We start from the raw sequence: 41,539 nt of genomic DNA, 5'->3' as shown, positions 1-41,539 counted from the left end.
GCTGGTCCACAGCCAGCAAGAGCTGTCGCCGCATCCAACTGCTTTTCCTCTAGTTTGACTAGAAGGCCAGCAGATGACAGAAGCTCCCGCAACAAGTCTTCATCCGCTTGATTCGCCTGCTGGGATAAGGCATAGGTAATAACGCCCTCGCCAACGGCAACCGGTGTATTAGGCATGATCCGAATCCAACGATGGTGGCTAGGTGTCAATTTTTCTAATAGCTCCAAGCTCAGACCAGCAGCCATCGAAACTAGGAGAAGAGAATGCCGTTCTTCTAGAACTTCGTGATAGTCAGCCAGCAAGTCAGCAAATTGAGCTGGTTTGATTCCCAGAAAAATCACCTCTGCCTGAGCAAAAACTTCTTTATTACTGATCGGCTGCCCACCAACTTCCGCAGCAATCTTTTCAGCTTTGTCTCGACTGCGGTTGGCTAGAAGTAGTTTGCTTCTATATCTTTCATCTTGGGCAACTAGGCGAGCGAGACTGCCGCCCATATTCCCCAGACCGATAAATCCAATTTTCATCATTATTTCCTCACTTGACCAGTCCCTTGGATGACGTATTTATAACTGGTCAACTCTTTTAGTCCCATAGGACCTCTGGCATGCAGTTTCTGTGTGGAAATCCCCATTTCGCAGCCAAGGCCAAATTGACCGCCATCTGTAAAGCGGGTTGAGGCATTGACATAAACTGCTGCGCTATCCACCTGCTCTGTGAAGTAAGCTGCCGCTGCATCGTTCTCTGTCACAATAGCATCCGAGTGATGGGTGCTGTGAGCCTCAATATGCTCCACTGCTTCTTCCAGCGAAGGCACCAGCTTGACCGCTAAGATATAGTCCAAAAATTCGGTATCAAAATCTTCCGGTCTAGCTTGCGAGCCTGATATATACTGAGCTGCTTTCTCATCCAAACGTAATTCAACAGCTTTTTCTTGCGCAGCATCACGATCTGTTACCAAAATCTTTTGTAAACGTGGTAAAAATGCTGCCGCAATCTCTTCATGAACTAACAATACTTCCATGGCATTGCAGACAGAGGGGCGACTGGTCTTGGCATTCTCAATAATCGCCAAAGCCTTAGCTTGATCAGCATCCTTATCTACATAGACATGGACGATTCCAGTACCTGTCTCAATAACCGGCACAGTGGCATTTTCCACAACCGCCTGAATCAATCCCGCGCCACCACGAGGAATGAGCAAATCCAGATAACCTTTGGCCTTCATCATTGCCTGAGCTGAAGCCCGACTGGTATCAGAAACCAATTGGATACAATCCGGCGAAATTTTGGTCTGAGTCAAACCTTCTTTCAAAGCTGTGACAATAGCTTGCGCAGTCTGATAAGCATCCTTGCCACTTCTGAGAACGACTGCACTGCCACTTTTTAGAGCTAGAGCAGCAGCATCAGAGGTTACATTAGGCCGGCTTTCGTAGATAATCCCAATCACGCCCATAGCCACCCGCTTTTTGCTGATGACGAGGCCGTTCTCAAGCTCAGTCCTTTCCAAGACTTGCCCTACAGGATCCTCCAAGTCAATCAGCTGGCGAATGCCTTCTGCCATAGCAGCAATCCGATCCTCATCTAGATAAAGGCGGTCCAGCATCACATCAGAGATTTTACCTTTAGCCGCTGACATATCCAGTTCATTGGCTGCTAAAATATCAGCACGAGAAAGCCAGAGCTGCTTTGCCATTTCTTCCAACGCTTTGTTTTTCTCAGCAGTCGTAGCCGTGTTGATTGATCTTTTGGACTTTTTAACAATTTCAAATAATTCTTGTGTCGAGGTCATAGCGCCTCCTTTCGTAAGATACAATAATTTCTTTTTACAATTGATAAAGATCTTGGAGAGTTCGGTTAAAGGAAATAAGTAAGTTCCTATTTCCACTTAAAATTCAGAAAAGAGCAATTGAAGCTCTGGAGTAATAGAAATCCAATCGTCACGATGAATCACGACTCCCTTTGGCTTGCTAGAACGCAACATGTCCTTGAGGGCAGATTTACCAAAGCGCACGCGCCCCTTTCCTAAAATCGCACCAGTCTCTTCTTCGTACACCGTCACCGTATCTTGATAAGAAAAATGCCCCTCTAACCTAACAATTCCTGATGCCAGAAGGCTTTTACCATCGTAGCGCAGAGCATGAGCCGCACCTTGATCCACATAGATAGCACCTTGGCTCTTGGCATAGAAGGCTAGCCACTGCTTTTGCGTCTTCAAGCCCTTATCCTGCGCTGAGAAAAGGCTCCCGTCTCGAGTCTGGCACGCTGCCTCCAATAATGCATTACTTTTAAGCGACGAACAAATATAAACTGGTACACCAGACATGGTCGCCAAAGTTGCTGCTTTGATTTTTGTCAGCATGCCACCAGTCCCATTGCTGGAGCCCGCCCCGCCTGCCATGTCAATCAAATCGCTCGAGATCGCCTCAATTCTTTCAAGACGTTGGGCAGTTGGATCTGAAGCTGGGTTGGCTGTGTAAAGCCCATCAACATCTGTCAAAAGTACCAAAAGATCCGCCTGAACCATGGCTGCCACCTGAGCACTGAGCGTATCATTGTCTCCTACCTTTAGCTCCTCGATAGAAACTGTGTCATTTTCATTGATAATGGGAATAGCTTCACGATTGAGGAGGACTGACAAAGCTTGGTGGGCATTTTTGTAACGCCGCTTATCCGCAAAATCATCCTGCGTCAGCAAAATCTGGGCGGATACAATCTTCTTCAAGAGTAGATTGGTGGTGTACTCCTCTAGGAGAAGCCCCTGACCAACAGCGGCCGAAGCCTGTTTGTCGGCTACCTTAATAGGGCGTTTTTTAAAGCCCAGAGACGAAAAACCAGCCGCAATAGCTCCAGACGATACCAAAATCAACTCATGTCCTGCTTCATGCAAGACTGATAATTGATGGGTAATTTCCCGCACCTTTGCCCGCGACAGACTGCCGTCAGGATTTGTCAGTGAGCTCGTTCCAACTTTAAATACAATACGCTTTGCTTTCATAGCTTCTCTTTTCCTTACTAGATTTCCTTATTATACCATAAGGATAGGAAAATTAAAAAAACAATCTTTCCCCATTTCTGCCCTCTTAGCAATAGAAAATATGCTATAATATTCACAAATACTATTGGAGAAAAACTATGATTAAACTAATTGCCCTTGATATGGACGGAACCTTGCTAACTGAGGAAAAAAAGATTCCTCAAGCTCATATTGATGCCATTCACCAAGCTATACAAGCTGGAGTCCAGCTTGTACTATGTACAGGCAGACCGCTCGTGGGTGTCAAGCCTTACTTTCAGGAGCTGGGCTTGGAGAATAAAAATGAATATGTCATCGTAGACAATGGCTGCGCTATCCATCAGACTATCGATTGGCAGGTTGTTGATTGGCAAGAATTAAAGCCCGATGACATTCGCTACCTTTACAGTTTGGCCGAGCAGAGCCAAGTGCAGTTGACCTTGTTTGATGAAGAGCATTACTTCGTCGTAGGGGAAAAAGCCAGCAAAATTGTGACAGATGATGCGGCTCTTGTCTTTACAACTCCTACTGAAATCAGCCTTGAAGAAGCTTGCAACGGTCAGCATCGAATGTTTCAAGCTATGTTTCTAGGAAATCCAGAACAGGTAGACGATTTTGAGACCAAGTTCGCTCAAGAACTCTGCCAGCGATTCAGTGGCGTCCGTTCCCAGCCTGTCATCTACGAGGCGATGCCAAAAGGTGTTACCAAAGCCTTTGCCCTAGAGCGTCTAGCGCAACGCTTAGAGATCAATCCTGAGGAAATCATGGCACTGGGCGATGCGAATAATGATATTGAAATGCTGCAGTTTGCTGGCTTGGGTGTTGCCATGGGGAATTCTAGCCAGCATGTCAAAAACTTAGCCGACTACGTGACAGATAGCAATGAAGAAAATGGCGTTGCTACAGCTATTGCTAAGTTTATCCTAGGACACTAATCCTGTACTCCACATATTTCCATAAATTAAAAAGACAGTTGTAGGAGAGAGAGCAACTGTCTTTTTTTGATATAAATCAACTAAGTTTAGAGGGAGATACTTTTTCCTTTGGCTTAAAACAATTCTTTGTATAAAGCAATGGTTTCTTCCAAAGTCGGCATGAAAGGATTGCCCGGTGCGCAAGCATCAATCAAGGCATTCTTAGAAAGGTATTCAAAGTCAAAGTCCTTTTCTTCAATGCCAAGCTCGGTCAGTTTCTTAGGAATACCGACTGTTTCGGACAAGGTTTCGATTTCCGAAATGGCATATGCCGCACATTCTTCATCAGTCTTGCCTTCGGTATGCATGCCTAAAGCTTTAGCTACATTTCTAAAGGCTGCTGGTACACGTTTGGCATTTTCACGCTCAACTACTGGCAGGAGAATAGCGCAGCAAACCCCATGAGGCAAATGATAGACCGCACCTAGCTGGTGAGCCATCGAATGCACGTAGCCCAGACCTGCATTGTTAAAGGACATGCCGCCAAGGAAAATAGCATTAACCATAGCTTCACGCGCTTCTATATCATGGCCATTAGCAACTGCTCGCGGCAAATATTCCTTAATCAACTCAATAGCACCGATAGACAATTTCTTGGTCACGCCATAAGCGCCAGGAGTTACCAAGGCCTCAACAGCATGAGTCAAAGCATCCATCCCAGTCGCTGCCGTTAAATTAGCTGGTTTGGAAACCATGAGCTCTGGGTCATTGACAGAGATGAGAGCTAGTCTATTTTTATCAACCATCACCATCTTAACCTTACGCTCTTCGTCCGTGATAACATAGTTGATAGTGATTTCGGCGGAAGTCCCTGCCGTGGTGTTGATGGCTACAACTGGCAGACCCTTTTCTTTAGACTTGTGGAGCCCTTCATAATCCTGCGGCTTGCCCCCATTTGTCGCCATAATGGAAATACAGCTAGCAGCATCCTGAGGTGAGCCACCGCCAACGCTGATGATAAAATCACAGTCATTTTCCTGAAGAGTAGCTAAGCCATCGTAGACATTCTTACAAGAAGGATTTGGGTCTACATCTTCAAAAACCACATATTCAATGCCTTCTGCTTCTAGCGGCCTGATGACTTTTGGTAAAATGTCACTGGATGCAATGTAGTGGTCTGTAACGATTAGAGCTTTCCTGAAGCCCAACTCTTTGACATGACCGCCAAATTCATTGATGACACCCTTACCAATCAAATTGACTGATGGAACATAGAAAACTGACATAATGATTTCCTCCTTAATTGAGCACAAGGCTCTATTGCATATGTTAATATAATTTTACTACTTTCTCTTCTACTTTTCAAATAATTATACAAGTCAAAATACAAAAAAGAGGCTGGGACAAAAGTCCTAGCTTCTCAATTGTCTTTGGATTGTCGAGCAAGACGCAGTGGTTGAGTAGGGCTCTACTACGCTGATTTCATCAGCTTTTACAGCCCTACTCAACTGTGCGGAGGTGGGACGACGAAATCGAATTCTAACGAATTACCGATTTCTGTTCCACTCTCTTTGGCTACTTGCGATACATTTTGACTTGAAGATAGAGGTCATTGTAAGTTCCAAGCCATTTTGGTCCTAATTGCTGATAGACTTCCAGATGCTTCATGGTTTCCTCGGTTGGATAGAAAGCCTCATCTTCCTGTACTTCTTCTGGCAGCATGGCCTTAGCAGGAAGGTTTGGCGTTGAATAGCCAACATAGAGCGCATTCTTATAAGCATTTTCCGGTCTCAGCATAAAGTTAATAAACTGATAGGCAGCTTTTTTATTTTTGACCGTCTTTGGAATAACGATATTGTCAAACCAAAGATTGCTGGCTTCTGTCGGAACGACATAGCGCAAGTCTTCATTGGCCTCCAGCATTTGACGAGCCTCACCAGAGAAAGTCACGCCGATAGCCGCGTTATTCTGAATCATATAACCCTTCATCTCATCAGCGACTATGGCCTTGATATTTGGCGTCAGAGTGTAGAGTTTATCGACCGCTTCTTGCAACTGGTCTGCATCTTTAGAGTTAAGGCTATGACCATTCGAGTTCAGACCAATCCCCATAACTTCGCGAGCTCCGTCAATCATCATGATGGAGTTTCTGTATTCTGGCTTCCAGAGATCGTTCCAGTGCTCAGGCGCGTGCTCGACCATTTTAGTATTGTATACAATGCCCAGCGTTCCCCAGAAATAAGGAATGGAATACTGATTTTCTGGATCAAATGGCTGATCCAAAAAGTCTGAACCAATATTTTCCAAGCCTTTGATCTGGCTATGATCCAATTTCTCCACCAAGTTTTCTTTCATCATCTTGGCAATCATGTACTCACTCGGGATGGCGATATCGTAGGTTGTTCCACCCTGTTTGATTTTCGTATACATGGCTTCGTTGGAGTCGAAAGTTTCGTACTGAACCTGAACGCCTGTTTCCTTAGTAAACTCAGTCAGCAATTCCGGATCAATGTAATCTCCCCAGTTATAGACAACCAATTTATCACTGCCCTTGCTGTTGGCTTTACTCTCAATCCGATAGCTAATTCCCCACAAAATCAGGATAATCGCAAGAATCCCTGCTAAAAACGAATAGAGTTTTTTCATGCTGCTTCCTCCTTCTCACGCGTGATAAAGTAATAGCCAATGACTAAAACGATACTAAAGAGAAAGACCAGAGCAGACAGGGCATTGATTTCCAAGGAAATTCCTTGCCGTGCACGGGAATAAATCTCTACGGAAAGAGTTGAGAAGCCATTTCCTGTTACAAAGAAGGTCACAGCAAAGTCATCGAGTGAGTAGGTGAAAGCCATAAAATAACCGGCAATGATGGCTGGTGTCAGATAAGGCAGCATGATTTCCTTGAGCATCTGTACTTGACTAGCTCCCAAATCATAAGCAGCTTTAATCATGTCGTCATTCATTTCTTTCAGCCTTGGCAAAATCATCAGCACAACAATAGGAATTGAAAAAGCGACGTGGCTGGCCAAAACGGATACAAAGCCCAGCTGGAATTTAGCCGTGGTAAAGAGAATCAGGAAGCTAGCACCAATCATAACGTCAGGCGCCACCATCAGAATATTATTGATGGATAAGAAAGCATCCTGATATTTTTTGCGGGCTTGGTAAATATAAATAGCACCAAAAGTTCCGATAATCGTAGCAATGAGGGAAGAAAGAAAGGCTAAGAAGAACGTCTGCGCCAAGATCAAAATCAAGCGCGAATCTTCAAATAACTTTTGAAAATGAACCAGATCAAAGCCCGTAAATTTGTTCATATCATCGCCAGCATTGAAAGCATAGGCAATCAAATAAAAGATCGGAAGATAAAGGATTAGAAATACGATCGCTAAATAGAGATTAGCAAATTTTTTCATCGTTCTCTCCTTTCCTTGGTTGCCCACATAGTGAAGAGCATGGCAATAATCAGAACCACTCCTATGGTTGAGCCCATTCCCCAGTTTTGCGTTGTCAAGAAATGCTGTTCAATGGCTGTTCCCAGCGTGATGACACGGTTCCCACCGATCAAACGCGTAAGCATGAAGAGGCTGAGACTGGGAATGAAGACGGACTGCACGCCACTTCTCACACCATTCATTGAAAGTGGAAAGACAACATTGCGGAAAGTCTGCCAACGATTGGCACCCAAGTCATAGCTGGCATTGATGAGGTTGGGATCCAAATCATCCAAGACATTGAAAATCGGCAGAATCATAAAGGGCAGCTCAATGTAACTGGCAACAAAAATAAAAGAAAAGTCAGTGAAAAGAATCTGCTTGGGACCGATACCGATAAAGGTCAGAAATTCATTCACCGAGCCATTTTGTCCAAAAATGCCGATAAAGGCGTAAGCTTTGAGCAAAAGATTGATCCAAGTTGGCAGGACAATCAGCATGAGCCAGAGCTGGCGATGCTTGAGCTGGGTCAAAAAATAAGCAGTCGGATAGGAAATGAGCAAGGTCACCAAGGTGATGATGCCTGCGTAAAATACCGAGTTAAAGCTCATTTTCAGATAAGTCAAATTCTGCGATGTAAAATAAATCCGATAGTTTTCCAGCGTGAACTGACCTTCGATATTAAAGAATGATTTCCAGACAATCATCATCACTGGAGCTAGAACAAAGAGTAGAATCCAAAGAAAATATGGAACCAGAAAAAGGTTAGAGGTTGTTTTCTTCATCTCTTTCCTCCTCAATGGCATTGATCAGCCCTGCTTCTTGCTCTTCGATTTCTACGTATTCTTCAATCCGAGCATCGAATTCTTCTTCGGTTTCATTGAGGCGCATGATATGGATATCCTCTGGTTCAAAGTCCAGACCGATTTCTTCTCCGACGATGGCCTTACGCGTTGAGTGGATCATCCATTCATTTCCGAGTTCATCATAGGCGATGATTTCATAATGAACCCCGCGGAAAAGCTGGGTATCCACTTTAACCTGCAGTTTTCCTTCTTCAGGCAAGGTAATGCGCAAATCTTCTGGACGAATCACTACTTCAACGGATTCGTTTGGTCGCATTCCTCCGTCAACTGCTTCAAAGCGCTTGCCATTGAACTCGACCAAGTAGTCTTCGATCATCTTACCTGGCAGGATATTAGATTCTCCGATAAAGGTCGCAACAAAGTGGTTAATCGGCTCATCATAGATATCCACTGGCGTTCCTGACTGGACAATCTCTCCTTCATTCATGACAAAAATCCAGTCACTCATAGCTAGGGCTTCTTCCTGGTCGTGGGTGACAAAGACAAAAGTGATCCCAAGACGCTGTTGGAGTTCACGGAGCTCATATTGCATATCCGTCCGCAGCTTCAAATCCAGCGCAGAAAGCGGCTCATCTAGTAGGACAACACGTGGCCGATTGATGATGGCACGGGCAATAGCTACCCGCTGACGTTGCCCACCTGAGAGTTTCCGAATAGAGCGACGTTCATAGCCTTCCAGCTGCACCATTTTCAACACTTCAGCAACCCGCTCTTCAATTTCTTTTTTGTCCACCTTCCGCAAACGCAAAGGAAAGGCTACATTCTCAAAGACATTCATATGCGGGAAAAGAGCGTAGGACTGAAATACAGTGTGAACATCCCGTTTATTGGTAGGAATGTCATTGATGCGGACACCATCCAAAAAGATGTCTCCCGTAGTCGCATCCAAAAGTCCTGCAATAATATTGAGGATGGTTGACTTTCCAGAGCCAGAAGCCCCTAGAAGCGTATAAAATTTTCCTTCTTCTAATTCAAAGTTGATATCTTTGAGAACGACGGTGTTACTGTCTTCAAAAACCTTCGAAACGTTTTTGAACTCAATAATTGGTTTTTTCAATTGGCATAAATTCCTTCTTTTCCATGTATTAACAGATTTTTGGTTCTGTCAGACCAAAAAAACCTCTCGAGGGCTACTATGGCCCTGCATACTTGCGATATCGATAGGCTTTCACCCCCTTTACTAATGACACATGGATATTGGCTCCTCCAAAGACTTAGACAAAACTGAGAAAAGCAGTCGGACATTTACATATGGGACTCTTCTGCTTCTCCAATAATTCTAACTTCTCTTTCCAGAGTGACACCTGAATGCTCTTTGACGGTTTTAATGACATGAGCAATCAACTTTTCATAATCGCTAGCTGTACCATGATCGACGTTAATCATGAAACCAGCATGCTTTTCTGAAACCTCTATACCACCGATTCGGTAGCCTTTTAAACCTGCCTCACTGATCAACTGACCAGCAAAATGTCCCAGAGGACGCTTAAAGACCGACCCACAAGATGGGTATTCCAGAGGCTGCTTGAGTTCACGCAGATAGGTCAGGCGTTCCATTTCCTGACGAATGTTTTGGTGGACACCTGGTGCCAGACCAAACTTAGCTGAAATCACAATGTCGCCAGTTTCTTGAATAAGTGAATGGCGGTAACCAAAGCGCATATCACGTGCATCCAAGGTCTTAATTTCGCCTTCAGGTGTCAAGACCTTGCAAGAAACGAGTACATGAGCAATTTCTCCGCCATAAGCGCCAGCATTCATAAAGACAGCACCGCCGACACTACCCGGGATGCCACAGGCAAATTCAAAGCCAGTCAAACTATGATGCAGAGCAATACGAGTGGTCTGAGTCAAGTTTGCACCAGCCTCTGCCTCAATCGTATAGCCATCTACTGTTACATTATTTAGCTTGTCAAACATGATGACAAAGCCTCGAATACCGCCATCTCGAACAATAATGTTACTTGAATTCCCAAGCACCAACCAAGGAATATTTTCACGATTGGCTAACTTGACAATCCGAGCCAATTCATAACGGTTGCGTGGAAAAACTAAGAAATCGGCAGCTCCGCCCACCTTTGTGTAAGTGTATTGACTCAAAGGTTCATTGAAACGGATGTCGATTCCTTCTAATTCCACAGAATATTTTTCTAGGTTTTGCATGACTTACTCTCTTTTTTACAAATTACACTCTATTATATCAAAATTAAATGATATTTACGATAGACTGGAGGGAAATTAAGTTTCTTTTCAAAGCAAAAAGAAAGAGGAGAACGAAGATTGTAGACCAACACTGCGTCCACAAGTTCGTCATCCTCAAACTCTCTTCTATTTTTCTACACGTACACCCTGAGTATCGACTTGCAACTGGAAAACTTCCCCATCAAAGTCTTGTTCCTTGATTTGCTGATAAATCTGCTCAGCTTTGTCTTTCGGAGATAAAACCATAACAGTCGGACCAGCTCCAGAGATATAAGTCGCAAAAGCGCCCTGTTTTCTGGCTAAGAATTTGATGTCAGAAAATTCTTTGATAAGCGGTTGGCGATATCTCTCATGGAAACGATCAGATTCAATGGCACGACCAGCTGTTTTCATATCGCCCTTTAAGAGTGCTGCAACAGCGACATTGGCTACAGAGCTTGCCGCAACAGCTTCCTTATAAGAAAGGCGATTAGGCAAGACACGGCGGCTTTCAACTGTTCTCAACTCATAATCGGGAATAAAAGCGATAAAGCTGACCTCTGGGAAATCTGACACGACAGCCGAAACTTGATTTTGGAAGGAGCTTGCAATCACTAGATTTCCATAAATTGCTGGTGCCACATTGTCAGGATGGCCTTCTATTTTTGTCGCAATTTTCAGCTTTTCATGATCCGATAAGTTCAGATTTGCTAACTGATTAGCCAGTTCAATCCCAGCAACAATAACGGAGCTAGAAGAGCCAAGACCGCGCGCCAAAGGAACATCGCTAGTCATTTTTAAGCGATGAGGCTGAAGGTCTGGGGCCAATTGCAGGGCAATCTTGATTAGTAAATTCCTTTTATCCGTTGGAATTCGAGGATTGAGGTCATGCTCAATAACCCACTCCTGACTTTCTTCCAAGACTTCGATTTCTAAATATTTGGAGACTGCAACACCAACTGAGTCAAAACCAGGCCCGATATTGGCACTGGTTGCTGGTACAATAATTTTCATCTTATTCTCCTAATACTTTAAAGGTATTGAGCAATTCAAACTCTGGTACCTCACGGAGCTTGGCAACGACATTTTCTAGCTGAGTCTTGCTGACAGCATGTGTGATGATGACTACACGAGCAGTTTCACCATCTGTACCTTCTTGCAGAATTTGCTTGAAGGAAACTTCTTCAGCATTGAAGATTTCAGCCAAATGCAAGACTTGACCTTTGGCATCTGGAGCCAAGATAGAGAAATAATAGTTGCTCTTAACATCCTCAGGTTTAGCCAAGACAAGCTCGCGACTAAATTCATTGAAGGCTTTGCCAATCGTGCCTTCATTTAGGCGACGGACGATACGGACGATATCTGCAACGACACTGGTCGCAGTTGGTTTTTGGCCTGCCCCTGGACCGTAATACATGGATTCTCCAATACCAATTGACTCGACAAAGACCGCATTCATTACGCCGTTTACGCTAGCTAGCGGATGCGCTTTTGGCAAGAAAGTCGGTGTTACTTCCGCAGCGATTCCTGATGGTGTTTCCTCAATTGAACCAACTAATTTCACTACATAGCCCAAATCTTGAGCAACAGCGACATCTTCTGGCGTGATGTTGCGAATACCTTGGTGACTGACATCTTCAAACTTGATGTTCATACCGAAAGCAAATTGGCTGAGAATGACCATTTTATAGGCTGCGTCAATTCCATCAACATCGTTAGTCGGATCGCTTTCAGCAAATCCTAAACGTTGCGCTTCCGCAAGAGCATCCTCGTAAGACCAACCTTCTTCTACCATCTTGGTCATCATGAAGTTAGATGTTCCATTGACCACACCCAAAACGCGAGTAATCTTGTCAGACGCCAATGAATTAACCAAGGTGCGCAAAATTGGGATACCACCTGCAACAGCAGCTTCATAGTAAAGGGCAACGCCATTTTTCTGAGCAATGTCTAACAATTCAGAACCATGAACTGCCAGCAAGTCTTTGTTAGCGGTTACCACATGTTTACCTGCTTCAAGTGCGCGCGTGATAAAGGTTTTTGCTGGTTCAATCCGTCCCATCAGCTCCACAACGATCGCAATTTCGCTGTCATTTAAGATTTCATCCACATTGGTCACAAAGTTGTAATCATTTCCAGCTGCCAAAAGACGTTCTTTTTCGGCATCATCCTTGACCAAGACTTTAGCAACTTCAATCTCAGAATGAGCAGCCTGAACAATCTTTTCTCCATTTTCTTTCAACAAGAAAGGAACACCACTGGCAACTGTTCCAAAACCAAGTAAAGCAATTTTAATAGACATGAGGAACTCCTTGAATATTTCTTATATAAAAAACATTATAACAAAAATATATAGAAATGCCTACAAATCTATTTGTATATTTGTTATAATGTAAGTAAAAATTTTAAACTCATGAGATTAGAAGGAGATACCATGACCGATAAACACATTGGAAGACGCATGCAAAGACACAAAGCTAAGAAAAAGGCATTCCTTTTTTCTATTATCAATCTTTTCTTGCTCCTTGCCCTAATCGTAGGCGGAATTTATCTTTGGAAGACTCAGTTCTCTCCTAGCAAACAATCCTCTGCAGGCAATCAAACTGTGCAATCCACCTCCAAGCCAGACTCTACCTCAAAAAATGAGGAAGCTTCGAAAATAAAGTGGGTAAAACAAGATGAGCCTGTTAAGATTCCAATTTTGATGTACCATGCGATCCATGTAATGGATCCCTCTGAGGCAGCCAATGCTGGTTTGATTGTAGATCCAACTACTTTTGAAAGTCATTTGCAGGCCCTGAAAGAGGCTGGTTATTATACTTTAACCCCAGATGAAGCTTACAAAGCTTTGACAGAGAATGTCCTACCTGAAAATAAAAAAGTAGTCTGGCTAACCTTTGATGATAGTTTGAAAGACTTTTACACCAATGCTTTCCCACTACTTCAAAAGTACCAGATGAAGGCAACCAACAATGTCATTACTGGATTTGTCCAAGCTGGCCGTGAAGATATGCTGACGCTAGATGAGATCAAAGAAATGAAGGAAAAGGGAATGTCCTTTGAAGACCATACCGTCAACCACCCTGATCTATCAACTGCTACTGCTGATCAACAAACCCTTGAACTACGTGATTCTAAAGCCTTTTTAGACGACAATCTCTCACAAACAACCACGACTGTTGCTTATCCATCAGGCCGCTATAGCGATGCGACCTTGCAGATTGCTGAAAGTCTAGGCTATAAGATGGGATTGACGACCAATAACGGCCTGGCTTCCCTGTCTAATGGGCTGCTCTCACTCAATCGTGTTCGAGTGAACCCAACCACTACTGCAGAAGATTTATTAAACGAAATCGCTACAAATTAATCTTAGAAAGCTTGCTTCAGACGAAGCAGGCTTTTTCTATTTCCGATAGCAACTTTTTCCAATCACAAAAAAACCAGTTCCAAAGAACTGGTGTAAAAGGCTATTTAGACTTGATATAGTTGATACCGTCTGCTTTCGGAGCAACAGCTTTACCAAAGAAGGCTGCAAGAACCACAATCGTCAAGACATATGGCGCAATCTGTAGATAAACCGTTGGCACTTTTGAAAGAAGAGGCAACTGATTTCCAATAACGGCTAAACTTTGAGAAGCTCCAAAGAAGAGACTCGCCAACATAGCACCGATAGGACTCCATTTACCAAAGATCATAGCTGCCAAGGCGATAAATCCTGGACCTATGATAGTTGTCACAGCAAAGTTAACGGAGATCGACTGAGCATAGATAGCTCCACCAATACCACCAAGTAGACCAGAAATCATAACACCGCAATAGCGCATGAGGTAAACATTGATTCCCAGTGTATCTGCTGCCTGCGGATGCTCTCCAACTGAGCGAAGACGCAATCCAAATTTTGTCTTAAACATGATAAACCAAGCAAGGAAAGAGAAAGCGATGGCCAAATATCCCATCAGACTTGTATGTTTGAAGAATATATCTCCTATGACCGGAATATCAGACAAAATAGGAAAATTAAATTTACCAAATGAACGCTGAATGTTGTCTGTTTGCCCCTTGTTGTAGATAGCTTTAACAAGGAAGACTGCCAAGGCTGGTGCTAATAAGTTTAGAACCGTACCACTAACGACGTGGTCTGCACGGAAGTTAATGGTTGCTACAGCATGGATAAGGGAGAAGAGCACTCCGACTAAACCAGCAGCAATCAAGGAGAGCCATGGAGTCAAGCTGCCAAAACTACTTTCGAAAGTCAGGTTAAAGAGAACGCCTGTAAATGCTCCCATTACCATGATCCCTTCCAAGCCGACATTGACGACTCCGGCATGCTCCGAATAAGCTCCACCGATACTTGTAAAAATCAAGGGAGCCGCATAAATCAGCATAGATGATACTAATAAACCTAATATCGTTACAATACTCATCCTAGTTTCCCCCTTTCACTTTACCAGCTTCTTGCTTACGGTTTTTAAATAATTCAAAAACTGTCTTACCAGTCAGACGCTCAATCAAGTAATGAGCGCTAACAAAGAAGATAATCGAAGCTGTCACAATATTGACCAATTCTGTCGGAATCTGAGCCACGTTCATACCTGGCGCACCGACACTTAAAACTGCAAAGAGGAAAGCCGCAAAAAGGATACCAACTGGAGAATTGGCTGCCAAAAGGCTAACCGCCATACCATTGAAACCAACGCTCAATGAACTTCCTTGTACAAAGACATTCTGATAAGTACCTAGTCCTTCTACTACTCCTCCAAGTCCTGCAAGGGCTCCAGAAATAATCATGGACAAGATAATAGTCCGTTTAGAGGACATCCCTGCGTATTCAGCTGCATTTGGGTTAAGACCAACAGCACGGATCTCAAAGCCAAGCGTTGTTTTCTTCAGCATATACCAGATCAGCACAACTGCAATCAAAGCAAAGAAAATACCAATATTCATCCGAGAGTTAGCTGTCAAACTTCTCAGCCATTCTGTTTGATAAATGGCATTGGCACCAACACGCTTACTAGAGTCAACACTCTGCATCACAGATTTTGGAAAGCTACGGATAAAAGCATTTCCAACGAAGAGGACGATATAGTTCATCATAATCGTAACGATGACCTCACTCGTTCCTAAATAGGCACGCAGAACTCCTGGAATAGCACCAATAATCCCACCAGCTACTGCTGCAATGACTACAGTTGCTAGCAACATCAGTGGGCGAGGTAGGTCAGGGAAGGAAAGGGCAAACCAACCAGCCAGAATCCAACCAGCCAAGGCCTGACCTGGAAGTCCGACATTGAAAAATCCAGCCCGACTAGCAACGGCAAAACCCAGACCAATGAGAACTAGAGGTCCCATCGCCCGAGAAATTTCACCCAAACTTCTCAAAGAACCAAATGCTGTTTTAAAGAGGGATTCATATCCCCAGATGGCATCATAGCCAAAGATAGCCATGACAATTGCTCCCAATAAAATCCCCAAAAGAACTGAGATTAAGGGAACTGCAATCTGCTGTGTTTTCTTAGACATTTGAATCTCCCTTCTAAATCTTACCACCAGCCATGAGAATACCAAGTTCTTGCTTATTGGTTTTCTCTGGAGTCACGATTCCTTGAATCTTGCCATCATGGATAACGGCGATTCTGTCAGAAAGATTGAGTATTTCATCTAGCTCAAAGCTGACAACAAGTACTGCCTTACCTTGAGTACGCTCCTCAATCAAGCGTTTATGGATATATTCAATCGCTCCAACATCAAGACCGCGGGTTGGCTGACTGACAATCAACAAATCTGGATCACGATCCACTTCCCGAGCAATGATAGCCTTCTGCTGATTTCCTCCTGAGAGGGCTGAAGCAGGTACATACTCGCTAGCTGCCCGCACGTCAAACTCTTTCATCAGGTTGCACGCGTAAGAGTAAATATTATTGTAATTCAAGATGCCGTTTTTGCTAAGTGGTTCCTTGTAGTAAGTCTGCAAAGCAATATTTTCAGAAATGGACATCTGCAGCACCAAACCATCGCGATGGCGGTCTTCAGGGACGTGGCTGACCTTCATCTCTGTAATCTGACGTGGTTTCTTACCAATCACGGACTGGTTCTTGATCAAAATTTCACCCGAACTTACTTTTCTAAGTCCTGTGATAGCTTGAATCAACTCAGTCTGACCATTTCCATCAATTCCTGCAATCCCAACGATTTCACCAGCACGAACATCCAGTGAAAGTCCTTTAACAGCTGGAACGCCGCGATTCTCTTCAACGACAAGATTCTTGATGGAAAGAACCGTCTCTTGCGGATTAGAAGGTTTCTTCTCAGTCTTGAAGGAAACGGCGCGTCCTACCATCATTTCTGCCAAGTCTTGGTTGGTTGCACCAGCAATTTCAACGGTTTCGATCGATTTTCCTCGACGAATAACGGTCACTCGGTCAGAAACTGCACGAATTTCATCCAACTTATGAGTAATAAGGATGATAGACTTACCTTCCTTGACCAAGTTTTTCATGATTTTCATCAATTCATCAATCTCAGATGGTGTCAAAACAGCTGTTGGTTCGTCAAAGATTAGGATATCTGCACCACGGTAAAGGGTCTTCAAAATTTCAACACGTTGTTGGGCTCCAACAGAAATATCCTCAATCTTGGCAGATGGATCGACCGACAAACCATATTTCTTAGACAAACGCTTAATTTCTTGCGTAGCGCGTTTCAAGTCTAAGATACCATTTTTTGTAATCTCACTTCCAAGAATAATATTTTCAGCAACAGTGAAGGCTTCCACAAGCATAAAGTGCTGATGCACCATCCCGATACCAAGTGAGGCCGCCTTTGATGGAGAGTCCAGCTTAACTGGCTTTCCGTTTACTACAATCTCACCACTAGTCGGCTCAAGTAGGCCGGCCAACATATTCATCAAGGTTGACTTCCCGGCACCATTTTCTCCTAAAAGAGCGTGAATTTCACCTTTTCGGAGTTCCAAATTGATTTTATCATTGGCTACAAATTCACCAAAAACCTTGGTAATTTCTCGCATTTCAATGACATTTTCATGTGTCATGGCTCTTTCCTTTCCAGAATTTCATTTTATGTCGATATAACCTCCTCGGACTCCTATCCTAGTAGGCTTAATCGATGCAAAGGCATCAGAATTTAAAAATGAGCGACCCTAGTAGGTCGGATCGCTCAGCATTCAATTATTTATCAGGAACTGTGAGGCTGCCGTCAAGGATTTTTGCTTTCGCTTCTTCAACAGCTTTTTTAGCATCTTCAGAAAGGTTGGTTGTTGTCAAATCAACACCACCGTCTTTCAAACCAAAGGTTGTAGTTTTACCACCTGGGAATTTACCTTTAGCAGTTTGGTTAGCGATGTCTTGGACAGTCTTACCAACTTGTTTCAAGCTTGATGCCAAAACAAAGTTAGACTCTTTACCATCTTTAGATTTGTATTTACCTTCTTCAGTTTGGTCACGGTCAACACCAAGTACCCAAACTTTTTCATTTTCATTTCTTGTTTCGTTGATTGACTTAGCTTCGTTAAATACTCCAGCACCAGTACCACCAGCTACTTGGTAAACAACATCCGCACCACCAGCATAGTGAGCAGCAGCAATTGTTTTACCTTTAGCTGCATCGCCGAATGAACCAGCATAGTCCACTTTAATCTTGATAGATGGATCAACTGATTTCACACCAGCCTCGAAACCTTTTTCAAAACGTGTGATAACTGCGCCTTCTATACCACCTATGAAACCAACTTGTTTTGTCTTAGTCGTTTTTGCAGCTGCAACACCAGCAAGGTAAGCTGCTTCATTATCTGCAAAGACTGCTGAAGCAACATTCTTTTGACCTTTAATCACATCGTCAATAATAACGTAGTTAATACTTGAATTATCTTTTGCAGCAGATTCAACGGCATCACGAAGGGCAAAACCGATACCAAATACTAGGTTGTAACCATCCGTAGCAGCTTGGTTTAGGTTGTTCGCGTATTGTGACTCGTCAGTTGACTGGAAGTAAGTATAGCCATTATCTTTTGAAAGGCCATTTTCTTTCCCCCAAGCTTGCAAACCTTCCCATGCAGATTGGTTAAATGACTTATCATCAACACCACCTGTATCGGTTACGATAGCAGCTTTTAAATCAGTTTTAGCGTTAGAGCTATCTGATTTAGACGCACGATTCCCACATGCAGCAAGTCCGATTGCTGCGACAGACACTAGACCAAGACCTAGCCATTGTTTCTTGTTCATTTCTGAACCTCCTATATAAGATGTGCAACTTAGTTGCAAGTTTAATTTTGGTCAGTTGACCAGCAACAGACTCAAGTTAAGTCTGTAAAAGAGTATGGAAGTAACTCCTTGACCGTCATCACGACCGTCGATTTATCTTTAGCGACCAAGGTCACTGGTAAATCCTGATTAAAAAACTCTGCCATTACTTGGCGGCAGGCACCACACGGGGAGATCGGTTTTTCCGTTTCTCCGTAAACAATTAATTCCTCAAAGTCTAAAAAGCCTTCAGAAACAGCTTTAAAAATGGCTGTTCGCTCTGCACAATTGGTCAAGCCGAAACTAGCATTTTCGATATTGACACCTGTGAAAACTTGTCCATTTTTAGCTACTAAAACAGCTCCGACAGGGAAATGAGAGTATGGAACATAGGCATTCTTCGTGGTTTCTACAACTAAATCAATCAAATCAGTAGTCGCCATTAGCCACGTCTCCCTCCATAATCGCTACACCAGAGGATGCTCCAATGCGAGTCGCACCAGCTTTGATAAAGGCAAGTGCATCTTCGTAAGAACGGGCACCGCCAGAAGCCTTGACTCCCATATCTGGCCCAACTGTCTTACGCATCAAAGCTACATCTGCAACGGTTGCACCACCAGTTGAGAAACCAGTGGATGTCTTGACAAAATCCGCCCCAGCTTTCTGAGCAATCTGACAAGCTTTCACTTTCTCATCATCTGTCAAGAGGCAGGTCTCAATAATGACCTTGACCAAGGTTCCTTTGGCAGCCTCCACAACAGCTCGAATGTCTCTTTCAACTAAGTCAAAGTTTCGAGACTTTAAAGCACCGATATTGATGACCATGTCGACTTCATTTGCTCCGTTTTGGATTGCATCACTCGTTTCAAAAGCCTTGAGCTCCGGAGTATTCGCTCCCAGAGGAAAACCAATGACCGTACAGACTTTTACATCCGTAGCTTTTAGTGCTTGCGCAGCAAAATTTACCCAAGTCGGATTGACACAGACGCTCGCAAAGTCGTATTTCTTTGCTTCCTCAATTAAGGTTTCAATCTGCTCCTGACTTGCATCAGGTTTCAAAAGCGTATGGTCAATGTATTTGTTTAATTTCATGTTGGATTCTCCTAGAATTAAGCGATCACTTCGACAATCTCGCTTACTGCAACGCTTTCACTACCTATTCTAACATTTTTTTGGAATTCTGTAACTAGTTCTTGAGAAATTTTTTCATTTGCGTAAATTTTTGCGACAATTTCCCCAATTTCGACTGTTTCGCCAATCTTCTTTTCGAACACAATTCCAGTTTCATAATCTAGTTTATCAGATTTGATGGCTCGACCTGCTCCTAATCTCATCGCAAACAAGCCAAATTCCATAGCTGGAAGCTCTGTGATATAACCAGATCGCTCTGCTTTCACTTCAGCCACATAAGCCGCCTGGGATGGTCGATACAAGTCCTCTAGATCACCACCTTGAGCCGCAATCATCTCTTCAAATTTTTTCAAAGCTGATCCATTTGTCAAATGTTCTCTAATTTCAGAAACTGATTTCTCAACATTAGCTAAACCAAGCATAATCCGAGCGAGCTCACAGATAAACTCCGTAATATCTTCGCGTCCTTGTCCTTGAAGGATTTCCAGTGCTTCCAAGATTTCCAAACGATTGCCAATGCTGGTGCCCAAAGGCTGACTCATGTCCGTAATAACTGCAACCGTCCTGCGTCCGACTGCCTTGCCCAAGTCTACCATGGTACGGGCTAGGACACGGGCATCCTCTAGTTTTTTCATAAAGGCACCTTCACCGACGGTTACATCCAGCAAAATGCTGTCAGCACCAGCGGCGATTTTCTTGCTCATAACTGAACTGGAAATCAAAGGAATCGTATCAACTGTAGCGGTCACATCACGTAGAGCATAGAGAAGCTTGTCTGCCTTGACCAGCTGGTCTGACTGACCGATGACGGATACACCGATATCCTGAACCTGCTTGATGAAATCTTCCTGGCTGCGCTCTACTTGGTAGCCCTTGACAGACTCGAGCTTGTCTATGGTACCACCCGTATGCCCCAAGCCTCGACCGCTCATCTTGGCAACAGGCACGCCAAAGCTAGCTACTAGAGGAGCCAAGATTAAGGTAACCTTATCTCCCACTCCACCAGTAGAATGCTTGTCGACCTTAATCCCTGAAATAGCTGACAGGTCAAACTGCTGGCCTGTCCCCACCATGGCCATGGTCAAATCAGAAATTTCCCTAGTAGTCATTCCCTTAAAGTAAACAGCCATAGCAAAGGCTGACATCTGGTAATCTGGCACTGTTCCAGCCACATACCCCTCAATCAGCCATTCAATCTCTTGACTGGACAACTCTAGTCCATCTCGTTTCTTTTGAATAATATCAACTGCCCGCATCTTTATTTCACACTCCTTAGGATATAATAGCCTTTGTCCTTCTTGAGAGTCTCACAGTTGCCAAATACTTCTTCCATCTTAGCTTTAGCACTAGGAGCTCCTTGTTTCTTTTGGATAACAATCGTCAAATCCCCATCCGCTAACAAGTGATCATAGCTACCTGAAATAACTTCATGCACCACCTGCTTACCAGCTCGAATCGGCGGGTTGCTAATAATATGATGAAATTGTCCGGTCACCTGTTCGTAAACATTGGACTGGAAAATATCTGCAGATACTTGATTCGCATCCGCATTTTTTCTAGCCAAGTCTAGTGCTCGCTGATTGATATCCACGAGAGTGACTTCTAGCTCTTGCGCTTTAGCCAGAGTCAAGCCCAGCGTTCCATAACCGCAGCCGACATCCAGCAGTGTTTCTTTTTTGTTAAATTCCAAGGCAGACAACAAAACTCGACTGCCATAGTCGATCATTTTTTTACTAAAGACACCAGCATCCGTTAAAAAGGTCATCTGTTGTCCTAATAGTTCCACTTTCAATTCATGAATGTCATGTTTGGCATCCGGATTTTCTGCAAAATACATTTTAGTCATAAAACCATTTTATCATAAATTTTCTAGATTTGTAAATCGTTTTCATTTCTCCAAAAGTATGTTATACTAGAATCCATCATATAGGAGTATATTATGACCAACGAATTTCTTCATTTTGAAAAAATCAGCCGCCAAACTTGGCAGAATCTGCATCGAAAGAAAAATCCACCGCTCACTGAGTCCGAACTCAATTCTATCAAGAGTTTCAATGACAAAATCAGTCTACAGGATGTAACAGATGTTTATCTTCCTCTGACAAATCTCATTCAGATTTATAAACGTTCCAAAGAGGATCTCGCCTTTTCAAAAGGTATTTTTCTACAAAAGGAGAGTAAAAGGCAGCCCTTTATTATCGGAGTATCTGGCAGTGTTGCCGTTGGAAAATCAACGATTAGCCGCCTATTGCAAATTCTCCTATCACGGACTTTTACCAATGCAACCGTTGAATTGGTGACGACCGATGGTTTCCTCTATCCCAATCAAACCTTGATTGAATCAGGCATTTTAAATCGCAAGGGCTTCCCTGAAAGCTATAATATGGAACTCTTACTTGACTTTTTAGACCGCATCAAAAATGGTCAAAACTATGAAATTCCCGTCTACTCGCATGAAATTTATGATATTGTCCCAAATGAAAAGCAGGAAATTAGGGCAGCTGACTTTGTCATCGTAGAAGGCATCAACGTCTTCCAAAATCCGCAAAATGAACGCCTTTATATGACTGACTTCTTCGACTTCTCTATCTACGTAGATGCCGAAGTCGAAAATATCGAGTCTTGGTATCTAGATCGTTTTAAAAAATTATTGGCACTAGCCAAGCATGACACGGACAACTACTACCATCGCTTTACGACCCAGCCCGAAGAAGAAGTCATGGCACTTGCCCATAATATCTGGGAAACAATCAATCTGGTGAACCTGATAGATTATATCGAGCCAACTCGCAACAGGGTCGAAGTGATTTTGCATAAGGCTAAAAATCATGAAATTGATGAAATCTATCTAAAAAAATAATTTAGGCTTGTCAAATCACAACTTTTCATATATAATTAGATAGTTAGTATTTTCAATGGAGGTGAATAACTTGGCAAACATTAAGTCAGCTATCAAACGCGCTGAATTGAACGTTAAACAAAACGAAAAAAACTCAGCTCAAAAATCAGCTATGCGTACTGCTATCAAAGCTTTCGAAGCAAACCCATCTGAAGAACTTTTCCGTGCTGCTAGCTCAGCTATCGATAAAGCAGAAACAAAAGGTTTGATCCACAAAAACAAAGCAAGCCGCGATAAAGCACGTCTTTCAGCTAAACTTGCTAAATAATGCATCGCGCATACAAAGGAGCTCCACGGAGCTTTTTTTGTTGCTCATTATAAAGGAGAATTTATATGAAGATTGCTATCATCGGCTACTCCGGCTCTGGCAAGTCAACCTTGGCCCAGCAGTTAGGCCACTTCCATCATATTCCCGTCCTTCATCTAGACACGATCCAGTTTGAAGAAGACTGGCAGACTCGTAGTCAAGACCAAGTCAAGGATGATTTAGCGGATTACCTCAAGCGAGAACAATCCTGGGTCATCGATGGCAACTACTCTTTTGCCTACTTTGAGGAAAGAATGGCTCAGGCTGATCAGATTATCTTTATGAACTTTTCTCGCTGGAACTGCCTCTACCGCGCCTTCAAACGCTATCTAAAATATCGCAATCAAGTACGAGAGAGTATGGCATCTGGCTGTACCGAAAGACTGGATTGGGAATTTATCCGCTGGATCCTTTGGGATGGTCGGACAAGAAAGACTAAGAGTCGCTATGAAAAAGTTCGCCAAAACTATCCTGAGAAATTTATCGAATTGCAGAATCAAAAGCAATTATCAGACTATGTAAAAGAATCCGGGACAAAAGTCTAACCTTAAATATAAAAAGCGAACAAAACTAGTTTTCTGGTAATCAGAATTCTGCTTTGTTCGCTTTTTTATCTAATCTATCAATTTTAAAAATTTATAATAAAGAATTCCTAAAATCAAAATCTTTTTGTCCCAGCCTCGTTCATTCTTATTTGTCAAGAAAAATCAGAAGTATTCATCGATGAGGTAAAAAGGTGAATTTCCAACTTACAAAATTGTAAGAAAAATGATAGAAATGTAAGCTAAAGAAATGGAAAGAAGAAACTCTTTCTTGTATCATAGGAAAGGAAAAAGGAGGATCCTATGAAAAAAATGATTGACAATAGCAGTTTGAAACTGCTGGCTATGCTTGCAATGCTGATTGATCATATCGCCTGGGTATCTTTTCCACTGGCTACCAATATGAATATTCTCTCTCCTAACTGGCTGGCCAATAGTATGCACATAATAGGCCGCCTGGCTTTTCCAGTCTTTGCCTTTTGTATCGCGGAAGGCTATCTGCACAGTCATGATGTGAGCAAGTATATGAGACGATTGGGGCTGCTGGCTCTTATCAGTATCATTCCTTTTTCTCTGTTGGGCTGGGTTACTGGTCTTGGCTTTATCATGCAAAATACGGTTGTTACTCTCTTTTTGGGGCTCTGTGCTCTTTATTACTGTGATCAGCAAACAGCAACCTGGAGAAAAGTTCTAATTATTCTACTCTGTTTTACTCTGTCCATTATCGCTGACGGCGGACTGGCGGGGGGAGTTTTTGGTATCTATGCCTTTGCAAAGATTAAAGACCCAATCTTCCGAAAAATTGGCGGTGTCTTGGCACTGAACAGTGTGCAAATCCTAATTTTGGCCTTCAATTTCTCCTATGATGGTCTGGCTGATCTGGCTGCCACCTGTCTTCTGTTTCTCCTCGTGACCTCTTTCTACAACGGTCAAAAAGGGGCCAATATTGGAAAAGTATTTTACTGGTTTTATCCCCTTCATTTGCTCGCCCTGTCTCTGTTTCGAATTGCCTTTCTCTTATTTCTAATGTAGTTAATGAATGTATTAAAAGTTGCAGTAGAATACCTGTTAAGTTAATTTTTCTTTTGGTAAGTCTAAATAATAGAGTAAAAGAGTCTGGGACGATAGTCTCTTTGCTACAAAAAAGAGTTTGGGACAAAAATATTTCAATTTTTAAAAATCATAATTATTAAGCCCTTCAAATCTATAATTAAATGCGAAAAGCGAACAAAGCAGAATTCTGATTACCAGAAAACTTGTTTTGTTCGCTTTCTATATTTGAGGTCGGACTTTTGTCCCAGCCTCCTTTTCTTATTCTTCTTTTACAAAAACTAATTCTTTAGCATCTGAAAGATCTGCTCGATAAGCAAAGCCAGCAAAAGAAAGCTGTTTGATGTGCTCAAGAGTATCGACCTGCGCTTCCATCAAAGCAGCCAAAAACTGCCCACGCGCTTTTTTAGAAATAGTAGAATGACTTTTGAGTTTGCCAGCCCTTTCTTCTAAAAATTTGAAGCGAAGCATCTTCTCTCTGACCGATTTTTCAAAAACATCCTCAAATTCACTAGACAAAAGCGAAAGCAGCATATCTTCATCCGCTACCGTTTTTGTATAATCTTCCCGCCAAAATGTTTTCAGCGTTTGACCATTGGGTTTCAGTCCCACCAAGAAGTCCAGCCGGTGAGGGGCAATCGGGCTCAAGGCAGGAATGACCCCATATAGACTAGAAGTTAACAGCAAATGCTCTTGGATGTATGATTTCTCCTCTTGTGTCCAATCTTTTCGCTTGATATTGCGATACATGAGCCCGTCAAATAAGAGCAAGGCTGGATAAGTCTCCGCTTCATTTTTGCTCAGATTTTGAATCCGCTGGTATTCTATTTCAGCCATTTGCGGACTGATTTTGTATAATTTTTCCAGCTCTTTGGCTGAGAATTGCAACAACTCTTCTATGATAATTTTGCTTTTCAGCGTCAACTGGGAGCGCCCCAGCGAGCTCTGTTTCTGATTCATTTCTTTGGCAGTCGGAATTAAAATTTTCATATTTTCCCTTTCTCATATTGGATTCAGAGTCTATTTTCCTATTTTCCTATTTTCCTCACTCATGATTATAGCAAATTTTGGACTAATTGGATTTCTTCTTGACTTTAATTTTCAAAAATGATAATATCTAGTTATCAAAACTAGATATTAGAAAGTTAAAAATTTGGAAACGAAAAATCTGTACCCGAGATGGGATGAATTGCCTGTTATTGACCTATATCTGGACCAAGTCCTGCTATACGTCAACAAGGTCTGTAAGCCAGCTTTTACCGCATCTGACAAAGGCTTGACCGCATCCATGATCAATAATTATGTCAAACACGGATACCTTGAAAAACCTTTAAAGAAAAAATACAATCGCCAGCAAGTTGCCCGCTTGATTGCTATTACAAGCTTAAAAACTATTTTTTCTATTCAAGATATTGCTGCGACTTTGGATATGCTCAACGCCCAGACCCAATCTGAAAAGCTCTACAATGACTTTGTGGATTATATGAACGGACGGAAGCTTGAAGTGACGCCCATCATTGCCAGTGCTTGTCAGACTTTAAAACTCTACCAGCAAACCCTTGCTTTTATCCAAGTACCCGAAAAGGAGGCCGATAACGATGAACTACGCGCTTAAACTCAGTAAACAACTCTCTTTTGGAGAGGAAATTGCCAATGCTGTTACCCATGCCGTCGGAGCTGTTTTAATGCTGATTCTTCTGCCTATCTCAGCTATTTACAGTTATGAAGGGCATGGCCTCGTTTCTGCTGTTGGTACTTCTATCTTTGTCATTAGCCTTTTCCTCATGTTTCTTTCTTCTACCATTTACCACTCCATGTCCTATGGCTCTACCCACAAATATATCCTGCGGATTATTGACCACTCCATGATCTACATCGCTATCGCGGGCAGCTATACTCCCGTCGTCCTTTCACTCATGAATGACTGGCGGGGCTATCTGATTATCGTGATTCAGTGGGGCACGACCATCTTTGGCATTCTCTACAAGATCTTTGCCAAAAAGGTCAATGAGAAATTTAGTCTAGCCCTCTATCTAATTATGGGCTGGCTAGTGATCTTTATCATTCCGCAAATCATCGGACAAACTGGACCAGTGTTTTGGGGACTTATGCTAGCAGGCGGTCTTTGTTACACAGTCGGTGCTGGTTTTTATGCCAAAAAGAAGCCCTACTTCCACATGATTTGGCACCTCTTCATCCTAGCCGCTTCTGCTCTCCAGTACCTAGCGATTGTTTATTTCATGTGAGAGTGGGACAGAAATCGGTAATTCATTAGAATTCGATTTCGTCGTCCCACCTCCGCACAGTTGAGTAGGGCTGTAAAAGCTGATGAAATCAGCGTAGTAGAGCCCACTCAACCACTGCGTCTTGTTCGACATTCCAAAGACAATCGAGAGGTTAGGACTTTTGTCCCAGCCTCTTCTCTATGATATAATGCAGCTCTTCAACTAAGCCTACAACTGATCTGCGAAAACCACTTCTCAAAAGCAGGAACTTTGAAAATAATAAAAATTTAAGCTTATTTTGCTAAGATAAGGATAGAAAAGATGATCTCTGGCATTTAAATCAGCCAGTTATGGAAGGGAAATGAATGACTATTTTATCAAAAATCCGGCCATCACAGCCTCTGAAAGAACTGAAATGGTTTGACATTCTTGTGATTACTCTGCTCATGTTTGGTCAGTTCATCTACACATCAACCGAACTTTATCTAGCTAGCTTTGCAACAACAGCGACGACAGCGGCAACTGAAACGGTCAGCAATACAGCTAGCGAAGGCGCAGCATTCTCAAGCAATTTCAATCTTCAGCTCCTGATGCTGGTCTTGACCATTCTATACCTATTGCTTCGGCGCTTCGACTTTAAGCAGCTTCCTATCCGTCTGAGCTGGTCAGTTCTCCTTTGGACTCCTCTTATTTTTGTAGTGGTAGGGTTCTTTGGTGACATTGTGACGACACTGAGTGGCGAGTATAATTACTTTGATTCAACCCTCTGGTCCTATATAGATTTACTGGAAATCTTCCGGAAATTTGCTGATCTGACACCAATGGCCATCCTCTACGGACTGCTCAATGGCTTCTATGAAGAATTCTTCTTTCTGGGTCTTATGACCTCGGTCAAGGATAAGTATAAGTGGTGGGCGCTGGCCTATTCTACCATCATTCGGATTTCTTTCCATACTTATCAAGGAATGCTCTGGGCCTTGGTTATCGGAGTGGTCTATGGTATCTTTTACTATTTCCTTTACAAGTACAAGGTCAAGAACCTCCTTCCTTTCTTTCTCATGCACGCCTTGGCGGATATGTTTGGCTCCAGCTTAATGTATGTCTTGATTAACTGGCGTTCTTAAAAGGATAAAAATCAGCTGACATACAGTTTATATCGGAAAACTATAAAATAAATCGCAACTAAAAAGCTTAGAAACAAGGTATCAAGTAACCTCGCTGCTAAGCTTTTTATTATGGTCAATTAGCAATTGAAACTAGCAATTTCGCTATCAAGTTTTTTCATATAATAGCGATAGATCAGATAAGAAACAAGTCCAGAAATCAAAATCAGCAGAAGGGAAAGGAGATAGAGAACCGTGAGGGGCAAGGAGTATGAAATCACATAGAGAAGACCAATCACGATAATCACTCCAATAGTAAAGACTAGTCCTAATAAGGTCTTACCCATACTATTATCTCGAGTCATTAGCTCGTTGACATTGGACCAGTTGGTCACCAAATGCTTATAATCTCGATGATAGCCCCAAGCGCTCCAAGCTAGACTGGCCATAAACCAAACCAGCAACATAACGAGAAACGTCACCAAATGAACATGGAAGATAAGACTAGTCACCAAAAGAAGAATCACTGGTAAAATGGACTGAATGGCAAAGAGATACCAAAATTTGAGACGAACGTATTTTCTGAGCTCAAAAGGCAAAACCTTCAGATAATCAAAATTTTCCCGCTCCAAGGATAAACCAATAGAGGTCAGATTATTCCCGCCTGAATTGAGGGTGGCGATAAACATAGATAGGAAGCTAAGCGGAAGCAAAAATCGTGGTATCAAGAAAGGGCTAACATCCAGACCTGCATTGATCGCTCCCATGACCATACTAAAAATGATGATGTAAGGTATCAGTGCCGACATAAAGAGAGCCTGCAAGATGACCGAACCTTCACTCAGCAGCCGAATGTGGTAGCGCCAGACGAACTTCTTAAAATTCTTGGCCTCGTCCATATTGATATCGTGCACCCTCTCGCGTTTGCCACTTGCTGCTCCTGTCATCAAGGCTGCTTCATAAAATTCTGGTATAACCTTGAACTTAACCACCAAGAAGAGCAGAACCACCACGGCAAGCCAAGCTAGAATTCCTAAAATCGCAGTCAAGCTAAGAGGATTGATGATAAAGTCGTAAAAGGCTACAACGGGCGGGAAATAAGGTGTGGCTATTGTATTGCTGGCGATACTACGACTGTTCATTTGATTGATAAAGATATAGAGTCCTACCGAACCAAGGGAAACTAGCCCCAGAATCACATTGGATAGAATAGTCTTATACTTTCTAAAGAAAGCTGTCTTGGTGATAAAATGCACCAAAATCAAAATGACAAAAGTTATAACCGAGCTTAAAATTCCAATCGAAATCAAGGCCATAGGCAAGCCGACTAAAGAATTTCCGCCTTGAAGACCTAGAACGATGAAATAGCTATACATAGGCAGAATTGCAATCAAGAGAGTCAGGACAACAGAGATGCTCTTTCCGACAATGATTTCTGATTCACTAAAGGCATAGGGCCGATAGGACTGCAAATCCTTGCTTTCATAAAAGACATTATAGAAAACCAGAAAGCCCTGCGACATGGAAAATATAGCAAATACGGAGACCATATTGGCAAAGAGGCCCGGATTTCCTACCATGTGATTGAAGGCACTCATGATACCAAAGAAGAACAGGTAGACCAAGCCCAAAATCAAGTACATTCGAATAGCCTGCAGGGAGACATTGACTTTGACCTCTGGATTTTTTTCCTGCTTCTTGCGGTATTGCTGCAACTGCGAAGGTTGAATCGCATAAAGAATATTGATATCAACTAATTTTTTAATCGCTTTAAGGCGCATCTGAACTCACCTCTTCTCTGCGGCCAGCCAGACCTAGATAGATGGTTTCGAGGGACTGGTCTGGATGCTGGGCTTTTAGGTCCTCAACCGTTCCGTAGAATATCAACTCTCCTTTTTTGAGAATGGCAATCTTATCACATAGCTGCTCAGCCACTTCTAATACGTGGGTTGAAAACAGAACTGTATTTCCCTTGTTAGCATGCTCACGCATCATCTGCTTGAGATCAAAAGCTGCCTGAGGATCCAATCCCGTCAAGGGCTCATCCAAAACCCAGATATCTGGATCGGACAAAAGGGCACCAATGACAAAGACCTTCTGCCGCATACCGTGTGAAAACGACTCAATCACTTCATAACGATGGCTAGCAAAGTCAAAGATAGCCAGCAACTCGCCCAAACGAGCCTCTACTTCTGCCGTGGTCATATCGTAGGACGTCGCCACTAGCTCCCAAAATTCATTGGCTGTCAGGCGCAAGAAAAGATCAGGAGAATCAGCGACATAGCCGATTTTTTTCTTGATTTCTAGACGATTACTGGATAGCTCCTTGCCGTCCACAAAAATTTGTCCTTGTGTCGGATTGATGACGCTGACTAAGGATTTAATGGTCGTTGACTTACCCGCTCCATTGTGACCAATCAGACCGACAATCTCACCGCTTTCCAAGGTCAGATTCAGGTGGTTAAGCGCTAGCTTGCCATCATAGTCTTTTGTAACATCTCTAAATTCAATCATGGGAATCTCCTTTGCTATGTTTTAAGGTTATTATACTATCCTAACAGTCAATTGTCTAGAAACTAGCGAAAAAGTTCGGATTTTGCTTTAAAACAAGGAAGAACCATCCTTTAAACCTTGAAAGATTGAGCATTCTCCAGCAGATAGAGCAAGAAATTGGGAATGGTTTCCAGCATATCCTGCTCATAAACACGTTCGGTCAGCTGATGCAAGTCCTTGCCCCATGGACCAAGGTTGATACCGGGGATATGATTGGCCGCAATCTCTGGGAAATCCAGATGATAGAGATTCTCAGGTACAGGCATACTGGCAATCAGATCTTGGTATTCAGCGACAGGCTTCTCCAAGGCACAGTAACTAAGGTCACAAATCCCCATGAAGAATTCGTCCACTTGGAGCTGACAACCAGCTTCCTTGTCCAGATAATCCCCATAAAGTTGAACGACCTTATCAATCCTAATCGGACTGTCCGACAGACGACGACAATTCATGGATGGATAGTAAGGCGGCGCGATTGCTAAGACAACCAAAGCTTCCTTACGGTCGTAAAAATCTAAAACTTTCTGGATATTTTGAATGCTGATTTCCTGATAGGAGGCACCCTCTTGCAGAGCCTGCTGCACTTCTTTATAAATCCGCTGCAAAGTGCCTTCAAAACCGATTTTTTCTTGGCATTCTTGCAGTAATTCCTGATAGGTCAGCACGCTCGGTTTCGGTACATGCTTGCTTTCTTCATAAACCTTCTGCAACTGACAGTAGTTTTGATAAAAGTCCTCCACTGCTTCCTGACTGAGATTCTTAATGGTCGCCAGCAGCTCTGTTGGACTCTTTTCTAGATAAAGGACGCTGAAATAGCCTGCAGCACGCAGCACAGTTGACACATCATAATTTTCCTTCAAATCGCGCAGATAAGACCATGATGGCAAGGGCGAGCGTTCGCCATAGGCCATGTCGGATAAAGCCTGATTGAGGTCAATTTTTTCAGCAACCTTGGCCAGCAAGGACAGGGCATTGATCCCTTTTAGCGGCTCTTTCATATGCGACAGGATGCCTTGAGTCACGACAACTGGCATCAACTTGCCGACTGTTCCTATATGAAGCACCTTTTCCTCCGCTGACTGACTCTCAAAAGGCTCAGAATCCACGGCCAGAAGATAATGAAGCTGGAAACGCTCCTTCAATTCAGCAAGCAAGGCTGTCGCTGCCCGCATTCCTTGGGAATAGGACTCCTCATCTCCGACCGACAGATAGAGCAAATTGGCCTGACCAGACTGTATCTGACTGTATCTTTCCACCACTCCCAGCTGCAAGGCCAGAGCCGCCTTCATGTCGCAAGAGCCTCGACCGAACTGCCATTTGTCCGACGCAATATCCGCTAAAAGATCTGAATCTGAAGAAATGGAGGGCAGTTTTTCTTTGAGAGTCTGATTATCAAAAGCCCAGTCTTTGAGACCGCCAAAGTCCTCAATATCTACTGTATCATGATGATGAAAAAGAATTACGGTGTCAGCTGTATCCCGCTTGACCAGCGCCCAGTTGACACTGCGTTCATAAAAATCATTTGGAATCTGATAGCAGCCAAACAGCTCAGGATGCTCCTGAAAATAAGGAATCTTCCCTATCCGCTCCTGAAGAAAGGCTTCAATCTTCCGCTCAGAACTAGTATGGGTAAAACTTTCAATCGCCATACTTTGGTCAAAAATATCTTGAATATACTGTTTCATTCTTTCTACCTCTCTGTTTGCTGGCACTTCTGACTTGCAAGCCAAGTCCAGCTCAAAGACGATAAGGCAAAAGCAGCCAATCTTTACCTAGTCAGGAATGTTTGGCTGCTTTTTTCTTGTAATGACTAACGACGAGAATATTTCTTAACGAGGCCAGACATGCCGAATGTGCTGACAAAAAGCACCAAGCCTAGATAGAACATTCCTTTTTCTGAATGGCTACCAGTTTTTGGCAAGGAAGCTGCGGCTTGTTGAGCTTGTTGAACAACTGCCTGCTCCACTTGAGACGCTTCTGGTTGACTAGCCAATTGCTGCACCTGAGGCACCACTTTCTGACTGCCTAATTGCTGCACATGGTCCGCTGCGCCATTCTCATGTTCTTTACGTCCAACCCTTGAATCAACTGACGGATCTTCTTCTTGTGGCTCCTGTCTATCAAAGATATATTCTGGGACTTCTCTTATTTCTGGTGCAACTAGTTTTTCACCAAGAATTTCAGGTAAGTTGGCATATTCCGTATCAAGGGCACTTGCTACATAATCAGCTTTTTGAGAACGACTCGCTTCCACAGTCGGTACTAGCGCACTAATAGAATCCGTCTTGAAAGTCACTGCATACTGACGCTTAATCGTCAGATCACTAGGGTCATAAGTATTGAAGACTAGAGCCAGCTTGTGGCCTTTTTTCACCGTGTAAAGATTCGGCTGCAAATACATGGTATAATCATGGAATTGACCAACTTTGGGCTTAATACTCTTTTCTGAACTAGACGGTGTATAGCCTGATTCTGGATTGGCTAAGTTTAGCCAGCCCTTAGCAATTACCTTGTATTTAGTTTTAGTTGTTGCAAAGTTTTTAACATCCAGATTGCTAAGATTGCTGCCCATCCAGAAATCACCAGCCTTGCTGTCATCACTAGCAGCACCATTTCCAACAACATCAAACTCTTGGTCCGATACATCTACCAAGAGCGCATTGACCTGCAAGTTTTTGCCACTGCCCTTGGCCAAGGCTGCCTTGAAGTGGACTGGAATATGGCCCTTGATAGTCGTGTCTTCTTTGACTTCTGTCATAAAGGTCATGTTGGCCTTAGAAGAAGCTTGACTGACTGCCTCATCTCGCTTACTAGTGTCAATCCCAGCAGCCGCATAGTCACTGGAGATGGTCTCTTCTAGACGTTTGGACTTAGCTGTCAAAATCAAACGATTATTACTTTTCCAGTTATCATAGCTCGTCCATTTATTTGGATCGTAGTTATTTTGTGCCAAGACAGCAGGAAGCTTGCTAACATCGTTCTTGACATCGTAAAGATAATGAGAGAACCAAATGTTAAGTAAGTCATAAAAATCCTGATTGTTGGCCTTGATACCATAACCTCGAGAGATAGCTGCTGGATGGACATGGTCTCCTTGGTGGAGATAGAGTTTTACATTTTGTCCCGCTTTTTTCAAGACATCATACATGAGCTCGAACTGTTTGGTTTTGACGTTGTCATCATTTAAGCCATGTACCAGCAGGGCGCTAGTCTTTATCTTTCCTGAATTTAGGGTATAATCGCGTTCCCGCCAAATTTGGCTATAATTGCGACCGTTAGCTTTTTGGTCCTTGTTTAGCTGATTGATGTAGTCAGCATACTTGTTCCAGATTGAAGCCCAATCGTCTTGGTCGAGCATCCGAGTAGAAACATAGAGTGACAGCCAAGACAGATCACTGTATGGCGGATTGCTGTAGGCTGTTCCTTGACTATTGAAATAATCATACCAGCTAGCAATTCCTGCAGCTGGAACAATGGTTCTCAGGCCTTCTACACCCGTTGTTGCCACACCGAAAGTTGTCGTACCGGCCCAAGATAGGCCAGTCATGCCGACTTTGCCATTGGCCCAGTCAGCCTTGATTTCAATATTGCTAGTTCTGTCTGTGTAGGCCGTCCGTTTACCGTTGACCCATTCAACAATATTTTTAAAGGCTTCTACTTCCAAATCAGATCCAGTCGTATTGAAGCCTTCTGAACCCTTAGTTCCCAGACCAGCACTGGAAACAAAGGCATAGCCGCGCACTAGGAAGTAATCATACCAGTTCAAATTCTCGTAATCATAAATCCCTTCATAAGGGCTATAATAGTACCAATCAGACGCTTTGGCCTTCTTTGCCGCATCAATACTGCTCATGCTAGAAACCGGTTGGCGCTTAGCGGGCTTATTGTGCAAACTCTTCATGTCATAAGAACCGTTTGTCGGCAGATTGAGACTTTCTAATATCACATAGTTTTCATCCAAAGTCCCTGCGACGTAAGGACGAGCTTCTAAAATTGTCGAAGCCTTAAAATCACCTTGGGCTACTGCTTTCGGAAGTTGTACGATAGCCTTGACGAGGTCCCGCTTTCCGTCTCCATCCGTATCATGATCCGTCTCAACATAGACAGGAAAACGAACGATGTCGCTTTTCTCATACGAATAGTCTTTATCTTCCTTAGCTCCACTGCTGTATGGGAAAATTGGCTGCGCCCGACCATTCAAAAAGAGCGGTGCTTTCTTTTCAGCACGATAGGCATCATGCAGGCGCTTGGCAACTGCATACATAGTTTGCAGATTGCTCCCTTGTACGCGGGCTGTCAAATCGGCCTCTTTATCAATCATTCCCATACTCTTGGCTAAATTCACCCTATCTTGGGCACTGGTGCCTAGCTGAGATTCATTGACGGCTGCCCATTTCAGTAGTTCATCGACTGCTTCTTGCAGGGTCAATTCCTTATCAGCCAAGGCTGGATTTGAAAGACTCCCCGTATAAGCAGACAGGTCTTGTCCTTTAGCAGTGGCAGGCACAGCAGAAGGCACCAAGCTAGCATCTTGAGCCAAAGCTAAAGGTGGCGACTCCAATGATGAGGTAGGCTTTTCAGAGTCCACAACTGATTTTTCAGCAGTGACCAACTCCCTTTCTTGCTTTTCTGGCCTTGCAGTAACCGACGATTCCTTGCTGTCAACCTCTAGAACCGCTGGCTGCTGGACTGAAGATACCGGTTCAGACGGCTTTGCGACAGCTTCTGTTTGAAGAATTTCCTTGCTTTCGACATTCGCCTGACTCGCCTCATCGGCTTGAACAACCTGGCCTAAGGCAAAAGGTGCAAATATCGAGACTGATAAGAGTAACCTCACTAGTCCTCTCTTTTTCATAAAGAACCCCTTTCTTTTTATAAAGTTTATTACTTGTCCATTATACTATGTAAGCGCTTTGATTTCAATGCTAGTTTTAGCTTATCATCAAAAAATATAAAATTAACTTGTATAAACGTTTGTATCATCATTCTTCTTTTGGTAAAATAGACCCATCCCAAGAATGTGAGGTATCTCGTATGGAAAATCAAACATTAATGCAGTATTTTGAATGGTACTTACCAAATGATGGACAACATTGGAATCGATTGGCGGAGGATGCCCCACATCTAGCATCAAAAGGTATCCGCAAGGTTTGGATGCCGCCAGCTTTTAAGGCAACGAGCTCCAATGATGTCGGCTACGGAGTTTATGATCTCTTCGACCTAGGTGAGTTTGACCAAAAAGGAACTGTCCGCACTAAATATGGCTTTAAAGAAGACTACCTAAAAGCTATCCAAACTCTCAAAGCCAATGGCATTGAACCCATGGCTGATGTGGTTCTGAACCACAAGGCAGCTGCGGATTACAAAGAGCGATTTACTGTCGTTGAAGTGGATCCCAACGACCGAACTAAGGTCTTGTCAGAACCTTTCGAAATCAAAGGCTGGACTAAGTTTGTCTTCCCAGGCCGCAATAAAACCTACAATGACTTTGAATGGCATTGGTACCACTTTACCGGTACAGACTATGATGCCAAAAACAACAAGTCAGGCATTTTCCTTATCCAAGGAGACAATAAAGGCTGGGCAGACGATGAGCTTGTGGACAATGAAAACGGCAACTATGACTATCTCATGTATGCTGATATTGACTTCAAGCATCCAGAGGTTATTCAAAACCTCTACGACTGGGTTTACTGGTTTATCGAAACAACAGGCGTTCAAGGATTTCGTTTAGATGCTGTTAAGCACATTGACTCCTTCTTCATGAGAAATTTTATCCGCGATATAACTGCAAAATACGGTGAGGATTTCTATGTTTTTGGGGAATTTTGGAACAGCGATGAGACAGCTAATAACGACTATCTAAAAAATATTGAATACCGCTTTGATCTTGTTGACGTCAAGCTCCACCATAATTTCTTTGACGCCAGCATAGCTGGGGCAGACTTTGACCTACGGACGATTTTTGATCAGACGCTTGCCAAGAATCATCCTGAATCAGCTGTGACCTTCGTGGACAATCACGACACTCAGCGAGGTCAAGCTCTGGAGTCCACCGTCGAAGAATGGTTCAAGCCAGCAGCCTATGCTCTCATCCTGCTACGAGAAGAAGGGCTGCCTTGCGTCTTTTATGGCGACTACTATGGTATTAGTGGAGAATTTGCCCAGGACAGCTTCCAAGACGTACTGGACAAGCTTTTGGATATTCGCCTCAACCTAGCTTACGGTGAGCAGACTGACTACTTTGACGATGCCAACTGTATCGGCTGGACTCGTCAAGGCAAGGACGGTGTGCAGCCAATCGCTGTCCTTGTCAGTAATGACCAAGCCAGCAGCAAACGTATGCTGGTCGGTTCAGAATGGGCTGGTAGAGAATTCAGTGATTATCTGGGCAAGAGCTCTCAAATCGTGACCATTGACGAAGAAGGCTGGGGAGAATTTCCAGTGGAGGAAAAGTCAGTCAGTGTCTGGTCTGTCAAATAATCTGTATATTCAAAAACGAGAGGGATAAATTTCCTTCTCGTTTTTTTAGTATTTCAAGCTCATATAAAACTTACTATTTTAAAAACTGCTTTATTTTTCCTGCCAACTCATCACTGGCGTAATCATGCACATAATGAGGGCAGTCTAGTAGAATTAACTCTGTCTGTGAATGCGCTGCTGCAAAATCCTTCTGGAAACTCTGCCATTCTCCCTGACTATAGCCAGTCCCTTGGCCATTTGAAGAAAAGAGCAAGATCGGCAGTTCAGGAAGCTTTTTCTTCGAAACTAGCTCAGCATTTTGCTTGACCTGTGTGACCTCTTCATAAACAGCATTTGACAGTGAACGACGATAGAAAAGAGCCTTGTATACTTGCTTTTCTTCTGCTGTCAAATCACCAGACGCAAGAGCGGGAACTTGCTTGTCAGTATCATAAAATATCCGACTTAATCCTAAATTAGCAGCCATTTGTAAGGCTTTATAAGCTAAAGGATAGAGCCTCAGATCAGTGTAAGAACTCGGCAAAGCCATATCCAGTCCGATAATGCCTTGGACTTCTTCTGGATATTTTGCAACCCAATGAAGCGCTTCTAGTCCGGCCATAGAGTGCGCTACCAAAGTATATGGGCCTGTGATTTCAGCCTTTTGTAAAGCCTGCCTCGTCTGGGCAAGTACCGTATCAATGTCTCTACTATCTCCTTGGCTGTCATCGCTAAAGCCATAGCCTAAGCGTTCAACAATAACAACCCGATACTCTTTTTCCAATTTAGAATAAAGGCTCTTAAAGTCAAGAATAGGGGACGTTGTGCCACCACCTGCCAAAAAGACCAGCGTCTGCTCTCCTTGACCAGTTACATAGACATTCATTTTTTTGCCATCTACTTGAACCAGATGACCTGAGGGATTATCAAGCAATTTTTGCTCTTTAGTCAGGCAGATTTGATGATAAGTAAAGATTAAGACCAGAGCACTGATGATTGTAAAAAGCAAACACAGAAAGAATTTCTTCAAATACCTGAACATCATAACTTTCCAAATATCTTTAAGCATCTACGAAGACTTAACCGATTAAACAATAACAGCTATTCTGCTTCCCACAGGATACTCATATTTCTGCCTCTTATTCAAGGCTAGATGCCCTACTTTTACTCCACCAAGCCACTTCTCAGATAAGCATCCACCATGCGCTCTGTCGCAACAACTGAATCAATATGCGTACGCTCATAAGAGTGGCTGGATTCGATGCCAGCGCCTAGCAGAGCATGCTTGACTTCTGCTCCTGCGCTCATGGCTGCAGAGGCGTCTGACCCGTAAAATGGATAGATGTCCAATTTGTAAGGAATGTCCTGCTCCTTGGCTAAATTTACCAAATGCTGGCGAAAAGCATAGTGATAAGGTCCTGAAGCATCCTTGACACAGATAGAAACAGTATACTCATCCGTCTGCTGGTCGTCACCCATAGCGCCCATATCAACCGCCAAATATTCTACCGCTTGCTCAGGCAGGCTAGAGTTAGCTCCATGACCAACCTCTTCAAAGACGCTGAATGCAAAATGAGTCGTCACTGGCAGCTGAATATTTTCCTCTTTGTAGACGCGCAAAAGATTGAGCAAAATAGCTGCGCTGACCTTGTCATCCAGAAAGCGGGACTTGATGAAACCTGACTCAGTAACTGTGGTTCGCGGATCGAAAGAAATAAAATCCCCAACTTCAATTCCTAAATCACGTGTTTCTTTCTCACTTGTCACCTTTTCATCCAAACGAACTTCCATATTGTCCTGAGTTCGCTCAACCGTCCCAGCATCCTTATAGACATGGCAGGAGGTTTGGTGAACTAAGATTGTGCCGCTGATAGTCTTGCCACTGCTGGCCACATGGACTAGACAGTTTTCTCCTTCAATCATGTTCCAAGGGAAACCGCCAATCCGATCCAGCTTGAGGCGACCATCTGGCTTGATTGCACGCACAATAGCCCCCAGTGTATCCACATGGGCAGTCACGACCCGATGCTGGGCATCATTTTCACCCTTAACCACAACATGAACGCCGCCTTTATTGGTCCGGACAGGCTCATAGCCCAAGTCTTCGAGTGTCTTCACCAGATAGTCCGCCACCTCAGCCGTAAAGCCTGTTGGAGAAGGGATAGCCGTTAATTCTTGTAAATATTGAACAGTTTGATTCATCATAACTCCTTTAGATCATTTATACTGTCAATTATAGCATAAATCCTCTGTCAAATATCGTCCTGACTGGCTCTTTTCTCCTGATTTTAGATTGGTTTAGCAAAATCTTCGATGAAATTGGAAAATCTTACAAAAATCCTCTTCTCCAAGCATGTATCAATCTCAGAGAAGAGGATTGCTTTATTTTAGTCTAAAATAGGGAGAAGACTGCTACTGCAAGGACTGCACCAATAATTGGTCCGATAACTGGAATCCAAGCATAGCTCCAATCACTATTTCCTTTTTTTGGAATCGGAAGGAGACTGTGCATGATCCGAGGTCCTAAGTCACGCGCAGGATTGAGGGCATAACCAGTCGTTCCACCAAGTGAAAGACCAATCCCAACAATCAAGGTTCCAACTGCGAAAGTACCAAGTCCTGCTTGCAGCTTATAAAGTCCTAGAGCGAAGATAGTCAGCACTAGAACAAAGGTTCCAAGGATTTCGCTAATCAGGTTCGAGAAGGTATCTTTAATAGCTGGGCCTGTGCTGAATGTCCCAAGGATGTTAGCTGGATCTTCTTCAGCAAGATAATGAGGCTTGAACTGCAGGAAGACGAGGAACTGTCCGACCATAGCTCCTGCAAACTGCGCAAGGATATACGGAAGAACAGATGCCCAAGGTAAATCACCTTTGAGAGCTACTCCGATGGTTAGGGCAGGATTCAGATGGGCTGGGCCAAGGTTGCCAGATACAAACGCAGCGATGGCAACGGCAATCCCCCACCCCATGGTAATCACAATCCAACCAGAATTGTGGCTCTTAGTTTTGGGAAGAACCACGCCTGCAACGACGCCATTCCCCAAAAGGAGCAAGAGCAGGGTCCCTAAAAATTCACCAAATATTTCTTTCATCATCTATATTACTCCATTTAAAAGAAGGGGAGGCTAGACAGGAGAACTGGTCCGCCACCTCTTCTTCTATTTTCTATTTTTTCAATTCTGCTAAATCGTTGTTTGCAAGGGCAGCTTCTAGGTCATTTCGATAAGCTGCTTTTTCTTCTTCTGTCCAGTCGTAGAATCGTCCCATTTCATCCAGAACTGGCTCTATAATCGCATCTAGGCTATCCCGCATAAAGAGCATGTGATTTGTCCGACGAAGGAGGAAGTCTACTGGGCTGAGTGCCAACTCATTACGCATAGCATAATGCAGCGACAAAGTATCCGCTAGGCTAAGACCTGGTGCTTGTTCGATACTGTGTGCGAGGGCAAAGACTTTAGGAGCATTTGATCCGTAGAGGTTTGCAAGATAGAAGGCTTCTTTGCTGTCTAAGCCACGTGAGACACCAAGTTGAGCAAAGGCTTCGATTTCGGAATCCACATTAGCTGGATTCAATTCTCCACCTGAAACAGGGTAAGTCTTAGAGTTGATGAGTTTGAATCTGCGATCAAATTCTGCTTTGAGGATTTCAACCACGCGCTCCATAGCACCTTCCGCCATCTTACGATAGTCTGTGATTTTACCGCCAGCAAGGGTCAAGAGACCATTGTTATCACGATCCAAACTAGAGCCACGAGACACTGCAGATGGATCCAAGTGTTTTTCAGATGTACTGCTTTCAAGCTTAGTAACAGCCGCTTCGACATCCTCACGAGATTTTTCTTTAGCCAGATAGCTCTCAACGGTCGCAATCAGGGCATTGAAGCTTTCGTCGCTAATGGTACCGTTGTTTCCGCCATTGTAGTCAGACGCGCTGTTTCCTGCGATCAGAGGACGCAGACCTGCCCAGCTGCTTTCGATATCGTCAATTGTGATCTTTGCTTCTGGGAAGCGATTATTGACAATTCCCAAGAGGTAATCCACATCTTCTTGTGTTACTTTTGGATGCTCCAGGTCGCCAGTGTAGTCAGTGTCTGTCGTACCAAAGTAGGTTTTATTTTCACGTGGAAGGACAAAGACCATCCGGCCGTCTCCCAAGCCTGTATCAAAGTAGACTGGCTGCGAAACCTTGATCTTGCTAGAGTCAACTACCAAGTGAACACCCTTGGTTGGACGCATTTGTGAATATTGCTCACCGTCATTTGACAGATTGCGCACCTTGTCGCTCCAAGGTCCAGTTGTGTTGATGACTAGGCGAGCCTTGATTTCAAAGACTTCATCCGTCAAGAGGTCACGCGCAACAACGCCTGTAATCTTTCCAGAATCGTCAAAGAGGAAACCTTCTGCTTTGACATGGTTGGCAATCAGGGCGCCGTCTTGGTTGGCGCGTTTGATATTTTCAATCACAAGGCGTGCGTCGTTGTTGCGGAAGTCAAGATAGACACCGCCGCCTACTAAGCCTTCCTTCTTAAGTTCAGGTTCCCGTTCTAAGACTTCTTCCTTGCTCAAGACCTTGTTGGCAGCAGGAGTGTTGTTAACACC

Annotated in this window: 38 protein-coding genes; 10 read left to right on the top strand and 28 right to left on the bottom strand. The window is 43.3% G+C overall.

Going from position 1 to position 41,539, the window contains the following annotated elements; genetic code table 11:
* The 3 genes from RWS39_RS05415 to proB form a co-directional block, all read right to left on the bottom strand.
* On the bottom strand, positions 1-524 hold a 524-nt coding region (locus tag RWS39_RS05415; protein WP_314481216.1), incomplete at its 3' end, for a pyrroline-5-carboxylate reductase family protein.
* Between the two features lie 2 nt (positions 525-526).
* A complete protein-coding gene (locus RWS39_RS05410; RefSeq protein ID WP_314481214.1) occupies positions 527-1,789 on the bottom strand; it encodes a glutamate-5-semialdehyde dehydrogenase in 1,263 nt (420 codons plus the stop codon).
* 96 nt (positions 1,790-1,885) lie between these two features.
* Positions 1,886-2,995: a glutamate 5-kinase gene (gene proB, locus RWS39_RS05405; protein ID WP_314481212.1), complete on the bottom strand. Its 1,110-nt coding sequence runs from the start codon at positions 2,993-2,995 to the stop codon at positions 1,886-1,888.
* Positions 2,996-3,132: 137 nt separating this feature from the next.
* Between proB and RWS39_RS05400 the strand changes: the two genes are divergently transcribed.
* Positions 3,133-3,948, top strand: coding sequence for a Cof-type HAD-IIB family hydrolase (locus tag RWS39_RS05400; RefSeq protein ID WP_314481211.1), 816 nt, complete (start codon positions 3,133-3,135; stop codon positions 3,946-3,948).
* Positions 3,949-4,061: 113 nt separating this feature from the next.
* Here RWS39_RS05400 and RWS39_RS05395 read toward each other — a convergent pair whose 3' ends face one another.
* The 8 genes from RWS39_RS05395 to RWS39_RS05360 all read right to left on the bottom strand — a co-directional run bounded on the left by RWS39_RS05395 (position 4,062) and on the right by RWS39_RS05360 (position 12,710).
* Complete coding sequence (locus tag RWS39_RS05395) at positions 4,062-5,213, bottom strand: iron-containing alcohol dehydrogenase (RefSeq protein ID WP_314481210.1); 1,152 nt, start codon at positions 5,211-5,213, stop codon at positions 4,062-4,064.
* 289 nt (positions 5,214-5,502) lie between these two features.
* On the bottom strand, positions 5,503-6,573 hold the full coding sequence (locus RWS39_RS05390) for an ABC transporter substrate-binding protein (RefSeq protein WP_314481209.1): 1,071 nt from the start codon (positions 6,571-6,573) through the stop codon (positions 5,503-5,505).
* Entirely contained in the window at positions 6,570-7,343 is a 774-nt protein-coding gene (locus RWS39_RS05385; RefSeq protein ID WP_005590157.1) for an ABC transporter permease, read from the bottom strand. The genes RWS39_RS05390 and RWS39_RS05385 overlap by 4 nt, the downstream gene beginning before the upstream one ends.
* On the bottom strand, positions 7,340-8,146 hold the full coding sequence (locus RWS39_RS05380) for an ABC transporter permease (RefSeq protein WP_125373028.1): 807 nt from the start codon (positions 8,144-8,146) through the stop codon (positions 7,340-7,342). The genes RWS39_RS05385 and RWS39_RS05380 overlap by 4 nt, the downstream gene beginning before the upstream one ends.
* Positions 8,127-9,284 (bottom strand): ABC transporter ATP-binding protein, encoded by a 1,158-nt coding sequence (locus tag RWS39_RS05375; RefSeq protein WP_005590153.1) that lies wholly within the window; start codon positions 9,282-9,284, stop codon positions 8,127-8,129. The genes RWS39_RS05380 and RWS39_RS05375 overlap by 20 nt, the downstream gene beginning before the upstream one ends.
* Before the next feature lie 188 nt (positions 9,285-9,472).
* Entirely contained in the window at positions 9,473-10,390 is a 918-nt protein-coding gene (murB, locus tag RWS39_RS05370; RefSeq protein WP_314481208.1) for a UDP-N-acetylmuramate dehydrogenase, read from the bottom strand.
* Between the two features lie 165 nt (positions 10,391-10,555).
* A complete protein-coding gene (thrB, locus tag RWS39_RS05365) occupies positions 10,556-11,422 on the bottom strand; it encodes a homoserine kinase (RefSeq protein ID WP_314481207.1) in 867 nt (288 codons plus the stop codon).
* 1 nt (position 11,423) lies between these two features.
* Complete coding sequence (locus tag RWS39_RS05360; RefSeq protein WP_125381771.1) at positions 11,424-12,710, bottom strand: homoserine dehydrogenase; 1,287 nt, start codon at positions 12,708-12,710, stop codon at positions 11,424-11,426.
* 132 nt (positions 12,711-12,842) lie between these two features.
* Here RWS39_RS05360 and RWS39_RS05355 point away from each other — a divergent pair, with 132 nt between their 5' ends.
* Positions 12,843-13,775, top strand: coding sequence for a polysaccharide deacetylase family protein (locus RWS39_RS05355; protein WP_314481206.1), 933 nt, complete (start codon positions 12,843-12,845; stop codon positions 13,773-13,775).
* 100 nt (positions 13,776-13,875) lie between these two features.
* On the opposite strand, the gene RWS39_RS05350 is transcribed toward RWS39_RS05355, so the two are convergent.
* The 8 genes from RWS39_RS05350 to RWS39_RS05315 all read right to left on the bottom strand — a co-directional run bounded on the left by RWS39_RS05350 (position 13,876) and on the right by RWS39_RS05315 (position 21,643).
* Entirely contained in the window at positions 13,876-14,832 is a 957-nt protein-coding gene (locus RWS39_RS05350; protein ID WP_061911259.1) for an ABC transporter permease, read from the bottom strand.
* A gap of 1 nt (position 14,833) precedes the next feature.
* Positions 14,834-15,928 carry an ABC transporter permease gene (locus RWS39_RS05345; protein ID WP_048791819.1) on the bottom strand — a complete coding sequence of 365 codons (1,095 nt, stop codon included), beginning with the start codon at positions 15,926-15,928 and terminating at the stop codon, positions 14,834-14,836.
* A 13-nt stretch (positions 15,929-15,941) separates the two neighbouring features.
* Positions 15,942-17,456 carry an ABC transporter ATP-binding protein gene (locus tag RWS39_RS05340; RefSeq protein ID WP_048791818.1) on the bottom strand — a complete coding sequence of 505 codons (1,515 nt, stop codon included), beginning with the start codon at positions 17,454-17,456 and terminating at the stop codon, positions 15,942-15,944.
* Positions 17,457-17,592: 136 nt separating this feature from the next.
* A complete protein-coding gene (locus RWS39_RS05335; RefSeq protein WP_223367596.1) occupies positions 17,593-18,648 on the bottom strand; it encodes a BMP family lipoprotein in 1,056 nt (351 codons plus the stop codon).
* A 71-nt stretch (positions 18,649-18,719) separates the two neighbouring features.
* Positions 18,720-19,109 (bottom strand): cytidine deaminase, encoded by a 390-nt coding sequence (locus RWS39_RS05330; RefSeq protein ID WP_045497048.1) that lies wholly within the window; start codon positions 19,107-19,109, stop codon positions 18,720-18,722.
* The gene (deoC, locus tag RWS39_RS05325; RefSeq protein ID WP_314481205.1) at positions 19,096-19,758 is read right to left on the bottom strand and encodes a deoxyribose-phosphate aldolase; all 663 of its coding nucleotides are present in this window, start codon (positions 19,756-19,758) and stop codon (positions 19,096-19,098) included. Before deoC ends, RWS39_RS05330 begins: the two co-directional genes overlap by 14 nt.
* A 17-nt stretch (positions 19,759-19,775) precedes the next feature.
* Positions 19,776-21,053, bottom strand: a complete 1,278-nt coding sequence (locus RWS39_RS05320; protein ID WP_314481204.1) for a pyrimidine-nucleoside phosphorylase — start codon at positions 21,051-21,053, stop codon at positions 19,776-19,778.
* A gap of 2 nt (positions 21,054-21,055) precedes the next feature.
* Positions 21,056-21,643 carry a class I SAM-dependent methyltransferase gene (locus RWS39_RS05315; RefSeq protein WP_061911246.1) on the bottom strand — a complete coding sequence of 196 codons (588 nt, stop codon included), beginning with the start codon at positions 21,641-21,643 and terminating at the stop codon, positions 21,056-21,058.
* 93 nt (positions 21,644-21,736) lie between these two features.
* On the opposite strand from RWS39_RS05315, the gene coaA reads away from it, so the two are divergent.
* The 4 genes from coaA to RWS39_RS05295 all read left to right on the top strand — a co-directional run bounded on the left by coaA (position 21,737) and on the right by RWS39_RS05295 (position 24,577).
* Entirely contained in the window at positions 21,737-22,657 is a 921-nt protein-coding gene (coaA, locus tag RWS39_RS05310; protein ID WP_125373017.1) for a type I pantothenate kinase, read from the top strand.
* 70 nt (positions 22,658-22,727) lie between these two features.
* Positions 22,728-22,964, top strand: coding sequence for a 30S ribosomal protein S20 (gene rpsT / locus RWS39_RS05305; protein WP_001274000.1), 237 nt, complete (start codon positions 22,728-22,730; stop codon positions 22,962-22,964).
* A 65-nt stretch (positions 22,965-23,029) separates the two neighbouring features.
* Positions 23,030-23,548, top strand: coding sequence for a DNA topology modulation protein (locus tag RWS39_RS05300; protein ID WP_314481203.1), 519 nt, complete (start codon positions 23,030-23,032; stop codon positions 23,546-23,548).
* 300 nt (positions 23,549-23,848) lie between these two features.
* Positions 23,849-24,577: a TraX family protein gene (locus RWS39_RS05295; protein WP_314481202.1), complete on the top strand. Its 729-nt coding sequence runs from the start codon at positions 23,849-23,851 to the stop codon at positions 24,575-24,577.
* Between the two features lie 279 nt (positions 24,578-24,856).
* On the opposite strand, the gene yaaA is transcribed toward RWS39_RS05295, so the two are convergent.
* Positions 24,857-25,585, bottom strand: coding sequence for a peroxide stress protein YaaA (gene yaaA, locus RWS39_RS05290; RefSeq protein WP_314481201.1), 729 nt, complete (start codon positions 25,583-25,585; stop codon positions 24,857-24,859).
* Between the two features lie 163 nt (positions 25,586-25,748).
* Between yaaA and RWS39_RS05285 the strand changes: the two genes are divergently transcribed.
* The 3 genes from RWS39_RS05285 (at position 25,749) to RWS39_RS05275 (ending at position 27,944) form a co-directional block, all read left to right on the top strand.
* A complete protein-coding gene (locus RWS39_RS05285; RefSeq protein ID WP_314481200.1) occupies positions 25,749-26,210 on the top strand; it encodes a DUF1836 domain-containing protein in 462 nt (153 codons plus the stop codon).
* Positions 26,194-26,841, top strand: a complete 648-nt coding sequence (gene trhA, locus RWS39_RS05280; protein ID WP_005590131.1) for a PAQR family membrane homeostasis protein TrhA — start codon at positions 26,194-26,196, stop codon at positions 26,839-26,841. The genes RWS39_RS05285 and trhA overlap by 17 nt, the downstream gene beginning before the upstream one ends.
* A gap of 344 nt (positions 26,842-27,185) precedes the next feature.
* On the top strand, positions 27,186-27,944 hold the full coding sequence (locus tag RWS39_RS05275; protein ID WP_314481199.1) for a CPBP family intramembrane glutamic endopeptidase: 759 nt from the start codon (positions 27,186-27,188) through the stop codon (positions 27,942-27,944).
* 119 nt (positions 27,945-28,063) lie between these two features.
* Here RWS39_RS05275 and RWS39_RS05270 read toward each other — a convergent pair whose 3' ends face one another.
* From RWS39_RS05270 to RWS39_RS05255, 4 genes are all read right to left on the bottom strand, one after another.
* Positions 28,064-29,704, bottom strand: coding sequence for a hypothetical protein (locus RWS39_RS05270; RefSeq protein WP_314481198.1), 1,641 nt, complete (start codon positions 29,702-29,704; stop codon positions 28,064-28,066).
* A complete protein-coding gene (locus tag RWS39_RS05265) occupies positions 29,694-30,437 on the bottom strand; it encodes an ABC transporter ATP-binding protein (protein ID WP_045497015.1) in 744 nt (247 codons plus the stop codon). The genes RWS39_RS05270 and RWS39_RS05265 overlap by 11 nt, the downstream gene beginning before the upstream one ends.
* A gap of 110 nt (positions 30,438-30,547) precedes the next feature.
* On the bottom strand, positions 30,548-32,161 hold the full coding sequence (locus RWS39_RS05260; RefSeq protein WP_314481197.1) for a M20/M25/M40 family metallo-hydrolase: 1,614 nt from the start codon (positions 32,159-32,161) through the stop codon (positions 30,548-30,550).
* Between the two features lie 125 nt (positions 32,162-32,286).
* On the bottom strand, positions 32,287-35,331 hold the full coding sequence (locus RWS39_RS05255) for a CocE/NonD family hydrolase (RefSeq protein WP_314481196.1): 3,045 nt from the start codon (positions 35,329-35,331) through the stop codon (positions 32,287-32,289).
* 179 nt (positions 35,332-35,510) lie between these two features.
* Between RWS39_RS05255 and RWS39_RS05250 the strand changes: the two genes are divergently transcribed.
* On the top strand, positions 35,511-36,959 hold the full coding sequence (locus RWS39_RS05250) for an alpha-amylase (RefSeq protein WP_314481195.1): 1,449 nt from the start codon (positions 35,511-35,513) through the stop codon (positions 36,957-36,959).
* Positions 36,960-37,032: 73 nt separating this feature from the next.
* Here RWS39_RS05250 and RWS39_RS05245 read toward each other — a convergent pair whose 3' ends face one another.
* From RWS39_RS05245 to RWS39_RS05230, 4 genes are all read right to left on the bottom strand, one after another.
* Positions 37,033-37,983: an alpha/beta fold hydrolase gene (locus tag RWS39_RS05245; protein WP_314481194.1), complete on the bottom strand. Its 951-nt coding sequence runs from the start codon at positions 37,981-37,983 to the stop codon at positions 37,033-37,035.
* A gap of 119 nt (positions 37,984-38,102) precedes the next feature.
* Positions 38,103-39,140, bottom strand: coding sequence for a M42 family metallopeptidase (locus RWS39_RS05240; RefSeq protein WP_314481218.1), 1,038 nt, complete (start codon positions 39,138-39,140; stop codon positions 38,103-38,105).
* Positions 39,141-39,330: 190 nt separating this feature from the next.
* Positions 39,331-40,035 (bottom strand): MIP/aquaporin family protein, encoded by a 705-nt coding sequence (locus tag RWS39_RS05235; RefSeq protein ID WP_314481193.1) that lies wholly within the window; start codon positions 40,033-40,035, stop codon positions 39,331-39,333.
* Between the two features lie 70 nt (positions 40,036-40,105).
* The coding region (locus tag RWS39_RS05230; protein WP_314481191.1) for an FAD-dependent oxidoreductase at positions 40,106-41,539 on the bottom strand (1,434 nt) is incomplete at its 5' end.

Origin of the sequence: Streptococcus cristatus, assembly GCF_963529205.1 — a bacterium.
Classification (GTDB): domain Bacteria; phylum Bacillota; class Bacilli; order Lactobacillales; family Streptococcaceae; genus Streptococcus; species Streptococcus cristatus_O.
The sequence above is the reverse complement of the archived record's forward strand: the minus strand, read 5'-3'. Positions and strand labels throughout refer to the sequence as shown.

Excerpts from the sequence above, each read along its gene's own strand:
- RWS39_RS05410 (WP_314481214.1), bottom strand. The coding sequence starts at position 1,789 with ATGACCTCGACACAAGAATTATTTGAAATTGTTAAAAAGTCCAAAAGA.
- proB (WP_314481212.1), bottom strand. The coding sequence starts at position 2,995 with ATGAAAGCAAAGCGTATTGTATTTAAAGTTGGAACGAGCTCACTGACA.
- RWS39_RS05400 (WP_314481211.1), top strand. The coding sequence starts at position 3,133 with ATGATTAAACTAATTGCCCTTGATATGGACGGAACCTTGCTAACTGAG.
- RWS39_RS05395 (WP_314481210.1), bottom strand. The coding sequence starts at position 5,213 with ATGTCAGTTTTCTATGTTCCATCAGTCAATTTGATTGGTAAGGGTGTC.
- RWS39_RS05390 (WP_314481209.1), bottom strand. The coding sequence starts at position 6,573 with ATGAAAAAACTCTATTCGTTTTTAGCAGGGATTCTTGCGATTATCCTG.
- RWS39_RS05385 (WP_005590157.1), bottom strand. The coding sequence starts at position 7,343 with ATGAAAAAATTTGCTAATCTCTATTTAGCGATCGTATTTCTAATCCTT.
- RWS39_RS05380 (WP_125373028.1), bottom strand. The coding sequence starts at position 8,146 with ATGAAGAAAACAACCTCTAACCTTTTTCTGGTTCCATATTTTCTTTGG.
- murB (WP_314481208.1), bottom strand. The coding sequence starts at position 10,390 with ATGCAAAACCTAGAAAAATATTCTGTGGAATTAGAAGGAATCGACATC.
- thrB (WP_314481207.1), bottom strand. The coding sequence starts at position 11,422 with ATGAAAATTATTGTACCAGCAACCAGTGCCAATATCGGGCCTGGTTTT.
- RWS39_RS05360 (WP_125381771.1), bottom strand. The coding sequence starts at position 12,710 with ATGTCTATTAAAATTGCTTTACTTGGTTTTGGAACAGTTGCCAGTGGT.
- RWS39_RS05355 (WP_314481206.1), top strand. The coding sequence starts at position 12,843 with ATGACCGATAAACACATTGGAAGACGCATGCAAAGACACAAAGCTAAG.
- RWS39_RS05350 (WP_061911259.1), bottom strand. The coding sequence starts at position 14,832 with ATGAGTATTGTAACGATATTAGGTTTATTAGTATCATCTATGCTGATT.
- RWS39_RS05345 (WP_048791819.1), bottom strand. The coding sequence starts at position 15,928 with ATGTCTAAGAAAACACAGCAGATTGCAGTTCCCTTAATCTCAGTTCTT.
- RWS39_RS05340 (WP_048791818.1), bottom strand. The coding sequence starts at position 17,456 with ATGACACATGAAAATGTCATTGAAATGCGAGAAATTACCAAGGTTTTT.
- RWS39_RS05335 (WP_223367596.1), bottom strand. The coding sequence starts at position 18,648 with ATGAACAAGAAACAATGGCTAGGTCTTGGTCTAGTGTCTGTCGCAGCA.
- RWS39_RS05330 (WP_045497048.1), bottom strand. The coding sequence starts at position 19,109 with ATGGCGACTACTGATTTGATTGATTTAGTTGTAGAAACCACGAAGAAT.
- deoC (WP_314481205.1), bottom strand. The coding sequence starts at position 19,758 with ATGAAATTAAACAAATACATTGACCATACGCTTTTGAAACCTGATGCA.
- RWS39_RS05320 (WP_314481204.1), bottom strand. The coding sequence starts at position 21,053 with ATGCGGGCAGTTGATATTATTCAAAAGAAACGAGATGGACTAGAGTTG.
- RWS39_RS05315 (WP_061911246.1), bottom strand. The coding sequence starts at position 21,643 with ATGACTAAAATGTATTTTGCAGAAAATCCGGATGCCAAACATGACATT.
- coaA (WP_125373017.1), top strand. The coding sequence starts at position 21,737 with ATGACCAACGAATTTCTTCATTTTGAAAAAATCAGCCGCCAAACTTGG.
- RWS39_RS05300 (WP_314481203.1), top strand. The coding sequence starts at position 23,030 with ATGAAGATTGCTATCATCGGCTACTCCGGCTCTGGCAAGTCAACCTTG.
- RWS39_RS05295 (WP_314481202.1), top strand. The coding sequence starts at position 23,849 with ATGAAAAAAATGATTGACAATAGCAGTTTGAAACTGCTGGCTATGCTT.
- yaaA (WP_314481201.1), bottom strand. The coding sequence starts at position 25,585 with ATGAAAATTTTAATTCCGACTGCCAAAGAAATGAATCAGAAACAGAGC.
- trhA (WP_005590131.1), top strand. The coding sequence starts at position 26,194 with ATGAACTACGCGCTTAAACTCAGTAAACAACTCTCTTTTGGAGAGGAA.
- RWS39_RS05275 (WP_314481199.1), top strand. The coding sequence starts at position 27,186 with ATGACTATTTTATCAAAAATCCGGCCATCACAGCCTCTGAAAGAACTG.
- RWS39_RS05270 (WP_314481198.1), bottom strand. The coding sequence starts at position 29,704 with ATGCGCCTTAAAGCGATTAAAAAATTAGTTGATATCAATATTCTTTAT.
- RWS39_RS05265 (WP_045497015.1), bottom strand. The coding sequence starts at position 30,437 with ATGATTGAATTTAGAGATGTTACAAAAGACTATGATGGCAAGCTAGCG.
- RWS39_RS05260 (WP_314481197.1), bottom strand. The coding sequence starts at position 32,161 with ATGAAACAGTATATTCAAGATATTTTTGACCAAAGTATGGCGATTGAA.
- RWS39_RS05255 (WP_314481196.1), bottom strand. The coding sequence starts at position 35,331 with ATGAAAAAGAGAGGACTAGTGAGGTTACTCTTATCAGTCTCGATATTT.
- RWS39_RS05250 (WP_314481195.1), top strand. The coding sequence starts at position 35,511 with ATGGAAAATCAAACATTAATGCAGTATTTTGAATGGTACTTACCAAAT.
- RWS39_RS05245 (WP_314481194.1), bottom strand. The coding sequence starts at position 37,983 with ATGATGTTCAGGTATTTGAAGAAATTCTTTCTGTGTTTGCTTTTTACA.
- RWS39_RS05240 (WP_314481218.1), bottom strand. The coding sequence starts at position 39,140 with ATGAATCAAACTGTTCAATATTTACAAGAATTAACGGCTATCCCTTCT.
- RWS39_RS05235 (WP_314481193.1), bottom strand. The coding sequence starts at position 40,035 with ATGATGAAAGAAATATTTGGTGAATTTTTAGGGACCCTGCTCTTGCTC.